The 54243-nt window shown below is 62.9% G+C and carries 60 protein-coding genes and 1 pseudogene (2 of these 61 only partly in view); 34 read left to right on the forward strand and 27 right to left on the reverse strand.

Annotated elements, in window-relative coordinates; all coding sequences use genetic code 11:
* Positions 1–1020, reverse strand: partial view of a helicase HerA-like C-terminal domain-containing protein gene (locus CN933_RS08100; protein WP_018094504.1) — the 5' portion only. The gene continues 543 nt to the left of window position 1, outside the view; the window shows 1020 of its 1563 coding nt (coding positions 1–1020); the start codon lies at positions 1018–1020; its stop codon lies off the left edge, out of view.
* A gap of 290 nt (positions 1021–1310) precedes the next feature.
* Here CN933_RS08100 and CN933_RS08105 point away from each other — a divergent pair, with 290 nt between their 5' ends.
* Positions 1311–1706, forward strand: a complete 396-nt coding sequence (locus CN933_RS08105) for a DUF2780 domain-containing protein (RefSeq protein WP_018094505.1) — start codon at positions 1311–1313, stop codon at positions 1704–1706.
* Between the two features lie 97 nt (positions 1707–1803).
* Here the strand turns inward: CN933_RS08105 and CN933_RS08110 are convergent, their stop codons facing one another.
* The 5 genes from CN933_RS08110 to CN933_RS08130 all read right to left on the reverse strand — a co-directional run bounded on the left by CN933_RS08110 (position 1804) and on the right by CN933_RS08130 (position 6060).
* Positions 1804–2631, reverse strand: coding sequence for an aldo/keto reductase (locus tag CN933_RS08110; RefSeq protein WP_026168562.1), 828 nt, complete (start codon positions 2629–2631; stop codon positions 1804–1806).
* Positions 2632–2771: 140 nt separating this feature from the next.
* Positions 2772–3545: a trans-aconitate 2-methyltransferase gene (gene tam / locus CN933_RS08115; protein WP_018094507.1), complete on the reverse strand. Its 774-nt coding sequence runs from the start codon at positions 3543–3545 to the stop codon at positions 2772–2774.
* Positions 3546–3558: 13 nt separating this feature from the next.
* Positions 3559–4221 (reverse strand): haloacid dehalogenase type II, encoded by a 663-nt coding sequence (locus tag CN933_RS08120; RefSeq protein WP_018094508.1) that lies wholly within the window; start codon positions 4219–4221, stop codon positions 3559–3561.
* Between the two features lie 179 nt (positions 4222–4400).
* Positions 4401–4952, reverse strand: coding sequence for a phosphatase (locus CN933_RS08125; RefSeq protein WP_018094509.1), 552 nt, complete (start codon positions 4950–4952; stop codon positions 4401–4403).
* A 67-nt stretch (positions 4953–5019) separates the two neighbouring features.
* Complete coding sequence (locus tag CN933_RS08130; protein ID WP_018094510.1) at positions 5020–6060, reverse strand: zinc-dependent alcohol dehydrogenase family protein; 1041 nt, start codon at positions 6058–6060, stop codon at positions 5020–5022.
* A 153-nt stretch (positions 6061–6213) separates the two neighbouring features.
* On the opposite strand from CN933_RS08130, the gene CN933_RS08135 reads away from it, so the two are divergent.
* Positions 6214–7095, forward strand: coding sequence for a branched-chain amino acid aminotransferase (locus tag CN933_RS08135; RefSeq protein WP_102761398.1), 882 nt, complete (start codon positions 6214–6216; stop codon positions 7093–7095).
* A 76-nt stretch (positions 7096–7171) separates the two neighbouring features.
* Here CN933_RS08135 and CN933_RS08140 read toward each other — a convergent pair whose 3' ends face one another.
* Positions 7172–7582: a VOC family protein gene (locus tag CN933_RS08140; protein WP_102761399.1), complete on the reverse strand. Its 411-nt coding sequence runs from the start codon at positions 7580–7582 to the stop codon at positions 7172–7174.
* 231 nt (positions 7583–7813) lie between these two features.
* Between CN933_RS08140 and CN933_RS08145 the strand changes: the two genes are divergently transcribed.
* Positions 7814–8416, forward strand: coding sequence for a superoxide dismutase (locus tag CN933_RS08145; protein ID WP_018094513.1), 603 nt, complete (start codon positions 7814–7816; stop codon positions 8414–8416).
* A gap of 94 nt (positions 8417–8510) precedes the next feature.
* On the opposite strand, the gene CN933_RS08150 is transcribed toward CN933_RS08145, so the two are convergent.
* A complete protein-coding gene (locus tag CN933_RS08150; RefSeq protein ID WP_018094514.1) occupies positions 8511–9224 on the reverse strand; it encodes a helix-turn-helix transcriptional regulator in 714 nt (237 codons plus the stop codon).
* A 127-nt stretch (positions 9225–9351) separates the two neighbouring features.
* Between CN933_RS08150 and CN933_RS08155 the strand changes: the two are divergent.
* The 3 genes and pseudogenes from CN933_RS08155 to CN933_RS08165 all read left to right on the forward strand — a co-directional run bounded on the left by CN933_RS08155 (position 9352) and on the right by CN933_RS08165 (position 11673).
* Positions 9352–9989, forward strand: a pseudogene (locus tag CN933_RS08155) (LysE family translocator).
* Between the two features lie 200 nt (positions 9990–10189).
* Complete coding sequence (locus tag CN933_RS08160) at positions 10190–10636, forward strand: c-type cytochrome (RefSeq protein ID WP_018094515.1); 447 nt, start codon at positions 10190–10192, stop codon at positions 10634–10636.
* A gap of 122 nt (positions 10637–10758) precedes the next feature.
* Positions 10759–11673, forward strand: a complete 915-nt coding sequence (locus tag CN933_RS08165) for a c-type cytochrome (RefSeq protein WP_018094516.1) — start codon at positions 10759–10761, stop codon at positions 11671–11673.
* 23 nt (positions 11674–11696) lie between these two features.
* Here CN933_RS08165 and CN933_RS08170 read toward each other — a convergent pair whose 3' ends face one another.
* Positions 11697–12200 carry a GNAT family N-acetyltransferase gene (locus CN933_RS08170; protein WP_018094517.1) on the reverse strand — a complete coding sequence of 168 codons (504 nt, stop codon included), beginning with the start codon at positions 12198–12200 and terminating at the stop codon, positions 11697–11699.
* A 189-nt stretch (positions 12201–12389) separates the two neighbouring features.
* Positions 12390–12803, reverse strand: coding sequence for a MerR family transcriptional regulator (locus CN933_RS08175; RefSeq protein WP_018094518.1), 414 nt, complete (start codon positions 12801–12803; stop codon positions 12390–12392).
* Between the two features lie 288 nt (positions 12804–13091).
* Between CN933_RS08175 and bla the strand changes: the two genes are divergently transcribed.
* Positions 13092–13982 carry a class A beta-lactamase gene (gene bla, locus CN933_RS08180; RefSeq protein ID WP_018094520.1) on the forward strand — a complete coding sequence of 297 codons (891 nt, stop codon included), beginning with the start codon at positions 13092–13094 and terminating at the stop codon, positions 13980–13982.
* Between the two features lie 116 nt (positions 13983–14098).
* Here bla and CN933_RS08185 read toward each other — a convergent pair whose 3' ends face one another.
* From CN933_RS08185 to CN933_RS08210, 6 genes are all read right to left on the reverse strand, one after another.
* A complete protein-coding gene (locus CN933_RS08185) occupies positions 14099–16432 on the reverse strand; it encodes a glucose/quinate/shikimate family membrane-bound PQQ-dependent dehydrogenase (RefSeq protein ID WP_018094521.1) in 2334 nt (777 codons plus the stop codon).
* A 231-nt stretch (positions 16433–16663) separates the two neighbouring features.
* Positions 16664–18136 (reverse strand): protein adenylyltransferase SelO, encoded by a 1473-nt coding sequence (locus CN933_RS08190; RefSeq protein ID WP_018094522.1) that lies wholly within the window; start codon positions 18134–18136, stop codon positions 16664–16666.
* A 166-nt stretch (positions 18137–18302) separates the two neighbouring features.
* The gene (locus CN933_RS08195) at positions 18303–19259 is read right to left on the reverse strand and encodes a homocysteine S-methyltransferase family protein (protein ID WP_026168563.1); all 957 of its coding nucleotides are present in this window, start codon (positions 19257–19259) and stop codon (positions 18303–18305) included.
* A 94-nt stretch (positions 19260–19353) separates the two neighbouring features.
* Positions 19354–19881: a DUF1697 domain-containing protein gene (locus CN933_RS08200; protein ID WP_018094524.1), complete on the reverse strand. Its 528-nt coding sequence runs from the start codon at positions 19879–19881 to the stop codon at positions 19354–19356.
* 11 nt (positions 19882–19892) lie between these two features.
* The gene (locus tag CN933_RS08205) at positions 19893–22001 is read right to left on the reverse strand and encodes a S9 family peptidase (protein WP_018094525.1); all 2109 of its coding nucleotides are present in this window, start codon (positions 21999–22001) and stop codon (positions 19893–19895) included.
* A 174-nt stretch (positions 22002–22175) separates the two neighbouring features.
* Entirely contained in the window at positions 22176–23066 is an 891-nt protein-coding gene (locus CN933_RS08210; RefSeq protein ID WP_018094526.1) for a VOC family protein, read from the reverse strand.
* A 342-nt stretch (positions 23067–23408) separates the two neighbouring features.
* Between CN933_RS08210 and CN933_RS08215 the strand changes: the two genes are divergently transcribed.
* Both CN933_RS08215 and CN933_RS08220 read left to right on the forward strand, forming a co-directional pair.
* A complete protein-coding gene (locus CN933_RS08215; RefSeq protein WP_018094527.1) occupies positions 23409–23831 on the forward strand; it encodes a universal stress protein in 423 nt (140 codons plus the stop codon).
* 60 nt (positions 23832–23891) lie between these two features.
* Positions 23892–24236: a TraR/DksA family transcriptional regulator gene (locus tag CN933_RS08220; protein WP_018094528.1), complete on the forward strand. Its 345-nt coding sequence runs from the start codon at positions 23892–23894 to the stop codon at positions 24234–24236.
* Here CN933_RS08220 and CN933_RS31260 read toward each other — a convergent pair.
* The gene (locus CN933_RS31260) at positions 24197–24442 is read right to left on the reverse strand and encodes a hypothetical protein (RefSeq protein WP_020487470.1); all 246 of its coding nucleotides are present in this window, start codon (positions 24440–24442) and stop codon (positions 24197–24199) included. The genes CN933_RS08220 and CN933_RS31260 overlap by 40 nt on opposite strands.
* Positions 24443–24502: 60 nt before the next feature.
* Between CN933_RS31260 and trhA the strand changes: the two genes are divergently transcribed.
* A complete protein-coding gene (trhA, locus tag CN933_RS08225; RefSeq protein WP_018094529.1) occupies positions 24503–25165 on the forward strand; it encodes a PAQR family membrane homeostasis protein TrhA in 663 nt (220 codons plus the stop codon).
* Positions 25166–25187: 22 nt separating this feature from the next.
* On the opposite strand, the gene CN933_RS08230 is transcribed toward trhA, so the two are convergent.
* Together CN933_RS08230 and msrB are read right to left on the reverse strand one after the other, a co-directional pair.
* Positions 25188–25685: a hypothetical protein gene (locus CN933_RS08230; RefSeq protein ID WP_018094530.1), complete on the reverse strand. Its 498-nt coding sequence runs from the start codon at positions 25683–25685 to the stop codon at positions 25188–25190.
* Positions 25686–25877: 192 nt separating this feature from the next.
* Positions 25878–26285 carry a peptide-methionine (R)-S-oxide reductase MsrB gene (msrB, locus tag CN933_RS08235; RefSeq protein WP_018094532.1) on the reverse strand — a complete coding sequence of 136 codons (408 nt, stop codon included), beginning with the start codon at positions 26283–26285 and terminating at the stop codon, positions 25878–25880.
* Positions 26286–26536: 251 nt separating this feature from the next.
* Here msrB and CN933_RS08240 point away from each other — a divergent pair, with 251 nt between their 5' ends.
* The 8 genes from CN933_RS08240 (at position 26537) to mucR (ending at position 33319) form a co-directional block, all read left to right on the forward strand.
* Complete coding sequence (locus tag CN933_RS08240) at positions 26537–28912, forward strand: putative monovalent cation/H+ antiporter subunit A (RefSeq protein ID WP_018094533.1); 2376 nt, start codon at positions 26537–26539, stop codon at positions 28910–28912.
* Positions 28909–29328 (forward strand): Na(+)/H(+) antiporter subunit B, encoded by a 420-nt coding sequence (locus tag CN933_RS08245; RefSeq protein WP_018094534.1) that lies wholly within the window; start codon positions 28909–28911, stop codon positions 29326–29328. The genes CN933_RS08240 and CN933_RS08245 overlap by 4 nt, the downstream gene beginning before the upstream one ends.
* Positions 29328–29705: a Na+/H+ antiporter subunit C gene (locus tag CN933_RS08250; protein WP_018094535.1), complete on the forward strand. Its 378-nt coding sequence runs from the start codon at positions 29328–29330 to the stop codon at positions 29703–29705. Before CN933_RS08245 ends, CN933_RS08250 begins: the two co-directional genes overlap by 1 nt.
* A 5-nt stretch (positions 29706–29710) precedes the next feature.
* Positions 29711–31276, forward strand: a complete 1566-nt coding sequence (locus CN933_RS08255) for a Na+/H+ antiporter subunit D (protein ID WP_018094536.1) — start codon at positions 29711–29713, stop codon at positions 31274–31276.
* Complete coding sequence (locus tag CN933_RS08260; protein WP_018094537.1) at positions 31273–31749, forward strand: Na+/H+ antiporter subunit E; 477 nt, start codon at positions 31273–31275, stop codon at positions 31747–31749. The genes CN933_RS08255 and CN933_RS08260 overlap by 4 nt, the downstream gene beginning before the upstream one ends.
* On the forward strand, positions 31746–32132 hold the full coding sequence (locus CN933_RS08265) for a cation:proton antiporter (protein WP_018094538.1): 387 nt from the start codon (positions 31746–31748) through the stop codon (positions 32130–32132). The genes CN933_RS08260 and CN933_RS08265 overlap by 4 nt, the downstream gene beginning before the upstream one ends.
* Positions 32132–32482 carry a monovalent cation/H(+) antiporter subunit G gene (gene mnhG, locus CN933_RS08270; RefSeq protein ID WP_018094539.1) on the forward strand — a complete coding sequence of 117 codons (351 nt, stop codon included), beginning with the start codon at positions 32132–32134 and terminating at the stop codon, positions 32480–32482. The genes CN933_RS08265 and mnhG overlap by 1 nt, the downstream gene beginning before the upstream one ends.
* A gap of 405 nt (positions 32483–32887) precedes the next feature.
* Positions 32888–33319 (forward strand): exopolysaccharide biosynthesis transcriptional regulator MucR, encoded by a 432-nt coding sequence (gene mucR, locus CN933_RS08275; protein WP_018094540.1) that lies wholly within the window; start codon positions 32888–32890, stop codon positions 33317–33319.
* Positions 33320–33521: 202 nt separating this feature from the next.
* Here mucR and CN933_RS08280 read toward each other — a convergent pair whose 3' ends face one another.
* Together CN933_RS08280 and CN933_RS08285 are read right to left on the reverse strand one after the other, a co-directional pair.
* Complete coding sequence (locus tag CN933_RS08280; protein WP_018094541.1) at positions 33522–33944, reverse strand: SufE family protein; 423 nt, start codon at positions 33942–33944, stop codon at positions 33522–33524.
* A 179-nt stretch (positions 33945–34123) separates the two neighbouring features.
* Complete coding sequence (locus CN933_RS08285; RefSeq protein WP_018094542.1) at positions 34124–34561, reverse strand: DUF5330 domain-containing protein; 438 nt, start codon at positions 34559–34561, stop codon at positions 34124–34126.
* A 515-nt stretch (positions 34562–35076) separates the two neighbouring features.
* Here CN933_RS08285 and CN933_RS08295 point away from each other — a divergent pair.
* From CN933_RS08295 to CN933_RS08305, 3 genes are all read left to right on the forward strand, one after another.
* The gene (locus CN933_RS08295) at positions 35077–36654 is read left to right on the forward strand and encodes a sensor histidine kinase (protein WP_033047217.1); all 1578 of its coding nucleotides are present in this window, start codon (positions 35077–35079) and stop codon (positions 36652–36654) included.
* Positions 36626–37579: a peptidoglycan-binding domain-containing protein gene (locus CN933_RS08300; protein ID WP_018094544.1), complete on the forward strand. Its 954-nt coding sequence runs from the start codon at positions 36626–36628 to the stop codon at positions 37577–37579. The genes CN933_RS08295 and CN933_RS08300 overlap by 29 nt, the downstream gene beginning before the upstream one ends.
* An 86-nt stretch (positions 37580–37665) precedes the next feature.
* Positions 37666–38001, forward strand: coding sequence for a DUF1491 family protein (locus tag CN933_RS08305; RefSeq protein WP_018094545.1), 336 nt, complete (start codon positions 37666–37668; stop codon positions 37999–38001).
* Between the two features lie 171 nt (positions 38002–38172).
* Here CN933_RS08305 and CN933_RS08310 read toward each other — a convergent pair whose 3' ends face one another.
* The gene (locus CN933_RS08310; RefSeq protein ID WP_018094546.1) at positions 38173–39228 is read right to left on the reverse strand and encodes a DUF2336 domain-containing protein; all 1056 of its coding nucleotides are present in this window, start codon (positions 39226–39228) and stop codon (positions 38173–38175) included.
* A gap of 244 nt (positions 39229–39472) precedes the next feature.
* On the opposite strand from CN933_RS08310, the gene CN933_RS08315 reads away from it, so the two are divergent.
* The 3 genes from CN933_RS08315 to CN933_RS08325 all read left to right on the forward strand — a co-directional run bounded on the left by CN933_RS08315 (position 39473) and on the right by CN933_RS08325 (position 41023).
* Positions 39473–40123 carry an SH3 domain-containing protein gene (locus CN933_RS08315; protein WP_018094547.1) on the forward strand — a complete coding sequence of 217 codons (651 nt, stop codon included), beginning with the start codon at positions 39473–39475 and terminating at the stop codon, positions 40121–40123.
* 157 nt (positions 40124–40280) lie between these two features.
* Complete coding sequence (locus CN933_RS08320; protein WP_018094548.1) at positions 40281–40565, forward strand: hypothetical protein; 285 nt, start codon at positions 40281–40283, stop codon at positions 40563–40565.
* Positions 40566–40852: 287 nt separating this feature from the next.
* On the forward strand, positions 40853–41023 hold the full coding sequence (locus CN933_RS08325; RefSeq protein ID WP_013844138.1) for a hypothetical protein: 171 nt from the start codon (positions 40853–40855) through the stop codon (positions 41021–41023).
* A gap of 109 nt (positions 41024–41132) precedes the next feature.
* Here CN933_RS08325 and CN933_RS08330 read toward each other — a convergent pair whose 3' ends face one another.
* The 3 genes from CN933_RS08330 to CN933_RS08340 form a co-directional block, all read right to left on the reverse strand.
* Complete coding sequence (locus tag CN933_RS08330) at positions 41133–41678, reverse strand: DUF1254 domain-containing protein (RefSeq protein WP_018094549.1); 546 nt, start codon at positions 41676–41678, stop codon at positions 41133–41135.
* Positions 41671–42258: a DUF1214 domain-containing protein gene (locus CN933_RS08335; RefSeq protein WP_102761400.1), complete on the reverse strand. Its 588-nt coding sequence runs from the start codon at positions 42256–42258 to the stop codon at positions 41671–41673. The genes CN933_RS08330 and CN933_RS08335 overlap by 8 nt, the downstream gene beginning before the upstream one ends.
* A 97-nt stretch (positions 42259–42355) precedes the next feature.
* Positions 42356–44590: a transglycosylase domain-containing protein gene (locus CN933_RS08340; protein ID WP_018094551.1), complete on the reverse strand. Its 2235-nt coding sequence runs from the start codon at positions 44588–44590 to the stop codon at positions 42356–42358.
* A 120-nt stretch (positions 44591–44710) separates the two neighbouring features.
* Here CN933_RS08340 and CN933_RS08345 point away from each other — a divergent pair, with 120 nt between their 5' ends.
* Positions 44711–45178 (forward strand): YcgN family cysteine cluster protein, encoded by a 468-nt coding sequence (locus tag CN933_RS08345; RefSeq protein WP_003527370.1) that lies wholly within the window; start codon positions 44711–44713, stop codon positions 45176–45178.
* A 43-nt stretch (positions 45179–45221) separates the two neighbouring features.
* Here CN933_RS08345 and CN933_RS08350 read toward each other — a convergent pair whose 3' ends face one another.
* Entirely contained in the window at positions 45222–45557 is a 336-nt protein-coding gene (locus tag CN933_RS08350) for an MmcQ/YjbR family DNA-binding protein (RefSeq protein WP_018094552.1), read from the reverse strand.
* 65 nt (positions 45558–45622) lie between these two features.
* Positions 45623–45763: a hypothetical protein gene (locus CN933_RS31470; protein WP_018094553.1), complete on the reverse strand. Its 141-nt coding sequence runs from the start codon at positions 45761–45763 to the stop codon at positions 45623–45625.
* Between the two features lie 343 nt (positions 45764–46106).
* Here CN933_RS31470 and feuN point away from each other — a divergent pair, with 343 nt between their 5' ends.
* From feuN to CN933_RS08395, 9 genes are all read left to right on the forward strand, one after another.
* Positions 46107–46358 (forward strand): two-component system FeuPQ modulator FeuN, encoded by a 252-nt coding sequence (gene feuN / locus CN933_RS08355; protein ID WP_003527365.1) that lies wholly within the window; start codon positions 46107–46109, stop codon positions 46356–46358.
* Positions 46359–46398: 40 nt separating this feature from the next.
* Entirely contained in the window at positions 46399–47070 is a 672-nt protein-coding gene (gene feuP / locus CN933_RS08360) for a two-component system response regulator FeuP (RefSeq protein WP_003527364.1), read from the forward strand.
* Positions 47060–48445 (forward strand): two-component system sensor histidine kinase FeuQ, encoded by a 1386-nt coding sequence (feuQ, locus tag CN933_RS08365; RefSeq protein ID WP_018094554.1) that lies wholly within the window; start codon positions 47060–47062, stop codon positions 48443–48445. The genes feuP and feuQ overlap by 11 nt, the downstream gene beginning before the upstream one ends.
* A 214-nt stretch (positions 48446–48659) precedes the next feature.
* Positions 48660–49106 (forward strand): RT0821/Lpp0805 family surface protein, encoded by a 447-nt coding sequence (locus tag CN933_RS08370; protein ID WP_026168564.1) that lies wholly within the window; start codon positions 48660–48662, stop codon positions 49104–49106.
* Positions 49107–49277: 171 nt separating this feature from the next.
* Complete coding sequence (gene ccmI / locus CN933_RS08375; protein WP_102761401.1) at positions 49278–50423, forward strand: c-type cytochrome biogenesis protein CcmI; 1146 nt, start codon at positions 49278–49280, stop codon at positions 50421–50423.
* Positions 50420–50872, forward strand: coding sequence for a cytochrome c maturation protein CcmE (gene ccmE, locus CN933_RS08380; RefSeq protein ID WP_018094557.1), 453 nt, complete (start codon positions 50420–50422; stop codon positions 50870–50872). The genes ccmI and ccmE overlap by 4 nt, the downstream gene beginning before the upstream one ends.
* Complete coding sequence (locus CN933_RS08385; RefSeq protein ID WP_018094558.1) at positions 50869–52851, forward strand: heme lyase CcmF/NrfE family subunit; 1983 nt, start codon at positions 50869–50871, stop codon at positions 52849–52851. Before ccmE ends, CN933_RS08385 begins: the two co-directional genes overlap by 4 nt.
* Complete coding sequence (locus tag CN933_RS08390; RefSeq protein ID WP_102761421.1) at positions 52851–53306, forward strand: cytochrome c-type biogenesis protein; 456 nt, start codon at positions 52851–52853, stop codon at positions 53304–53306. Before CN933_RS08385 ends, CN933_RS08390 begins: the two co-directional genes overlap by 1 nt.
* Before the next feature lie 270 nt (positions 53307–53576).
* Positions 53577–54243, forward strand: partial view of a Do family serine endopeptidase gene (locus CN933_RS08395; RefSeq protein ID WP_018094560.1) — the 5' end (the start) only. The gene runs 884 nt beyond the window's last position; 667 of the gene's 1551 nt are visible here — the first part of the coding sequence; it begins with the start codon at positions 53577–53579; the stop codon falls past the right edge of the window.

A 54243-nucleotide genomic window follows, 5' to 3' on the forward strand; every position in this document is an offset into this window, starting at 1 on the left:
CTTTTGTTCGCGCGGGGAATAGGCGCGCAACGCGTGTTGGACGCGGTTGCCGAGCTGGGCGAGGACCGTCTCCGGTACGTCCAGCGGGTTCTGCGTGACGAAATAGACGCCGACGCCTTTAGAGCGGATCAGGCGGACGACCTGCTCGACACGCTCGACGAGAACCTTCGGCGCATCGTTGAAGAGCAGATGTGCCTCGTCGAAGAAGAACACCAGCTTCGGCTTGTCGGGATCGCCGACTTCGGGCAGTTCTTCGAACAGCTCGGACAAGAGCCACAGCAGGAAGGTCGCGTAGAGACGCGGGTTCATCATCAGCTTGTCGGCGGCAAGCACCGAAATCGCGCCGCGCCCGTCATTTGTGGTCCGCATGATGTCGGTGATCTTCAGCGCCGGCTCGCCGAAGAAATGCTCCGCACCCTGCTGCTCCAGAATCAGGAGTTCGCGCTGGATAGAGCCAACGGAGGCCTTGGAGATGAAGCCGAACCGATTGGAAAGCTCGCTCGCATTCTCGCCCATGTAATTGAGGAGCGCCTGCAGGTCCTTGAGGTCGAGCAGCGGCAGGCCGCCCTCGTCGGCGATCTTGAAGGCGATGTTCAACACGCCTTCCTGCGCGTCCGTCGCATTCATCAGCCGCGACAGAAGAAGTGGGCCCATTTCGGAAATGGTGGTGCGGACCCTGTGGCCCTTCTCGCCGTAGAGATCCCAGAAGATCACCGGGAATTCCTGGAAATCGTAAGGCTCGAGGCCGATCTGCTCGGCGCGCTTCAGCAGGAAGTCCTTGGGCTCGCCCATGGCGCCGATACCGGACAGGTCGCCCTTCACGTCCGCGCAGAAGACCGGAACGCCCGCATTCGAGAAACCCTCGGCCAGGATCTGCAGCGTCACGGTCTTGCCGGTCCCAGTGGCGCCGGTGATCAGCCCGTGGCGGTTGCCGAACTTCAGCTCCAGATATTCGCCTTTGTTGATCGAATCGTCCGGCTTGCGGCTGGTTCCGATATAGATCTTGCCTTCCTGCAGCATGGGGGCTTCATCTCCGTCTTGTCAATTTTATCAATGAAAGCGGGCATTTCCCGCATGTCGCACAAAGTCGGTCCTCGAAACATAGCGTGCATCTGTTATAGGCGGTGCGTCTGTTCCCGGCAACATGATTGCGGGCGCGAACAAGGCCGGATTGCCATCCGGCGAGCCCCGTGAAACGATGCTGCGAGGTGGCGGAATATGGTAATCGGCGTCCGTTTCGATGCACTTGTCATACCGGCATCCTTCATTTACCTTGACGTTAACGTCAAAATTCGATCGAGGAGATTTCCATGAGTGAACTGGTCACGCGCGTGGCGGAAAATGTCGGAATCGAGACCGCAACGGCAGAAAAGGCAGTCGGGATGATCCTCGGCTTCCTGCAGCGCGAGGCAGCCGAAGGCCCGGTCGCCCAGATGATCGAGGCGATCCCCGGTGCGCCCGAACTGGTCGCCCAGTACAATGGCGAGGGCAGCGGTGGTGGCGGCCTTCTTGGCGGCCTGATGTCGGCGATCGGCGGAGGCGGCGGCGTCATGGCGCTGGGGCAGCAATTGATGAGCCAGGGTCTTGGCATGGGAGAGATCACGGCGCTCGCCAAAGAGACGATCGCATTTGCCAAGGAGAAGGCGGGCGAGGAAGTCGTCGACGAGGTGGTCGCCTCCGTTCCGGGCCTCAGCCAGTTCGTCTGATTGCTCTGATGCGCAGGCAGGCCGTTACCCCCTCTGGCCGGCAGCCGGAGGAGGTAACGGCCGGGGTGCGGCATGGGGGCCGCTAAAGGCCTTCACCTCACGCATCCCATTCGGGAGCAAGACCCTGCGGATTGACGATCCGCCCAGACGGGCGGGCAAGCTCGCGGACTGCCGCCATCTCCTCCCGCGTCAGCGCGAAGTCGAATATCGCGAAATTCTCCTTGAGCCGCGCCTCCGTCGCCGTCTTCGAAAGCACGATCACGTCCTGCTGTTGCACGAGCCAGCGCAGCGCCACTTGCGCCGCCGTCTTGCCGTGGCGGCTGCCGATCTCCGCGAGCAGCGGGTCGGCAGGCACTTTGCCGTTGGCCATGGCATAGTAAGCCGTGAGCGACATTCCGAGCCGCCGCGCCGTCTGGAGGACCTTCGTCTGGTCGAGATAAGGATGATACTCGACCTGGTTCGTGGCGATCGGCGCATCGCTGAGACGCGTCGCCTCTTCCATTTGCGCGGCGTTGAAGTTGCTGATGCCGATATGGCGTACTTTGCCGGCATTCCGCACCTCGTTCAGGGCGCCGATGCGTTCGGCCATCGGCACGTCGCTCCCCGGCCAGTGCAGAAGCAGCAGATCGACATGGTCGGTTCTCAGCTTTCTCAGGCTCTCATCGACCGAGGCGATGAAGGCGTCGTGGCGATAATTGTCGACCCAGACCTTCGTGGTCAGGAAGATGTCCGCCCGTGCAATGCCGGACTTCTGGATGGCCTCGCCGACTTCCGCCTCGTTGCCGTAGATCTGTGCGGTGTCCACGTGGCGGAAACCGAGCTTCAGGGCCTGCGGCAGGATGCGAAGCACCTCCGCTCCGGACATACGGAATGTGCCGAAGCCGAGCGCGGGAATATTGGCGCCATTTGAACTGACTGCATGCATTGAGAGCTCCTTCACTGCGAGCGCCCGGCGGGCCGAAGCGCGATCTCCTATATTTGTCCGCGCAAGGCGCGCCTTCAAGCTTGTCCGGAAGACAGGGCCGCGCCTGCCGGAGCCGGCGAGAACCCGCATGCACTCCCGCTCTAGCGATTTTTTGTCGCCACGATGAAAAGCCGCGGGAAACGCAGGAGCACGCGCCCGTTTTTCATCGCCGGATAGGCCTTCCTGATCTTTTCGGCATAGGCGGCGAGATAGCCCGCCCGCTGGGTAGTGGGCAGCGCGTCCAGATAGGGGCGCAATCCCGTGCCCTTCACCCATTCGACGATCGCGTTCGCATTTGCGAGCTGGTGATAGTAGACGGTGTGCCAGACGTCGACGCGGACCTCCTTCGAGGTGAGCCTTTCGACATAGGTAGCTGGTGAGGGGAGGGACCTGCGCCGAATGGTGCGGCCCGCGAAGGCCGGGGCGAAGGCGGCCTCCTCTGCCGTTTCCTCCATCAGAAGATGCGACGATTCATCGAGGTTGTCGGGCATCTGCACGGCAAGCGTTCCGCCGGGCGCAAGCGCCAGTATGAGCCGCTCGAAAAGCGTGACGTGCTCCGGCAGCCACTGGAAGACCGCATTGGCAAAGAAGAGCGCGCTTTCCGCCGGCGGCGCCCAGGCGGCGAGGTCGCCTTTTTCGAAGCGAAGGTCCGGCAGGCGGGTGCGGGCGGCCGAAAGCATGTCATCGTCGCTGTCGATGCCGGTGAGCGGGCTGCCCGGAAATCGTTGGAGGATCAACTCGGTCGAATTGCCCGGGCCGCAGCCGAGGTCGAAGGCTGGACCGGCGGGCAGATCGGGTACCTGCGCCAGCAGGTCGCGCGCCGGACGCGTCCGTTCGTCCTCGAACTTGGCATATTGCGCTGCAGACCAGGCCATGGGCGGGGCTCCTTCATACGCCGAATTGCAGGCTTTCGAGCGAGGGGAGGATCAGCGAAGGACCATGGTCCTTGTATTCATCCGGCCCGTCGGCCCGGTTGATCCAGACGGTGCGAAAGCCGAATTTCGTGGCGCCGGCGATATCCCACCGGTTCGAGGACTGGAACGAGACCGCCTGCGGATAGAGCCGGTAGCTCGTCGTCACCAGGTCGTAGACAGCCGGTGCCGTCTTGAACGCCTTGACGGCATCGACCGAGAAAACGTCGTCGATGACGATATCGAGTGCGGCATTCTTGACGGCCGAGGCCAACATGGCCGGCGAACCGTTGGAAAGAATGGCGATGCGGGCGCCACGTTCCTTCAATCCCTTGAGGACCGCGGGAACTTCCGGATAACAGTCGAGCGCCCAATAGGCATCGAGAAGCGGCTTTTTGAGCCCGGGATCGGCTGAGGGGAAGCGCTGAAAGGCGTAGTCGAGCGACTGCTCGGTCAATTCCCAGAAGTCGACATAGGCGCCCATGAGCGAGCGGACCCAGGAATATTCGAGCTGCTTGGCGCGCCAGAGTTCCGAAAAGGCCTGGCCGTCCGGCCCGATCGCATCGGCATGCCGGCGTACGGCCGCATGCACGTCGAAAAGCGTGCCATAGGCGTCGAAGACATAGGCCGCGTAAGACATCGAGTTCTCCCGTCTATCCACCGTCCGGTCGGCGCGCCGGAGGTTTTCACCATTTTGCGCGAGTAGCCGCCGGGCAGGGGCTTGCGGCACTGCGTCGGAGACGCTGTGCCACAGCATTCTTTTGGCGCATCATGTCAAAACTTTGTGCGCCGCACAATGTCTTCGTCGCCCCCCTTCGTTCAATCTTTCCAAACCTTTGCCGGGAAACGCAGCGCCTGTTTCGCAAGTTTGCCCTTGAGGCCGAGGGCCGCGTCGCAAAGGCCGAGCACGTGCCGGTTCGGTTTCGCCTCCGGGCGCAGCGCGTGAAGCGCTGCCGCAGCCTCCTCCGGTCCCAGATAGCGCGCCAGAACACCGAGGGTCAGCGCCGTCGAACGTCCGATGCCTCTGAGGCAGTGAACCAGCAGGTGCGCCTCTTCGGGCAGGCTGTCGATGAAGTCAAATGTCGCCTCGATGGCCGCCGGACGCGCGGCATCCGGCGCATCCGGGTCGATGGTGTCGCCGAAGCGGAGTTCCAGATGCCGCTCCGGCGGCAGGTCGATCATCGAAAGCAGACGCGTCGCTGGCGCTCGGATGGAGACGAGATGCGTCGGCGCCCATAACGCGCGATTGTGCCGCGCCTCGGTTTGCGAGCTCACGATGAGGCGCACCGGCCAGCCGTTCGGATGCGCCGGATTCGCGTCGAGTACGGGCCGATAACAGGCGCTCTCGATAGCCTGAACCGCAAGAGCCATGACGTGCCTCCTGATTCGTCTCGGATTGCCGGCAGAATAGCAGCGCCGGCACGCAACCGAAATCCGGTCAGAACCGCGTGATGACACTGATGCCGAGGTCCGTCGCCCGGTCCATCGCAGCAAGCGCCGGCGCCGCCTCTTCGAGCGATATCTCACGGCCGATCAACTGCTTCGGGTTCAGTTTCCCGGCGGTGATCATTGCCAGCATCGCGTCGTAACGCCAGGCCTGCATTCCGTGGCTTCCATAGATCTCGAGTTCATGGCCGATCACTTGCGCCATCGGAATCTGCGGCGTCGCGTGCTCCGCCAGCATAAGCCCGACCTGGACGTGCCGGCCGCGGCGGCGCAGATTTTTGATCGAGTTGAAGCAGGTAACGGGCGAGCCGAGCGCATCGAGCGAGACGTGGGCGCCACCTCGGGTGAGTTCCCTGACAGCTCCCGCGACGTCCTCCGTCTCGCGGCCGTCGATGGTGGCGACCGCCCCGAGCGTCCGGGCGAAGGCGAGCTTCTCCTCCGAGATGTCGATGGCGATGGGGTTGGCGCCGAGTGCCGCGGCGATCATGATTGCGGAGAGGCCGACACCGCCGCAGCCGTGCACAGCCACCCACTCGCCGCCCTTGACGCGGGCCTGGTCGACGACAGCACGGAAAGAGGTTGCGAAGCGGCAGCCGAGGCTCGCCGCCGTTGCGAAATCCATGTTCTCGGGCAGATGCACGAGGTTCTGCTCGGCAAAGTCGATCGCCACATATTCCGCAAACGAGCCCCAGTGGGTGAAACCCGGTTGAAACTGCGCTTCGCAGACCTGGCTGTTGCCGGAGCTGCATTCGAAGCAGCGGCCGCAACCGGAAACGAAGGGTACCGTCACCCGGTCGCCGATCCTGTAGCGGAGGACCCCGCGCCCGGTCGCCGCGATCGTGCCTGCCAGTTCGTGGCCCGGCACATGCGGAAGGCGAATGTCCGGGTCGTGCCCCATCCAGCCGTGCCAGTCGCTGCGGCAAAGGCCGGTCGCCTCGATCTTTATGACGACCCCGTTCTCGGTCGGCGCCGGATCGGGAAGCGTCCGGATCTCCGGCATCTTCTCGAAGGCATCGTAATACATCGCTTTCATCGAGATCTCTCCCTTGGGGCGTTTTCATCATTCTGACACGTCGCCCGGGAGGGCTCCAGAATGGACGCCATGACATTTTTTGATGTACCCATTCACCCTCATGCTGCTTTTTCCGGCTAGAGCGGAAGTGCGTGAAGAAAGAAGGAGGCACCGATGGCCGTCGATACATCCCCACGATCCACCACCTGGACCTTTGTCGACGGCGAATGGCTTGCCGGCAACCCGCCGCTGATCGGCCCGACATCCCATGCGATGTGGCTCGGTTCGACCGTATTCGACGGCGCCCGCTGGTTCGACGGCATCGCGCCGGACCTCGACCTCCATTGCCGGCGCGTCAACCGCTCCGCCGAGGCTCTGGGTCTCAGGCCAACGATGTCGGCCGAGGAGATCGAGGGACTGACCTGGGAAGGCGCGAAGAAGTTCGACGGCAAGACGGCGGTCTATGTGAAGCCCATGTATTGGGGCGAGCACGGGTCCTGGAGCGTCGTTGCGGTGGATCCTGAATCGACACGCTTCGCGCTTTGCCTTTTCGAGGCGCCGATGGGCAATGGCCGTGCCGGCTCGTCGCTGACGCTCTCTCCCTTCCGCCGGCCGACGCTCGAATGCATGCCGACCGATGCCAAGGCCGGTTGCCTCTATCCCAACAACGCCCGCATCCTCAACGAGGCACGTTCGCGCGGCTTTGACAATGCGCTGGTGCGCGACATGCTCGGCAACATCGCGGAGACCGGCTCCTCGAATATTTTCATGGTGAAGGACGGCGTCGTCTTCACGCCGGCCGCCAACAGGACCTTCCTCGCCGGCATCACCCGCTCGCGCGTGATGGCCCTTCTCAGGGAGGCAGGCCTCGAAGTGATCGAAACCAGCTTGACCATGGCCGATTTCGAAGGGGTCGACGAAATCTTCACCTCGGGCAACTATTCCAAGGTGCTGCCTGTCACCCGCCTCGAGCAGCGCGAATTGCAGGCCGGTCCGGTCGCGACAAAGGCGCGCGATCTCTACATGGACTGGGCGCACGCGACCGGAGGGAAGTGATCTCCTCTCAGTTCAGCCGGCCGTTATTTCTCCGCCGCCCTGAACGCGCGAGGCATCGCCAGTCGCTCTTCGAAGGTCACGGTTCAAGCGGACGGACGACCACATCGGCGGACGAGCGCGTGTTCGGTCCGTGATAGACGGCTTCGACATTGTTGCCGTCCGGGTCGAGGAGAAACGCGGCATAATAGCCCGGATGGTAGCTTCGCTCTCCGGGCGGTCCATTGTCGGTGCCGCCATTGGCCAGTCCGGCATCGTAGAACCGCTGCACCGCATCGGGGCCCGAGGCCTGGAATGCGAGGTGGACGCGGGTGCGGTAATCCTCCGCCGCGTCGACGAAGAACTCGTCGAACGCAAAGAACTCGTCGGTCTCGTAGGTCGGCTGGTGGCCAAGCGCGCCGAGCACCGCCTGATAGAACCGCTTGCTCGCCTTGAGGTCCCCGACGCGAAGATGCACATGGTCGATGAGCCGTCCCTGGTGAAATTCCATCGTCTTCTCCTGTGGCACGGTCGGGCACATGCCCTCGATAACGTAAGATAGGACCGCAAGGCGGCGCGTCGAGGCGCTTGCGCGCGAAGACGGAAGTCACGAAAGCAATGAAAGTATTTTGCGTGGGTTAGCGAAAATTTGGCGCTGCATCGGTTGCCTCCCTGCAAGGCGGTGCCTATGTTCCGCTGACAGATTTCCCCGACGAAATCCATGCCAAGAGGAGATGCCACAATGGCTTTCGAATTGCCGAACCTTCCCTATGACTACGATGCGCTTGCGCCGTACATGTCGCGCGAAACGCTCGAATACCATCACGACAAGCACCACCTCGCTTACGTGACGAACGGCAACAAGCTCGCCGAGGAAGCCGGTCTTTCCGATCTTTCGCTGGAAGATATCGTCAAGAAATCCTACGGCACCAACCAGCCGTTGTTCAACAATGCCGGCCAGCACTACAACCACGTTCACTTCTGGAAGTGGATGAAGAAGGGCGGCGGCGGCACCAGCCTGCCCGGCAAGCTCGATGCGGCGGTCAAATCGGACCTTGGCGGCTACGACAAGTTCCGCGCCGATTTCATTGCTGCCGGCGCAGGTCAGTTCGGCTCGGGCTGGGCCTGGCTTTCCGTTAAGAACGGCAAGCTGGAAATCTCCAAGACCCCGAACGGCGAAAACCCGCTCGTCCACGGCGCAACCCCGATCCTCGGCGTCGATGTGTGGGAACATTCCTATTACATCGACTATCGCAACGCGCGTCCGAAATACCTGGAAGCCTTCGTCGACAATCTCATCAACTGGGATTACGTCCTCGAGCTGTACGAAGCGGCTGCAAAGTAAGCGCTGCTTTCTACCAGCGGGAAATCGGCCGGGCGCTTGCGCCGGGCCTTTCGTTATGAGGGGCCGTTTTCAACGGCCATCTCGCCACGGTTTTCTACCCGTCCGCCGCCTCGAGCGGCCGAACCGCATTCGCCTGCCATCCCGCAATCCACACCTGCCTCAGCCCGTTGCCTTCCCCGCGGAAATAGGCGTCGGCGGGTTCGCAGTGTTCAACGCGGTCGGCGCGGAAGTTGCGGATATCCTGCCGCAATTCGCACCACGCGACCATCATCGCGTGTTCGGAATAATAGATCAGCGCAAGCGGGAGTACTGTGCGCTCGGTCGCGCGCCCGAGCTCGTCGCGATAGTCCAGCACCAGCTTCTGCTCGTCACGGATAGCCCGCCGGATCATGGCCAAGTCGACCGCCGGCGGCGGCGAGGCGATGGTGCCCCAGGCGTGTAGCGCCTGTGACTGGAAGGCCTTGCGCAGCGGTTCCGGCACGGCGCCGGTGATCTTCTGATTGACGCGCCGTGCCGCCGTCTTCAGCTCCTCGTCGCCCGTGCGAGCCAGAAGCGCAAGCGCCAGCACGATCGCCTCCGTCTCTTCGATCGAGAACATCAGCGGCGGCAGGTCAAAGCCGGGCCTCAGGATATAGCCGATGCCACGCTCGCCCTCGATCGGCACGCGCATCGCCTGCAGGGCGGCAATATCCCTGTAGATCGAGCGGGGCGTCACCTCCAGCGCCTCGGCGATTTGCGCCGCCGTCACCGGTGTACGGGCGAGCCGCAGCATCTGGATGATTTCGAAAAGACGCGACGCCTTGCGCATGAAGCGGCCTCTACCTGCTCACTCCTGACACGACCTTGTCAGTAGGAGAGAGATATAACACGCGCCAACGGGTTGAAACTAAACAATCCGCTCCTGGGATATCACGGAAATCGGACGAGCAACTGACATGACCTATGCGGAAAACCTCTGGCTCTTTTCACCCTGCTCTTCGGCATCATCATCGTTCCCGGCATGGACATGGTTTTCGTCCTCGCCAATGCGATGACCGGCGGGCGCGCTTCCGGGCTTTCCGCAACGGCCGGAATCGTGGCAGGCGGCGTGCTGCACACGCTCTATGCAGCCCTTGGCGTCAGCGTCGTCCTGCATCTGGTGCCCCAGCTCTTCAACCTGCTGCTCGCTGCCGGCGCGGCCTATATCGCCTGGATCGGTTTTTCGCTCCTGCGCAGTTCCATCACCATCAGCGGCGTCGAAGGAGGGGCACGGCTGTCGCGTTGGGCGAGTTTTCGGCAGGGCGCCCTGACGAGCCTGATGAATCCCAAGGCCTATCTCTTCATGCTTGCGGTCTACCCGCAGTTCCTCAAGCCGCAGTTCGGCCCGGTGTGGTCCCAGGCGGCCGTCATGGCCGTGATGATCGCGCTGACGCAGCTTGCGGTCTATGGCGGGCTTGCACTTGCCGCCGGGCGCGGGCGTGATTTCCTCGTGGGCAGCCCCGGTGCCACGGTGACCATCGGCCGGCTCGCCGGTCTCCTCCTCGTCGTCATCGCCATCTTCACGGTATGGCACGGCTGGAGCGGGGCTGTTTGAGACTCCGTCAAGTATAAAGATGAGTTCTGCTATCATATTTGAATATGTGAAGGCGTCGCCGCGCAGCCAGGTATTGCGTGGGGAATTGTGCTGAATCGACAAGCACATCAATAAAAAGTTACTTCCGTAGAAAACCCAAAATGCCATCATGCCGGCGCTTGAACACCACGCCGCGGAAGCGGGTCAGACCGGAGAACATGATGAAGATACGAGCTCTTATGCTTGCCGCAGCCCTGGCGGGCCTGGGCGTGACCGCCGTGACGGCGGCTGACGAGCCGCAGGCGGTGCGTCAGCAGCTGATGAAAAAGGTGGGAAAGGCCACGGGCGAACTCAGCGGCATCGCCAAGGGTGAAAAACCTTATGACGCCGAGATCGTCAAAGCATCTCTGGCGACGATAAGCGAGACGGTGAAGGTCTTCCCGGATCACTTCCCGGCCGGCTCCGAGACGGGAATGGAAACCGAAGCGAGCCCGAAAATCTGGGAGAACATGGAGGACTTCAAGGAAAAGGCCGCCAAGCTCGGCGGTGACGCCGAAAAGATCCTTGCCCAACTGCCCGCAGATCAGGCCGGTGTCGGCGCCGCGCTCGGCATTCTGGGAAAGGACTGCAGCAGCTGTCATGAGACCTACCGCCTGAAGAAGAATTGACGATCAGACGGTCCTTCCAATCCGTTTCGAACCGCGCCGGTTCGCCGGCGCGAGCTCTCCGCAAGCAGGTCGAAAAGCCCTCCGGCCGTTGTCATCCGCATTCGTGATCTCAAGAGGAGCCCATGGGCCGGCGTGCGAGGTATCTGCTTTCTGGTCTGGTCCTGCTGGTGGTGGCGGGAGGGAGTCTCGCCTGGTGGCTGACCAAGCCCGATCGTTGGGACGCCGCTCATTGGGAGGGGCTCGGCGAGCCCGATCTTGCCAATGGCGAACGGATCTTCTGGGCCGGCGGCTGTGTCAGCTGCCACGCCGCTCCGGGCGCCAAGGACGACCAGAGGCTCGTCCTTGCCGGCGGCCGCAGTTTGAAGAGCCCTTTCGGCACCTTTTATCCGCCCAACATCTCCCCCGATGAAACCGTTGGCATCGGCAGCTGGACGCTTGCAGAGTTCGGCGACGCCATGACGCGCGGCGTCGGAAAGGACGGCGAGCATCTCTATCCCTCCTTCCCCTACGGCTCCTATATCCGGATGACCGCGAAGGACGTGAACGACCTTTGGGGCTTCATGCAGACGCTGCCGAAGAGCGGCAATGCGACGCCTCCGCACGACCTGGCATTCCCCTACAATGTCCGCCAGGCGCTCGGCGCATGGAAGCTGCTGTATCTCAACGCTGAGCCGCGTACTCAGGTCAATACCGCCGACACCAAGCTCGCCCGCGGGCAATACCTCGTGGAGGGCCCTGGTCATTGCGGCGAATGTCACACGCCGCGCGATGCGCTTGGCGGCTTCGAGGAGGGCCGGTGGCTCACCGGCGCACCCAATCCCGAAGGCGAAGGCCGAATTCCCGACATCACGCCGTCTTCGAAAAGCATCGGGGGCTGGAGTGCATCCGACATCGCCTCCTATCTCGAAACCGGCTTCACGCCGGATTTCGACACGGTCGGCGGCTCGATGGTCGAGGTCCAGAAGAACATGGCGGAGCTGCCGGCCTCCGACCGCGATGCGATCGCGGCCTACCTCAAGGCGCTGCCGGCGCTGTAAACCGGAGCGACCCGCGGCCTCCGTCACCCGAGTCTCTGCAGGTAGCGCATGCCGGTTACCGGGCGCGGTACGAAACGCTCGGACTCGTAGAAACGGTGGGCCTGGAAGTTTCCGGTGGCGGCACTGACCGAGAGGTAATCGCAGCCCGCCATTTTCGCCTGCTCGCGAGCCTTGGCCACGAGGTGGCGCCCGATGCCGGTGCCGCGGTGACCGGGGCGTACGAAGAGGTGGTGCATTTCCATGCCGCGGGCACCTTCGGCCGCCCGGTATTGCGGGACGAGAATGGCATAGCCGATCAACGCGCCGCCGGCTTCGGCGACCAGCGCCGTGATCCAGGGCGTGCGTCCGAAGAGATCCCGCTCGAGCTGTTCGGGCGTGACCGTTGCGGCATCGCCGTGATGGGCGGCAAGCTCGGCGACCATCTCGCGCAGTTCGGCGAGATCGCGTGGCTTGGCGCAACGGATCGTCACCATCGGCGCACGGGCCGACGGAACGGGCTGAAGGGTAGGGGTGACGGTCTGCAGCATTCTCGGCTCCTAATGGTTCTCTTCCGCCATCAGGTGCCGTGAAAAACAAAAGCCGCCTGATGGCGGCCTTGTTGAATATGATCAGCAGGCCGCTCCTATCGGAACAGCCAAAAATATACGCTGGAAATGGGCGCGTTCTTGATCATGCGCGTAGATTGTCCAAATCCCGGAATTTGTCAACGAGGAATTTCAATGCTCTTTTCCGCACAGCGAGTGGTCGGCAAGCGCGCGGATCACATGGCAATCGCCGATCGTGTGATCGCCATGGCAGGCGACGATGCGCTCGAGCTCATGCTCCAGCCTTCTGAGCCGGGCGATTTTTTCCCGCACGGAGGCAAGATGCTCGGTCGCGATGCGGTCCGCCTCGCCGCAGGGGCGTTCCGGATGTTCGCTCAATGCCAGAAGGTCCCGGATCGCCTCAATCGAAAGTCCGAGGTCGCGTGCGTGGCGGATAAAGGCGAGCCTTTCGAGCTCGTGCTTTTCATAGCGCCGCTGATTGCCCTCCGAGCGCTCCGGCGCCGCGAGCAGACCCATCTGCTCGTAATAGCGGATGGTTGGGATTTTTACGCCCGTCCGACGGGAAAGGTCGCCGATCGTGTACATGCGATGGCCCAGTGCTCCAACATTTTGAAACTGCGTGTTTCCGGACGGAAACCGTCACACCGCTTCCTTATCCTCTAGTCTCTAGAGCTTTATATGGACAGGGACCTGCCGTCGATCAAGCCTTGAAAGCGGCATCCGGGGCTCGTTCCGTGTCGAAGAGCGCAGCTTCGGGCACAAGCCCGCCGCAATCGCCCCTTAGCGATTCGATCATCGGAAGCGACAGGAATAATATTCCAGATCAATAATTTAGCTATGTCTCGGCGCTTGAGCGCACAGACGGAGAAAGACATGCCTTTGCACATAACCCGCCGAGCAATGCTGGCCGCGTCGGCCATGCTCTATCCGGCATTCGTGCTCGGAACGCCCGCGCTTGCGGCCGGCGCGGCGGAGGATGACGTCACGGAACGGCTTCGCCGGCTTGAAGAGCGCACCGGCGGACGCCTCGGGGTTGCCGTGCTCGATACCGAGACCAACATCTCGTTCGGGCACCGGGAGGCCGAGCGTTTCGCCATGTGTTCGACCTTCAAGGCGCTTGCGGCGGCTTGCGCGCTGGCACGCGTCGATCGCGGGGAGGAAAAGCTCGACCGGCGGATCACCTTCGGCAGGGAGGTCCTGCTGCCTCACTCGCCGGTGACGGAAAAGCATGTGGGTGGCAACGGCATGACGGTCGCGGAACTCTGCGAGGCGGCGATCACCATCAGCGACAATGCCGCCGGCAACCTGCTGCTCGAAAGCTTTGGGGGTCCCGAGGGCCTGACGTCCTGGCTGCGCTCGATCGGCGACGAGACCACGCGGCTCGACCGAACGGAGCCCGAGCTGAACGAGGCCAGGAAGGGCGATCCGCGCGACACCACCACACCGGCCGCCATGCTCGACACACTCGGGAAATTGGTCCTGGGTCCGGTCCTCTCGCAAGAAGGGCGCCAGCAGCTCATCGACTGGCTGGTTGCGAACAAGACCGGCGATGCGCGGCTACGGGCGGGCCTGCCCAAGGACTGGCGGATCGGAGACAAGACGGGAACGAGTATGACCGGTGCCGTTTCGGATATCGCCGTCGCCTGGCCGCAGGGCCGTGGTCCGATCCTGATCTGCGTCTACATGGGCGAGGCCAAGGCGCCGCTCGACGACCTGAACCCTGTCTTCGCCGATATAGGCAGTATCGTCGCCGGCATGGCCTGAGGCCTGTTGAGATTCCGGCCGCCCGTTGTTTGATCGCCTCATCTCTGTGACAAGCACAGAGATGAGATTGCAGTCCTCCGGACGCCCATGCGGGCGCGCGCATTCCGGCTCGTGCGTCAGGGCAGCGTATAGGCGATGACATAGTCGCCCGGCTTGGTGCCGACCGAACCGTGTCCGCCCGCAACGATGAGCACATATTGTTTGTCGCCGACCGTATAGGTCATCGGCGTCGACTGGCCGCCGGCAGGAAGCCGTGCTTCCCAGAGCTGCTCACCCGTGGTCAGGTCGTAAGCCCGGAAGTAATTGTCGACCGCGGCACCCAGGAAAGCGAGACCGCCCTTGGTTATCATGGGTCCTCCGATGCCCGGTACGCCCAGCTTGAAGGGCAGCGGCAGCGGCGTCATGTCGTAAACCGTGCCGTTCTTGTGCTTGTAGGCGATCTTGCCGGTTCTGAGATCGGCGCCTGCGACATAGCCCCATGGCGGGGCCTGGCAGGGAATCCCGAGCGGGCCGAGGAACGGACCCATAAAGACCCCGTAAGGTGCGCCTTCATTGCGGTTGAGGCCCTGTTCGCTACCCTTTTCGCCCTCGCCCTTCGGGGCGATCTGGTCGCGCGGAACGAGCCGCGAGGTGAAGGCGAGATAGGTCGGCATCCCGAACATCACCTGGCGTTCCGGGTCCACGGCGACAGAGCCCCAGTTGAAAGTCCCGAAATTTCCGGGATAGACGATCGTCCCCTCGAGGGAAGGCGGCGTGTAGCGCCCCTCGTATTTCAGCGATCTGAATTCGATACGGCACGCAAGCTGGTCGAACATGCTGATCCCCCACATGTCGCGCTCCATGAGCGGCGGGGGCATGAAGGTGAGGCCCGAGACGGGCTGGGTAGGCGCAGTAAAATCCTCTGGGATCGCGCCGCCGGGCGCCGGTACTTCCTCGATCGGGATAATCGGCTCCCCGTTTCGCCGGTCGAGCACATAGATGTCGCCCTGCTTGGTCGGTCCGACGAGTGCCGGCACGACGGTCCCGTCCTCTCTCGTGATGTCGAGCAGGGCGGGTTGCGCGGGCACGTCCATGTCCCAGAGGTCGTGATGCACCGTCTGCCGTACCCAGCGCACCGCGCCCGTGTTGATGTCGAGGGCGACGATGGAGGAGGAATATTTCTCCACATGCTCGCTGCGTCCCATGCCGAGCTGGTCGGGTACCTGGTTGCCCATGGGAATGTAGACGAGGCCGAGCCCCTCGTCATAGCTGAAGACCGACCAGCTGTTTGGCGAATTGGTGGTGTAGGTTTCACCCGGAGGCAGCGGCGTCGTCACGTCCGGATTTCCGCTGTCCCAGTTCCAGATGAGGGCGCCGGTGTTGATGTTGAAGGCGCGGATCACGCCCGACTGCTCCATGGTCGAATAGTTGTCGTTGACGGCACCGCCGATGATGATCTTGTCGCCGACGGCGACCGGCGGCGACGTCGAATAATAATAGCCGGCCGGGTTGTACTTCATGTCCTGCTCCAGATGCAGGACCCCGTTAGCGGCGAAGCTGGTGCACACCTCTCCATTCGTCGCGTCGAGCGCGATCAGGCGGGCGTCGGACGTCGGCAGATACACCCGTTCGGCGCAGGGGCTGCCGGGCGCCGCGGCCGGATCGGCCCAATAGGTGACACCGCGGCAGGTCTGGTGCTGACGGTCCGGGTTCATGCCGGAATTCGAATCGTACTTCCACTTCTCCTGGCCGGTGGCGGCGTCGAGCGCGATCGCCCAGTTGTGCGGTGTGCAGACATAGAGCGTGTCCTTCACCTTCAGCGGCGTCACCTGGTAGGTGGTTTCGCTGACGTCCTCCGGCAGCTTCACGTCGCCGGTCTGATATTGCCATGCCACCTGGAGGTTCGAGACGTTCTCCGGGCGGATCTGGTCGAGCGGGGAATAACGCTGGCCGAAGGGCGTGCGCCCGTATTGGTGCCATTCGCCCGGCGGCACGTTGCCCCCGAGATTCGGGTTTGCCACGACCTCGCCCGGCAGATCGCCCCTGATGTCGTGGGGGTCCTGTGTCATCGAAAACAGCGCAACGCCGATCGATAGAAGGCTGGCCACGGCGAGCGGCCAGGCGCGCGCGCCGTATTGCTCGCCCGTGGGGCTGACGAAGCCGAGGGGGCGCCGTATCCAGGGTGTGAGCAACCACAGCCCGAGCAGGATAATCACGCCGCCGCGAGGCCCGAGCTGCCACCAATCGAATCCCACCTCCCAGACCGCCCAGGCAAGCGAGCCCAGGACGACCAGCGCATAGACCCAGAGCGCGGCGGCGCGTCGGCGAAAGAGCAGAAACGCGGTGAGCAGGAAGCCCAGGCCAGCGACGAGGTAGTAAGGGCTGCCGCCGAGCAGCAGGAGCCGCGTTCCGCCCGCACCGAGGGCGAGGCCGATCACGGCAAAGACGATGGCGGTCAGGACGATGAGCATCAAGTAGAACTCCCGAGTTGAGGACGTGCCGTGGGCACGACTGATTCCGCGGGCAGGCCCGGCCGGGCCTGGAGGAGAATGCGCATTGCCGACGACGAAGGCGCGGCTCCGTGCGGAGCCCGGTCGGTGCGCTATTTCGAAGTTAACGCAAAACGCGTGCCTTTCAATGGCCACAATCCGACTGAGACCGAGATTGTCGGCGCATGGTCGCATGACGATCGACAGGGAGTGTCAGGTGCCGCAGAAGGTTTGGAGCACTTCCTCGCCCGGCTTGGGTGGCGCGGCGTAGGCTTCGCGGCCCGGCTGGTCCTCATAGGGACGGGAGGTCACCTCGACGAGCGCTTCGAAGAGCGAGAAATCCGCGTCTTGCGTTGCCGCAACGATCGCCTGTTCTACCCGGTGGTTGCGCGGAATGAAGGCGGGATTGACGGCGCGCATCGCGGCAGCACGTTCGCTCGCCGGCTGCGGTTCGCGTTCGAGCCTTCGGCGCCAATCCCCGAGCCAGGGTGAGAGTGCCTGCGGTTCTTCGAAGAGGCTTGCAAGCTCCGTATCGGCGGCCGCGTTTTCCGCGGATGCCGCCAGCCGGCGGAAGCTGAGAGTGAAATCGGCTTTCCCGTTCTGCATGAGCGTCAGCAGCGACTGAACGAGGTCGAGATCCTCGTCTTCGTCCGTGAACAGGCCGATCTTGCGCCGCATGCCGCCGAGCCAATGGTTCTGGAAGATACTCCCGTATTCGCCAAGAGCGTCGTTGGCGAGGTTCACGGCCGTGTCCGCCACGGGATCGAACAGCGTCACCAGCGTCTCGGCGAGGCGGGCGAGGTTCCACTGACCGATCGCCGGCTGGTTGGCATAGGCATAGCGGCCGAACTGATCGATCGAACTGAATACCGTTTTCGAATCGTAAACGTCCATGAAGGCACAGGGGCCGAAATCAATCGTTTCGCCCGAAATCGTCATATTGTCGGTATTCATCACCCCATGGATGAAGCCGACATGCAGCCAGCGCGCGATCAGTGCAGCCTGACGCGCCGCGACCGCCTTGAAGAGCGCGAGATAGGGCTTCTCATCCTTCTTCAGCTCCGGATAATGACGGTCGATCACATAATCCGCGAGCGTCCTTATCGACTCCATGTCGCCGCGTGCCGCGAAGAACTGGAACGTGCCGACACGAATGTGGCTTGCCGCGACCCGGGTGAAGACGGCGCCCGGCAGGATCTGTTCGCGGTAGACGGGCTGACCCGTAACCGTGGCAGCCAGCGCACGGGTCGTCGGCACGCCGAGCGCGTGCATCGCCTCGCTGACGATATATTCGCGTAGGACCGGCCCGAGCGCCGCCCGTCCGTCGCCGCGGCGGGAGTAGGGTGTCTGGCCGGCTCCTTTGAGCTGGATATCGCGTCGCCGTCCGCCGGCGTCGGTCACCTCTCCGAGCAGGATGGCACGTCCGTCGCCGAGCTGCGGCACGAGAGCGCCGAACTGGTGGCCCGCATAGGCCATGGCGAGCGGTTCGGCACCTTCGGGGACGAGATTACCCGAAAAGATCGCCGCGCCGTTGCGTTCGAGCGCTTCGGAGTCGAGCCCAAGCTCGACGGCCAGCGGACGGTTGAGCTTGATCAGCCACGGTTCCGCCACCGGCGTCGGCTCCACACGGGCGTAGAAATTGGCCGGCAGCCGGGCGTAGCTGTTGTCGAAGCGGAATGCGGTCATCTTTGAAATTGGCTGCGTTGGAACGGAACTCATCACGATACAGCGGCACGCGGGAAGTCGGCCGCCCTTTCGCAGCAAGTCTACACGAGCCCCGCGCTTTTCGCGAGGTTTCGGCCTGGACACCTATGTGGCCCCCTCGCTCCTTCGTGCGAAGGGGCCGTCGCGATCAGGCACTGAGCGCCGCTCGTGGCAGGCACGCCTCGCAGATCGCCGCCATGTGCCGGTGGTCGGTACCGCAACAGCCGCCGAGCACCCGCAAATGCGGCAGGCGGCCGGTGAGCGAACGGTAACGCTCTGCAAGGTCGCACGCGTCGCCCGCATCCAATGTCTCGCTCTCGTCGAGTTCGGCATGGCTCTTCGTCGAGGCATTGGCGCGAATGCCGCCGATCCGCCGGACCCAGGCGCTCTGCCGTTCCAGCACATTCTCGAAATGGGTCGGATGGGCGCAATTGATCATGTAGTAGTGCGGATAACCGCCGGTCTCGGCGTCCACCGTCTCGATCGCGTGCTGCAGCGAGCGACCGGTAACCAGGCGGCCGTCGGTCTCCACCGTGAAGGAGATGGCGCAGGGCATGTCATGGCCCTTGGCGGCCCGGACGACCCCGATCGCCTCCTCGGTATTCGTCATCGTGACTGCCGTGATCATGTCTGCTTGGCTGTCGGCAAAGGCGGCGACCTGGGCGGAATGATAGTCCTCCGCTTCGTCGGCCGTAATCCGGCCCGCCTGATAGCCATCGCCGCGCGGACCGATCACGCCATTGAGGACGACCGGAGCCTGCGGCCGCTCGTACTCGGTGCGCAACCCCGTGAGGAGATCAACGGCATCCAGGTTGACCTTTCTCAATGCCGCCGCATCGTAGCCGAGTTTTTCACCCCAATCGGCATTGGCGCGCCATGTGGCGGTATCGAGCACGAAGCCGGTGCCGTGGCGCCTGGCGATTTCGAGATAGCGCGTGTAGTAGCGCAGAAGCCGCCGCCGGCCCTCCGCCGTCGAGAGCAGGACGAAGGACGCGAAATGCGGGAGTTCGATCCCCTCCTGGAAGATCAGCGCGGTCTCCATGCCACCGTCGCTCAAGAACATGCCGCCCCGTACAAGCGGGAGATCATGTCTGTACCTGGCCAAGTCCTCCACCTTTATCCCTCCTTGCGTTTGTTCTCCTGCCACTATGGCAGGGGCGCAGCAGAGTATGCACAGGTGTCGGCGTCTCGCTGTAACGTCAGGAACCGTCTTCCATCGCGGCTGCCATTTCCGCCAGCTTGCGTATCGTGTTGAGATTGCGCGCCGTGCCCGGTCTGAGCGCCGGAAGCTTCAGCTTCGATCGTCCGGATCCATTCGGATAGTGGATATAGATTTCGCGCCCGTCCATCCGCACCTTTTCTCCATCAGGTGCGACCAGCTTGTCGAGCGCGTCGCGGGGAGGCGGCTCCGGCAGGAAGGTAATCAGCAGCAGGTTCGGCTTGGCATCGACAAACCGGTCCGCCCTGGCGGCGACGTCCTCCAGTTGGCGGCGGCTGCGCAGCAAGACGCCCGGCGCCTTGCCCATTTTCGCCGCCAGCGCCTGTTCGAGTTTCGCCTGCACTGCGGGCTCAGGCAGGTCAGAGCGAAAAACGACGTTGCCGCTCTGGATATAGGTCTTGGCCCCCGCGAAGCCGAGCCCATCGCAGGCGGCCTTCAGGTCCGCCATCGTCAGCTTGCCGGTGCCGCCCACATTGACGGCCCTGAGCAGTGCTACATAGACCGGCACGGCTCTTCCCCTTACGCCTTGCCTGCGACCTTGATGGCGAAGGCATATTCGAAGGCGATCTCCTCCAGCCGCTGAAAGCGACCGGAAGCGCCGCCGTGGCCGGCGTCCATGTTGGTCTTGAGCAGGATGGGTTCGCTGCCGGTCGTCTCCTCGCGCAGTTTCGCCACCCATTTTGCCGGTTCCCAATAGGTGACGCGCGGGTCGGTCAGGCCTCCGAGCGCCAGAATGGCGGGATACGGCCTGGCACCGACATTGTCGTAGGGCGAGTAGCTCGCGATGATGTCGTAGAACTCCGGGCTGTCGATCGGGTTGCCCCATTCGGGCCATTCCGGGGGTGTCAGCGGCAGCGTGTCGTCCAGCATCGTGCTGAGCACGTCGACGAAGGGCACCGCGGCGATGATGCCGCGGAACTTCTCCGGCGCCATATTGGCAATGGCGCCCATCAGCATGCCCCCAGCCGAGCCGCCCTCGGCGACGATGTTCGCGTAGGAGGTGAACTTTTCCTGATTCAAATAATCGGCGGCTGCGATGAAGTCTTTGAACGTATTGGTCTTCTTCGCCATCTTGCCGTCTTCGTACCAGTGGAAGCCCTTGTCCTTGCCGCCGCGGACATGGGCGATCGCATAGACGAAGCCGCGGTCGACGAGCGACAGGCAGTTGGTGTTGAAGCTGGCGGGAATGGTGATGCCGTAGGCACCGTAGCCGTAAAGCAGGCAAGGGGCGGATCCGTCGAGCGGTGTGTCCTTGCGATAGAGCAGGGTGACCGGCACCTGCTCGCCATCATGCGCCGGGGCGAATACCCGGCGGGTCACATAGGCGTCCGGATCGTGCCCGGAGGGGACTTCCTGCGTCTTGAGCAGCGTGCGCTTGCGCGTCTGCATGTCGTAGTCGAACAGCTGCGAAGGCGTCGTCATCGACGAATAGGAGAAGCGGATGATGTCGGTGTCGTATTCGGCCGCACCCGAAAGCCCCAGAGAATATGCCTCCTCGGCGAATGCGATGGCGTGTTCCTCGCCGGTTCGGCGGTCGCGGATGACGATTTCCGGCAACCCGTTGCGGCGCTGCAGCCAGACCAGATGCCGGGCATAGGCCATATGGCTGAGGATCAGCGTTCCCGGCTTGTGCGGCACGACCTCGCGCCAGTTTTCCTTCTGCGGCGCTTCCACCGGCGCTTCCATGATCTTGAAATCCTTGGCGCCGTCGGCATTGGTAAGAATGTAGAAGACGTCGCCGCCCTCGGTCATGGAATATTCCAGACCGGTTACGCGCTCCGCCACGAGCCTGGGCTCCGCGGCAAGGTCGCTGGTCGGGATGAGCCGATACTCGCTCGTCTCGTGGTCATGGATGTCGATATAGATGAAATCGTCGAGGAGCGAACCGCCGACAGACATGAAGAAGCCGGCGTCGGGCTCCTCATAAACCAGCCGGTCTTCCGACTGCGGCGTTCCTATGACGTGGTGGAAGATCTTCGATGGCCGGTGGTTCTCGTCGAGCACGGTATAGAAGAAGCTCTTGCCGTCCGGCGCCCAGGCGCCGCCGCCGCCCGTATTTTCGAGCAGGTCCTCGAGGTCCTCGCCGGTCGAAAGGTCGCGCACCTTCAAAGTAAAATATTCCGACCCTTTGTCGTCGTACCCCCAGATTCCGCGGGAATGATCGCTCGAATGGTCGAGCCCGGCGATACGGAAATAGGCCTTACCTTCAGCCTCCCTGTCGCCGTCGAGCAGCACCTTGCGGATCGTCTCGTCGCCCGCTGCACCCTCGCGCGGGATCCGGAAATAGCGCGGATGCTCGCCGCCGGTGACGTAGGAAGTCCCGTAGGCAAAAGGGCCATCCTTCATCGGAACCGACGAATCGTCTTCCTTGATCCGGCCGCGCATTTCGGCAAACAGCGTCTTCTGCAGGTCCTTCGTGTCGGCCATCGCGGCGTTCATATAGGTATTCTCCGCCTCCAGATGGCGGCGGATTTCGGGATCCAGGATCGACGGATCCTTGAACATGGCCTGCCAGTTTTCGGCCCTGAGCCAAGCGTAATCGTCGGTGCGGGTCATGCCGTGGCGGGTATCCGTCGCCGGCTTTTTCGGGGCGACGGGTGCGGCGGGCAGGTTCTTGAATACGGACAAGGCATGTCTCCGGGATCGGTCCTGCTGCATGTCTTCCGGAGGGAAAAACACGCAGCAGATTAAAGCGCTACAGCGACCTTTTGCGCGTCTGACGAGACGTACGGCGCCGTATGGGGAGACAATGAGATAGAGGGCACCAGCGCGGCGATCAAGCGGAAAGGGCCGCCGAGACGCCTAGGCGGCGAGTTTGAGGCCGATGCCCCACGGGTCGGTGAGGCAATGCGTGTCGCCCTGCCTGTCCCTCGCTATTTCGAGCGCGTCGAGCTTCTGGGTCACCGCGTCGAGGGCCGCCGGGTCCCGGAAGCGGATCGTATAGTCGGCGAGACCGGTCATGTTGCCCTGGCGTTTCGGCGCTCCGCGCGAATTCCAGATATTGGCCGCCACGTGGTGATGGTACTTGCCGGTCGCGAAAAAGCTGGCTCCAGGGTAACGGGCCATGAGGTCGAGTCCCAGGGTATCGCGGAAAAAATCGTCCGCCTGCGGGATATCCGAGACCTGGAGGTGGATGTGGCCGATCGTGGTGCCGGCCGGCAAGCCGTCCCAGCTGTTCTTCGGCACCTCGTCGTAGAGTGCCTGCAGATCGAGCGGCAGCGTGTTCATTGCCACCATGCCGTCCGCTCCGTAATTCCATTCGGCGCGCGGGCGATCGCGGTAAATCTCGATTCCGTTACCCTCCGGATCAGCGAGATAGATCGCTTCGCTGACGAGGTGATCGGAGGCTCCCTGCAACTGCACCCCGTTTTCGGCGGCGTGCACGAGCCAGCGTCCGAGCTCGGTGCGGTCCGGAACCAGGAATGCGTGATGGAAGAGACCGGGTGCACTTCGCGGAGCCCTTACGGCATTGCCGTCGCCCGTCAATGTCAGGAGCGGTCTTCCGGCGACGCCAAGCGTCACGCCGCTTTTGTGAGCCTCGATCGGCGACAGGCCGAGTATCCGCTGGTACCAGGACGACACCGTCTCCAGGTCGCTTACGACAAGATGCGACCGGTCGACATAAGCGGGCATCGCGGTCGCGTGATCGGCGGGAACGCTGGCCTGCGGCTTCGGTTGTGAGGTGTCCTTCATCCTATTCGCCTTTCGGACAGCGGGAGGGCGACGCCCGAGACTGTGATCTGCTGCCCTCAATCCAATATGAGTACGTGAACAGGTAGGCGGAAGCTCTTATATTACTTGATGTTGTGTTCGACAAACGTTGACAGTCGTCGCGGCCGCGCTACCTTTAACGGTGGGAGCGATGGGAGCAGAGGGGCGGTCACTTTGATCCAAGTCAAGGCCCGTACAGCCGTCACCGTCCGATGTCGGTCCGGCGCAGGACGGCGTACGTGATGTGGTTTCCGTCTCTATCGGGAGCCAGCGGCCGTCGCATTCGGCGTGCGACGTGGTAACATAGGAAAAGGACGTAGCAGCATGTACAGGAAGATCATCGTGCCGATCGCCATGGATCAACTGGAGCACGGCGAGTCCGTCCTAGGCATCGCCGAGAAACTGATCGACGAGGGGGGAGAGATCATTCTGCTCAACGTCGTCGAGGATCTCAACGCCTATGCACAAGGCTACATGATCGTCGATTTTCCGCTGGAGATGATCGAGGAATCGCGCAAGCACGCCGTCAAGACCCTGGAAGCGTTGAAAACCAAGCATGGCATCAATGGACGCGTCGAAATCCGCACCGGCGGAGCTGCCGGCAGTATCAATGCACTGGCCGAGGAAGAGAACGCGGACCTGGTGATCATCGCGTCCCACCGCCCGGGCCTGATCGATTATTTCATCGGGTCTACCGCCAGCCGTGTCGTCAGCCATTGCCCCTGCGCGGTTCTCGTCGACCGGTAACACTGGGAATAAAACGGCACGGTGCAGGCCCCCTGCGCCGCGATCCGAAGGAGTCACGCAATGGATAAGTATGCGCTTGACGACTTTCGCGAACAGCTTTTGCGCCGCAAACGCGAACTTCATGGCCGGTTGGTGCAGATAGAGGAAGACCTCGAGCAGCCGATGAATGCCGATGTGCCGGATCGCGTAACGGAACGGGAGAGCGATGAGGTCCTGGAAGGACTCGGCCTGGCCGGCCAGGGCGAGATTCGCGCGATCGATGCTGCACTCAACCGCATCGAAGCGGGGACCTTCGGCATTTGCGTGCGTTGCGGCGATCCCATATCCCCGGAAAGGTTGCGCGCCGTGCCGCATGCTCCACTCTGTCAGACCTGCGCCGCCGAGATCGCGACCGGCGGGAGATAACCGCCCAAAGCTCCCACCTGCTCCAGAGAAAGCCGTTTGCCGCACGCTCCGGCGAAGGGTGCGGTATTTGTTGTAATGCGTTGCAAAAGTTGATCCTTTCGCCCGATCCTGGTGCTTTGCCGTGCCGCCGGCCTGTGGCAGGATGAACCGAAACAGGTGATCTTTTGCGGTGTTTCGAACCGTTCGAATTCGCCGTGATCGATCATGAGGTATTTCGTTGCCGCTGCAGGCTGCACGGATATCGAAAGCGGAGCGGGAGGGGCCGCGTGAAGGTTGCCGGCGTCAAATGGGACTACGACCGATCGGAGATGATCGCCGACGCAATCGTCCACGGGATCGGGCTTTCGGCGGCGCTCGTCGGTGTTACCGCCCTGATCTTTTACGCCACTGTCTGGAGCACGTCCGGGCAATTGGCCGCAGCTTCGATCTATGGCGGCGGGCTCATCGCCGCCCTGTCGATCTCATTCGTCTACAATCTCTTTCCGGTGGGCCGGGCCAAGTGGCTGCTGCGTCGGCTGGACCACTCCGGAATCTTCGTGCTGATCGCTGCAACCTACACGCCGTTTCTGCAGCGCGGCTGGGATGATCCGTTCCTCTTCTCGATGCTGGTCGCCATCTGGCTTATCGCAGCCGCCGGCATCGCCATGAAGTGCCTCCTGCCCGGGCGCTTCGATCGGCTGGCGATCCTGCTTTATCTCGCAATGGGCTGGAGCGGTTTGCTCGCCGCGAAATCCCTCTTTACCGCCTTGAGCGCGACGACGCTCACTCTGATCGTCATCGGTGGCGTCATCTATTCGGTCGGGGTAATCTTCCATGTCTGGGAGCGCCTGCGCTTCCAGAACGCCATCTGGCACGGCTTCGTCGTCACGGGAGCTGCTGTGCACTATTCCGCAGTCCTGACCTGCATCAGCAGCGCCGCCGCATCTTAAGCTTGAAGTCAAAGCTGCAGCTTCAGTCTGCAGCAGGCAGACATTCTTCCGACGGCCTGAGTGCCGAGGCCATGCGCGAGATGACTCCATCGAAACTGGTCAGTTTGCTCTTCCGATACTGGAGCCTGAAATATGCGGCGCTGCCGTCGCAGAGCGCAATCGCCCGCGTATAGAAGACGTCGTTCTCGCGCGCGCCGGAAAAGCTCGCCCAGGCGGACGTGACGCGCGAGAAGATGATTCGCCAGTCGTCCTGCTTCTCGTAGCCGATCCTTTCGGCGACGTCGGTTTCGAAGTCGCCATCCGGCGGATGGGTGCCGAACACCATGAGCGTCGCGCCATTGTCATCGGCGTGAAATCTGACGCCGTCGCTGTTATCGGCCTCGAGGCCCATCTCGAATCCGGGCGGGATCTCGACCGTGTAACCGAAGCGGGGATTGGCGTAAGGGTGCCAGTCGTCCTCGGCGACAGCGGGCGAGGCAAGCGTCACGAGGAGCAGAGATGCGATACAGGCACGGCGCATGCGGGGCGTCCTCTAGGATTCGTTCGACCTGCCGCTTCTCCTCACCGCGCCGCGTGTTTTGTTCCGGACGCCGAGGGCCGCCGCAACGGCTTTGAACTGCTGCACCATCTTATCTTCAAAACGTTCCGGGTTTAAGGGCATGCGATAGACCACACGCATGCTGGAAAGTGCCGCCGAAACAGGCCCGCGTGGTCAATCCTCCTCGAATGTCATCGCGGTGCCGTTCAGGCAATAGCGCAGGCCGGTCGGAGGAGGCCCGTCGGGGAAGACATGGCCGAGATGGGCGTCACAATCGGCACAGCGAATCTCCGTTCTGACCATGTGGTGCGAGCGGTCCACATATTCAGCGATCGCGTCCGGATCGACCGGGGCGAAATAGCTGGGCCAGCCGCAGCCGGAATCGAACTTGGTATCCGAGCGGAACAGCGCGCGGCCGCAACAGACGCACTTGTAGGTGCCATGCCTTTTGTTGTCGAGAAAGGGGCCGGTGAAGGGACGTTCGGTGCCATGTTCGCGTGTGACGCGGTACTGCTCGGGCGTCAGGGCTGCCCGCCACTCTTCGTTCGTCTTCGTAATCTTCGGCATCCGGTTTTCGGACATGGCTGCGCTCCTTTCGATTGCAGCGAATATATAGGATGGGTTCTGCTTGGGCACAAATGGGGGTCGATGTCAGGAGCTCCGCGTTTTGGACAGGATACTGATCAGGTCGGGGCGAAGCCGCTGCCCTCTACACAGTATAAACGTGGCATAACCTCACACCCCGGCCGATTTCCCTTGAGGCAGGCCCGACCATCTTCTATGTCCGGTTAAAGCTTGACTGAAAGATCAACGAGAAGGAGCGTGTCGATACGATGGATGCCGCGGCCCTGACATTCCTGGCCCTCGGTCTTCCCTTTGCCGCGGCCGTCGTCGCGCCGGCCCTGACCCGGCTTCTCGGCGGGAATGCCGCCTGGCTGTTGGCGCTTGCGCCACTCGCCGTCTTCATGCATTTCGCAGGCTTCATTCCGGAAGTCGCCGCCGGCGAGATCGTCACCGGCGGCTATATCTGGATACCTTCCTTCAACGTCAGCTTCTCCTGGCTGATCGACGGCTTGTCACTGACCTTCGCACTTCTGATTTCGGGCATCGGCACACTGATCGTCCTCTATTCGGGCGGATATCTGAAGGGGTATCCCGACCAGGGCCGCTTCTTTTCGTTCATTCTGATGTTCATGGGCTCGATGCAGGGCCTCGTCGTCTCGGACAGCTTCCTGATGCTTTTCGTCTTCTGGGAGCTGACGTCGATCACTTCGTTCCTGCTGATCGGCTTCGATCACGGCCGCGAGGCGGCGCGCCGCGCGGCTTTGCAGGCTCTGGTCGTGACCGGGGGAGGCGGGCTTGCTTTGCTCGCCGGGCTCCTCATCCTGTGGAACGTCAGCGGCGTCACGCAATTTTCGCTGCTCCTGTCCTTCGGAGACGAACTGAAGCAGAGCCCCTTCTATCTCGCGGCGCTGCTCCTCGTCCTCGGCGGCGCATTCACCAAGTCGGCACAGTTTCCGTTTCACTTCTGGCTGCCGAATGCCATGGAAGCGCCGACGCCCGTTTCGGCCTATCTGCACTCGGCGACGATGGTGAAGGCGGGCGTCTATCTTCTGATGCGGCTCAACCCGGTGCTCGGCGGCACGACGGAGTGGCAGGTCCTGTTGCCGCTGTTCGGCGTGACGACGCTCGTCGCCGGAGCCGCCCTGGCAGTGCGCCAGACGGACCTGAAGATGATGCTGGCCTATACGACCATGTCGTCGCTCGGTCTTCTGGTCATGCTGACCGGGATCGGCCTGCCCTACGCCATCGAAGCCGCAGTGCTTTACCTGGTGGCGCATGCCCTGTTCAAGGGGGCGCTGTTCATGGTGGCCGGCATCATCGATCATGAAACCGGTACGCGCCACCTGACGAAGCTCGGCGGCCTGCGCAGCGCCATGCCTCTGACCTTCGCCATAGCTCTTGCGGCGGCCCTGTCGATGGGCGGCCTGCCGCCCTTTTTCGGGTTCCTTGCGAAAGAGGAAATCTACGCCGCACTCTCGGGTTTCGACCGTCGGTCCATGGTCTTCGCGGCCTTGACCATCCTCGGCAACGGCCTGATGTTCGCCGTCGGCTTCGCGATCGCTCTAAAACCGTTTCTCGGCCCCAGGGTCGATACGCCGAAGCATGCCCACGAGGCACCGGTGCTCCTCTGGCTCGGCCCGGCTATCCTGGCTGCGATGGGCCTTTCCATCGCGCTGATGTCGGGCCTCGTTCATCGGTTCGTGACCTCGCCCATGGCCTCGGCCGTTGCCGGCGAGCCGAGAACCGTGACGATCTCGCTCGCACCGCATATAGGCGTGCCGCTGTTGCTCTCCGTGGTGACGCTGGCGGTCGGCGTCGTTCTCTTCCTCAATCTGACGCGGCTGCGCGCCGCCATGGCGGTGATCCTTGCCGATATCGGCTGGGGACCGGATCGAGGCTTCGACCAGTTCATACGCGGCCTCGTGCGGTTTGCGGTCGCCGCGACCCGGCGCTTGCAGGGCGGCCGTCTCGATAACTACATGACCGTGACCTTCCTGTTCGTCGCCGCCGTCATGCTCGCATTGCCGCTGCGCTACGGCGAATTCCCGCGCGCACCTTTCTTTCCGAGCGACGTGCCGCTGCACGAATTCGCGATCATGGCGATCGCCGTGCTTGGCCTCTTCGCCGTGGTGCTGGCCGCGGACCGGCTGACGGCGATCGTGTCGCTCGGAATTCAGGGCTTCGCCGTTGCGATGCTCTTCCTGCTTTACGGCGCTCCGGATCTCGCCTTCACCCAGTTCATGATAGAGACGCTGTCCGTCGTCGTTTTGGCACTGGTGATGACACGGCTGCGTCTGTCTCCCTCGGATCACCGACCACTCAGACAGAAGCTTCCCGACTTCACGATCGCGCTCGCCTGCGGAATCGGATTCGGCCTTTTCCTCCTCCGGGTTACCGGCGTGCCGTTCGATTCGACGCTGACGGACTTCTTCAACCTCTATTCGAAATCGATCGCCCACGGCGCGAACGTGGTCAACGTCATCATTGTCGACTTCCGCGGTACGGATACGCTCGGCGAAATTGCCGTCGTGCTGGTTGCTGGCCTGTCCATCCTTTCCCTCGTGCGGTTGCGGGCGGGATCGTTGAGACGCGGCGAAACGCGCGAGATCGCGGCGGCTGAAGCGAACACGAAGGAGCCGGTATGAAGTCGATCATTTTTCGGACCGTCGCGCCCTTCCTCGCCGGATTGATGATGCTTTTTTCGATCTTTGTGCTGCTGCGCGGCCACAACGAGCCCGGAGGCGGCTTCATAGGCGGGTTGATCGCCGTTTCGGCGCTGGCGATCTACGGCATCGCCCACGGCGTGGAGACGGTGCGGCGGGCGATATTCTTCCACCCGATGGCCATCGCGGGGGCCGGCCTTTTCGCCGCGACCTTGGCCGGACTGGCGTCACTTTTCGCGCGGGTGCCGTTCATGACCGGGCTGTGGATTTATCCCTCCTTTTTCGGCGTCGAGGTTCCGCTCTCCACGGTCATGCTGTTCGATACGGGGGTCTACCTGGTCGTCGTCGGTGCCATCAGTTCGATCGCGCTGTCACTTGAAGAAAGAGGGGGCGCCTGATGGAGACCTGGTTTTCCCTGCTGGTCACTTTCTTCTTCACCGTCGCCATTTACCTGCTTCTGTCGAAATCCATCATCCGCGTCCTCCTAGGCGTGGCGATCCTGGGAAATTCGGTGAACCTCCTGATCTTCACCGGCGGCCGCCTGACGCGCGACGTACCGCCGGTCATAGCGGAGGGTGCCGATGTGCTTTCCGGTCCGGCGGCCAATGCCTTGCCGCAGGCGCTGATCCTGACCGCCATCGTGATTTCCTTCTCCTTCTTCGCCTTTCTCCTCGTTCTCGCCTGGCGCGCCTATGAAGACCTCGCGACAGACAACACGGACGAGATGCGTGTTGCGGAACCGGTGAACGAGCCGGCGCCGCCACTGGGATACTGACGCACATGGCCGTTTCCACCCCCGCTCCCGTCGACCTTTCCGCGGCCCTGATGCTGACCCCGGCGTCGGCCGTCGAATGGCTCGTCGTTCTGCCCGTCGCCTGGTGTCTGGCCGTCGGCGCGCTCCTCGTGATGCTTCGTCGCTGGGCCGGCCTCCAGCCCGCAATAGCGCTTGCGAGCCTGGCCCTTCTGGTTTTGATCGACGTGGCGCTGCTCGATCACGTCGCAAGAAACGGGCCGACGACCATGGTGATGGGGCGCTGGCTGCCGCCGTTCGGCATCGCCTTCACGGTCGACCTGACCGGTGCGCTCTTTGCCCTGGTGGCGGCCTTGGTCGCTTTTGCGGCCGGCATCTTTTCGCTGGCCGATATCAACGACAGCGGCCGGCGCTATGGTTTCTATCCGCTGCTGATGCTGCTGATGGCCGGCGTTTCGGGAGCCTTCCTGACAGGGGATATCTTCAACCTCTATGTCTGGTTCGAGGTCCTGCTGATTTCCTCCTTCGGGCTTCTGGTCCTCGGCTCCGAGCGCGGGCAGATCGACGGGACGGTGAAGTACGGCTTTCTGAACCTGGTCGCAACGACGCTGTTCCTCGTCGCTACCGGCTTCCTCTACGCCGTGTTCGGCACGCTCAACATGGCCGACATCGCGCGCAAGGCCGACGAACTGCGCGTCAATGCGCCGTTGATGACTTTGGTCGGACTCTATGTTCTTGCCTTCGGCATGAAGGCGGCCGCGTTTCCCTTGAACTTCTGGTTGCCTGCTTCCTACCATACCCCTCGCGTCGTCGTGTCGGCGCTCTTTGCCGGCCTGCTCACCAAGGTCGGTATCTATGCGTTGATCCGGGTGACGGTCATGCTCTTCCCGATCGAAAGGGAGGAATTGAGCTTCGTACTGGCGCTCGTCGGTGCCCTGACGATGATGGTCGGCGTTCTCGGCGCGCTCGCGCAAACGGATTTCCGGCGCCTTCTCGGCTACCTCGTCGTTTCGGGCATAGGTTCGATGCTTGCAGGCATAGCCATCGGTGGACCGGGCGGCATTGGCGGCGCGATCTTCTACGCGCTCCATTCGATGCTGGTGATGACGGGCCTTTATTTCGCCTCCGGGATCGCAATGCGCCTCGGTGCAGACAGCTCGATCGCAACGCTTGCGGGCCTTTACCGCAAGCATGCGGGGTTTGCGGCGCTGACCCTGATGCTGTGCTTCGCCATTTCGGGGCTGCCGCCCTTTTCCGGCTTCTGGCCGAAGGTCATGCTGGTGAAGGCGGCCATCGATATCGGCGCCTGGTGGCTTGCCGCCGCGCTCCTTCTCGTCGGCTTCTTCACCATGATTGCGACCGGCCGCCTTTTCCTCCTGGCCTATTGGCGAGACAGCGCAATACCCGAGGCCGCCGCCGGCCCGGCCCCCCTGTCCGCGACGGCCCTGGGTCCGCTTGCAGCACTTACGCTTCTGGCGCTTGCGCTCGGCCTCTATCCCGAACCGCTGCTTGCGATGATCCAGAGCGCCGCAGCCGGGCTTGCAGAGCCGTCCGCTTACCTGAATTCAGTCTTTCCCGCAGGAGGTCCGCAATGAAATTCCTGCTGACCAACCTGGTCTTTACGCTTATCTGGGGGGCAATCAGCGCCAGCTTCACGCCCGCTAACCTCCTGCTGGGCTTCGCGGCCGGCGCCTTGTCGCTCTGGTTGATCCGGCGTGAGCTGCGCCCGGTGGCTTACCCGGTGAGACCGTTGCGGCTGCTGCTGCTCGCATTGTTGTTTTTCAAGGAGCTCGCGATTTCCGCAACGAAGGTCGCGCTTCTGGTTCTCCGCTCGAACATGGCGCTGAAGCCTGGCATTTTTGCCTATCCGCTCGCGCTCAGGACTGACTTCGAGATAACGCTGCTCGCCAATCTGATCACACTGACGCCGGGTACGCTGTCGGTGGATGTCTCCGAAGATCGCAAGACCCTCTACGTCCATGCGCTCGATTGCGCCGATCCGGGAGCTCTGCGGCGAGACATCGCCGGCGGCTTCGAACGTCGAATACGGGAGGCTTTCGAACGATGACGCCCGCTGCAGTCCTGAGCGCGGCCTCCGGCGTGGCGCTCGTGCTTCTCTCTCTCGCGCTGCTGTTGACGGTGCTGCGCATCATTCGCGGGCCGACGCTTCCGGACCGGGTGCTGGGCCTCGATATGCTGGTGGCGATTGCGATCGGGCTGATCGCGGTGATCGCCGTGAGAACCGGCTTTTATCTCTACATCGATATCGCGATCGCCCTCGGGCTCGTCGGCTTTCTTGCGACGGTCGCTTTCGCCCGCTTCATCCTGGCGCGCGGTCTCTCGCCGGAGCGCATGACGCCGGGCGCAACTGACCTGCCCCAGGCAAAGCCGTCGTCGACGCGCTCGCGCGCGGGACAGGCTGGGCGCCGCAAACGCAAGGGAGCGCGTTGATGGTTCTGCAAATCATCGCTTACCTCGTTGCACTGATCATGGTTGTCGGCGCCTGCTTCTCGCTGCTTGCCGCGGTTGGCCTCATCCGCTTCCCCGACCTTTACACCCGCATGCATGCGGCCTCGAAAGCCGGTACCGTCGGTTCGGGTCTGCTGCTCTTTGCGGCCGGGCTGCATTCGCTCGATGCCGCCGTCTTCGCGCGCGCACTGGCGGGATTTGGCTTCTTCGTGCTGACGGCACCGATCTCGGCCCATCTATTGGCAAAAGCCGCGCATCAAGCGGGCTACAGGATGACAAAACGATCGGTGATAGATCAGCTTCCCCATAAGGAAGAGCCGCGCGGGCATTGACGGGCAGCATTTCTGACTCTGTATTTGAGGACAATTTTGCCGAGCGTGACAATTTTAGCAACTCGGAATAAAGTTGCTGCATGCCGATAAATTTATGTTTGGACTTTTGGCAGATCAGTGTTAATGCAGTAAATGCAAAGTGTCGTCGTGGAAAATACTTTGAGATGAAATTCCAGCCTGAGTTGTGATGCTTGTCCGTTGCTTTGAGGTGTCGGCCGCTTTGGCGCCTTGGTGACGGTTCTTCCCTCTCGCAATTCGAGCCTTGATGTTGCGGCAGAACCGCAGTCTCCATTGCGAGATTGCGGTCGGTTCCGAGGCGGCAAGCGCTGATTGACGGCATTTTGTACATCCTCCCCCTGGAACTCTGTTTCAGGTTTCGTCGCTGGATTCCGATAGGAGAAAGAAATGACAGAGACTTCGCTCGGTGCGAGCAATGAACTCCTGGTTGAGCTTACGGCGGAGATCGTTGCCGCCTATGTAAGCAACCACGTGGTTCCGGTTGCCGAGCTGCCGACGCTCATAGCCGACGTGCATTCGGCTCTCAACAACACCACGGCTCCTGCACCGGTGGTCGTCCCGGTGGAAAAGCCGAAGCCCGCGGTTTCGGTCCGAAAGTCGGTGCAGGACGACCAGATCACATGTCTCGAATGCGGCGGCACCTTCAAGTCGTTGAAGCGGCATCTGATGACGCACCACAACCTTTCGCCGGAAGACTACCGAGACAAGTGGGATTTGCCTGCGGATTATCCGATGGTCGCGCCGGCCTACGCGGAAGCACGCTCGCGGCTCGCCAAGGAAATGGGTCTCGGACAGCGTCGGAAGCGCCGCGGCAAGTGATCTGGGCGGCCTCAAGGGGCCAACGGGAACGCGCGACGCCTGAGTTGTGTCATAAAGGCCGGCCGGTTCATTCGGGCCGGCTTTTTCAGGACGTTTAAGTATTTCATTGAAACACTGACACGCTGCCACCCGTTGAAGCTACGCGCTTCCGGACGAAAAACCGTTACGCACTTGTCCTGGAAGTGCTCTGACGCTTCGCCGCTCAGGCAGGCAGGCGTCCTTCGGCTTCGCTCTTGATACGCCGGATCATCGAGCGCAGGCCGTTCGCACGTTGCGAGGAAAGATGTTCGATGAGGCCGATCTTGCCGAAGATGTCGAGAGCGTCAATTCTGGTAATTTCCGATGCACGCTTGCCGGAGAAGATGGCGAGGACGATTGCCACGAGGCCGCGCACGATATGCGCATCCGATTCTCCCTCGAAGGTGAGAAGCGGGTCTTCAGCATCGCCGGTCGCATGGGTCACGAGCCAGACCTGGCTGGCACAGCCCTGCACCTTGTTCTCGCTCGTCCTCGAGGCCTCCGGCATCTCGGGCAGGTTTTTGCCAAGTTCGATCACATAGCGGTAGCGATCTTCCCATTCGTCGAGAAATGCAAAGTCGTCGATGATCTGGTCAAGTGAAGTCATGCTATGTCCGGCTTTCGGCGCCCGCTCAGTACAGCAGTCCGCGTGAAACTGCTTCAACCGCATTTCGGGCGCATCGTTTCACCTTCATATAGGAGAGGCGGGCCGCAAAGAGAACAGGCAATCGCGTTTCCCCGCCTGTCAGGCCCGAACGATCGGACTTGCCTTCTACGCGGCAGGGCTTACTTCCCGGAAGCCGTACCGGGATCGAGGCGGTGTTCCGGAACCGGCATACGCTTGAAGGCTTGTTCGGCCTTCTCCGTCGCTTCCGCGGAAGGGATCCTTTCTGCCGGTGCGACGGTACCGGTCATGACCTTGACGTCGGGAGCGGCGGCGTCGCCTTCCGCGAACTGGGTGTTGAGAAACTCATAGGCGATGCGAGCGCCTTCGCGGGCGCGATGTCCGAGGGCGACGAAAGTCTCCGCACCCTTCTCGCAGACGTCCGGCTTCTCTACGCAGATCGCGCTTATATATTGGAAGGCTTCGTTCGCGGCAGAGAATGTGCCGCCGATCTCCATTTTCGGACCGTGCTCGAGCTTCTCGCTGCTCGACGGATCGAGAAACGGCAGCAGCACCAGCACCAGCGAGAACCAGAACGTCGCCTTTACGAGAAACCACATCTTGCGCCATCCTCTTTTGCCTTCGGCTCCGGCCGTGGTGTTTACGCTTCGAAACTAGCGCGGGAATCACAAGGCCGCTTTTCCAGAAACAACGGTATTTGCTTCAAATTTTATCGAAATTCAGGAATCAGCATATTCGTGCAGACGCTTTCTCCTGCATTTCAGCGGTCGTCGTTAACGCTCGTGGCTGAGGTCTCGGCCTCAAGCCTCGCGTTCCCGGCATCGGATAGTGGCGATGCCTGCCCAAATCGTTAACGCGAGCCGAAAAATCCACGAAAATCCGCTGCTTACGCACCGTTAACCACATCTGACGATGCTCGCTCGGATTGCCTCAAATCGGGAACTTTCGACCGCCTCGGACGCCCTCGGAGAGCGGCCGTTTATTCTTTCATTAAGTCAGGGGTGCGAGATTCGGGTCATCACGAGGCGGTCGTCCGCGACGACGCGGAACGGTCCGGAAATGCCTCGCAAGAACGACAAATTCGGCAGGGCAAGGCGTGAGTTTATTGCGTGACATGGCTGGCAGATGGACATCCTTTGTGGATGAAGCGGCCGCACCCTGGCTGCCGCGCGGCGGCCTGGGCCCAGCAATTGCGCGTCACGACTTCAGACGCTTGCGTGCCGTCGCTGCCGTATCGCTGACCGCGCTGCCGATCGTGCCTCTCGCGCTGACCCTGGCATTGCCCGTATCCGCCGCCCTGCCGGCGGGAGCGGCGCTTTGGGCCTCGGCATCCCTGCTGGCCGCGGCTGCAGCCATTGCGAGCGGCCGCGATTTCCCGGCGGCGGGCGAGGTGGAACTCGCGCCTGCACCGGAACTGCCCGATCTCGATGCGGCATATAATCTCTTTGCGGGTTTGGTGACCGTCCACGATACCCGGGGCCACGTCCTGTCCGTCCACGGCCGCGATGCGAGTGAGTATCTGAAACTGATGCGCGATCCGCATGGGCGCGGCTTCATCGAGCAGATCCATGTGTCGGATCGCATCGCCTTCCTCAGAGCGATTGACTCGCTGCGCCTGGACAGCGAGCGCTCTGCCGTGGACATCCGTCTCGAGCGGACGTCGGCGGATGGCGCTCAATTCGCACATATCTACTGCGAGATGACGCCGATTCGAGACGCTGAAGGAAATCTCCTTGCGATTGTCGCCCAGTCTCGCGATGTTTCCGAAGAGGCCCGTTTGCAGGCAGAGGCGGCCGCCAAGGCAGCACATGCCGAGTCGGCCAACGATGCCAAAACGCGGTTCCTTGCCGCCGTCAGCCATGAATTGCGCACGCCGCTCAATGCCATCCTCGGCTTTTCGGACGTGCTTGCAGGCGAATATTTCGGCAAGCTCGAAAACGATCGCCAGCGCGAATACGTGTCGCTGATCCATCAATCCGGCACGCATCTTCTCTCGGTCGTCAACACGATGCTCGATATCAGCAAGATCGAAGCGGGCCGTTACGAGCTTCTCCTCGAACCGTTCCGTGTCGCCGAGGCGATCGCCGCCTGCGAGGCCATGCTGTCGCACCAGGCGCGCGAAAAAGGCGTGCGGCTGACGAGCCGCGTCACCCGTTCGGTCGGCGAGATCAATGCAGACCAGCGCGCCTTCCAGCAAATCCTCATCAATCTCATCGGCAACGCCATCAAGTTTACCGACCGCGGCGGGCTTGTCACGGTGGATGCCGCGCTTGAAGGCAACATGCTGAAGCTGACGGTCAGCGACACCGGGATCGGGATCGCAGCGGACAAGCTGCAAATGCTCGGCCAACCTTTCGTCCAGATTCAGAATGATTATACCCGCCGCTACGAGGGTACCGGGCTCGGCCTCTCGCTGGTCAAGGGACTTGCTGAACTGCATGGCGGCGATTTTGCGATCCGCAGCGCCGAAGGGGAGGGTACCGTTATCGTCGTAACCATTCCCAGCGACGCCTCCGGCGCGGCAGAAAGGGAGTGCGCGGATGCGCCCGTCACAGTGGAGTTTCCGCCGCGATTGAGGCAGCACGCAGACGGAAAGAGCGCAACCGGAGTGCCGGCGCTCTCCGAGGCTTTCCACACCGGAGAAATTGACAGGGAAGGGGGACATGGCGCCGCGCAAGCGAAAACAGCCTGAGCGCAAGCGGGCGGCGCGGCGCGGAGCGGGTCTGGCCTTGCGCGGACTCGCTGTCGTCGGCCGTGGTCTGGTGCTCACCGGTCGCCTGATCTCTCGCCATCCGGTGAGCGCCGGCGGGTCGGCGATCTTTGCCGTCGTCTTCAGTTTCGTCGCCGCAAACGCCATGTGGTACCAGAACGGTACTCATCCCTCGCCGCTTCTGCGTACCCGCGTGCCCCTCGTCAGTCCCGAAGTGGCCGAGCGCCTTGCGGCTGCCAAAGGCGAGCCGGTCGAGCAGCGCGATGTTACCACCTTCGTCATAGAGCGGGAGGGGAACGCGGAAGCCGGCGATGCGGCAACGGACGGATCCAACGAACGGCACGCGTCGCTTCCGGCGCAGGACTCACCGGATGCGCCCGGTAGCACGGCCTCGACGCTGGTTGCGGACATCCAGAAGGAACTGGCAAGGCTCGGCTTCTACGAAGGAGAGCCGGACGGCCGAAGCGGTCCGAAGACCTCGGCGGCGATCCTCCGCTTCGAAAAGCAGGCCGGCCGTATGGAGACGGGTGCGCCGAGTGACGATCTGCTTCGGGCACTGCGCAACGCCGGCGGTTCCCCGCCGGCAGTTGCGACGCCCGCCAACCGGCCCTATGCCGACCCGAAGACTGTTCCGGCCGAGGCGGATCCGGTTGCCGCTGCCATCCGCAGCGCCGAGAAGGAAAACGCGCTCAGCCCGCGCACGGAGGTCCCCGTATCGAGCGAAATGGTGATGAACATCCAGAAGGGGCTGAGCAATCTCGCCTATGCAGATGTCGTCGTCGATGGCGTTGCCGGCGATCAGACGCGCGCCGCCATCCGCCATTTCGAAAAACACTATCGTCTTCCTCAGACCGGAGAGCCCAACCCCAAGGTTCTCAAGAAGCTTAAGGAAATCGGAGCGCTCTGACGGCCAGAGCAAGAGGAGCAGTTGCGCACCACTGCCGGTCGACCGCTCCGTTTGCATCTCGCCGGTGGCGCGTGTATCAGCTGTGCATGCGCCTGAAGTCCCACATTTTCGTCTCCTCGCTTCTGCGGAACGCCTTTGGACGCGGCGGGTATGCGGCTGTGTTGCGCAAGGGAGCGGAGGATGCCGGCGCGATCTTCATCCGGCAGCGCGGACGATCGGGCTACGAGACGCTTTATGCGCCGGCGCCGCAGAATTTCTTCGATGAGGAAGGAGACACGTCGCGCCGCTTCGAGGTGCGATTGCGTGGCGCCGAGGCCGACGCGGTCGAACGGGCGCTTTCCTCGGAAATCCGCTTCGACCCGGACTGCTGGATCGTAGAGTTGGAACTCGACGACTGCAGCGATCTGTTCGATCTGGTTTAGGGCCTTCGAGATTCGGGATACCCGCCGCGGTTTGCTCGATCTCCTCATTCCTGTGCTCGTCACAGGAATCCAGCTAGCCCAAGTCGTTGGGCTGAAAGAACTCTTCCCGCGCCACGTAGCAATTTGAACTGCTGCATGTCGTTGTTCTTTGATCGGCTACGATCAACGGATCTAGAACTGGCCGAAGCCTCGCTTTGGTTGGACGGCCTTGCTTTGACGCGCAATCGGTTGCGCGTCGTGCCGGCGCGGGTCCGCGGCTCGATTATCCGCAAGCAGGGTCTCATGCCGTCCTGGCTTCGCCCCGTTTGCGTCGGCGCGAAGCCAGGACGCCACCCGTTCGCCGCTCGCCTGCCGGTCGAGACTTCCGATCAGCGCTTCGGCGCGGTTGCCGCCGCCGATTCTTTCGGAAAGATGGGGATAGAGCGCCTCGAGCACGCGGCTTTCCTCGTCCGCCGGAAAGGCGAGAGCTGCAAGCGTCGCGGCGAGCTGCTGGCCGGAAACATCGAGCAATATCCGGTCGGTGAGTGCGCGGCTTGCTCCGAGCGCGTCTGCCAGGGCCGTGGAGAAGAGGGTCGCTTCGCCATTGCGCGCAAAACGGACGAGCAGCGCGCAATGCAGCTCGCTGATGGGTTGGATCGACGGGGTGGCGTTCTTCTCCTGTGATCCGGCGCGCGCCAGCGCCTTGATTTCCGCGCGCAGCTTTTCTTCGCGTTCGGCGGCTGCGGCAGCCGTCTGCGGATCGCTCCCCACCGGGCGCCTGGCGCCGTCGTGAATGCGTGCGGGGAGGGGAGCGGACTGATGATGCTCGACGAGCGCGTCGATCACCGAAGGCGAAAGGTTCTCCCGACGGGCAATGGCGTTCGCATGGCCCGGCCCTTGCTGGCGAATGATGGAAATGAGCACGCCGTCGGAAATCGCTGTCGCACGGGCGAGGAAGGCGGCGGCGATCGAAATGGGCATGCTGCCGATCAGCAGAGCCACCGGCTCAGGCACGTGGGGGCATTGGGATAGTGCCGCCGCCGCCTGTCGGCGGGCCTCGTTGCTGGAACCGAGGAAGAGCGGCTCGAACAGCTCGGCAAACTGCTTCATGTCGGACCTGCTTGGAATCCGAAGGCTCTCGAAGCCGGTGACGGTCGCCATCAGCACGACGTCCTTCAACCGCCCCGTCTGCGGCCGTTCCAACTCACGAAACCGGTTTGTCACGACATATCCTAAAACGCAAAGCATGACGGCATTCCGATGGCTCGGAACGACACACGTGTCTAAAACTAGATCGAAATCGTTAGCGCAGCATTAACTATGGACGTTGGGGCTTTATTCAGGCTTGCGTCATTCTGGTGACGAGCCGCCCCGGCAGCGGAAGGCCGGTTTCCTCAGCCATAAAAAGTCCACAAGCGCCCCTATTTGATCCGACTTGACGGCAAACGCCGGAAGCGAGTCGGGCTGCGGCCTCTCATGTGGGAGTTGATCTGTGAAGAAAATATTCTTGCGGGCAGCGGCTGCCTTTGCGCTGCTGCTCATGCCCGCGGCCGCATCGGCGGCCGAAGGTTTTGCCACTGCCAATGTCAATATGCGCTCGGGACCGAGTACATATTATCCGGCCGTAACGGTCATTCCCGTCGGCGAATCGGTGGAAATTCACGGCTGCCTGTCGGAAAGCCCCTGGTGCGACGTTTCCTTCTATGGCGGACGGGGATGGGTGGCGGGCCGATACGTGCAGGCCGCCTATCGCAGCCGCCGGGTCTATGTGGAGCCGGAATACTATCGGCCGCTCGGCATTCCGACGGTCGTCTTCCAGTTCGATAGCTATTGGGATCGGAACTACCGCGGCCGGGATTTCTATCGCCATCGCGACCGCTGGAGGCATGACCGCGATTGGGATCGCGAGCGTGAACGCAACCGGCGGGAATGGGATCGCCGCCAGGTGCGGGAACGCCGAGACTGGGAGCGGGACCGGGAAAGAGAGCGGCGCGAATGGGAATCGGAGCGCGGCCGTAACGATGACCGCTGGCGGCGGGGGATCGAGGGCGCTGAACGGGAACAGTCGCGCCGCGAGCGCCGTTACCACGGGCAGAGGACGATCGCGGAATGCGACGGCGGGGATTTTCGCTGCGAACCGTAGGCGCGGCGATTCGGCCGCTTCACTCCAGGGTCGGCGGCGATCGTCGCCGCCCTTCCGGCAGCCGCTGGTTCTTGCGTCGTCCTCCATGGGAACCAATCCGGCCTCGACGCGTTGAAATCGCGCAAAGGGTGATACCGGAATGGCAAGGAGCGGAGAGATGGCGGAGAAGAATCTGGCGGCAGTCGGCGCAGAGACGGGTGCCCAAACGCGGGCGTCAGGCGCACAGGCCGAATTGGAATCCCAGGTCCAGGAACTGAAGGCAGAGATCGCCCGGCTGACGGAGACCGTTTCGGCCATCGGCACCGGAGCCAAGGCGGTCGTGCAGGGGGAAGCGGAACTGATGACGCAGCGCGTCCGGGAGCGCGTTCGGGAAGAGCCGATTTCGACATTGCTGACGGTCGCGGGTGTAGCTTTCCTTTTCGGTTTAATCGCAAGGCGCTGACGGACGGATTGCCGGATTTGCAAATCCCCCAGGATTGAGGATTGCGCGAGGTTAACGCGTCATGGTCTGGATTAACAAACGGTTAACCAGGCTGTGGCTCAATCGGCACAAGGCGGCTATTATCGCCTCGCCTCTTATGCCGAAACGGACGACATCCGGGTGACCGGAAGAAGGAGTGACTGAGAAGGGCGCGTCTGTCCGGGCACCGGAAAATGCGTCAGCCCGAAAACGGGCAGGGTGAAATCTGTACGGTAGTTCATCCGTCTCGTGAGACTATGGAGACGAGCATGGCAGACGTAATCAGAATGCAGGACCGGATCGTCAAACGCCCTCGACGGCGTCCTGTCGGGAAGGGCGGCGCCAAGGTGTTGTTCTTCACGGGGATCCGTTACGAAAGGCTGGACGGCCGCGGACCGCAGCCAACTGCCCCGGCTGGCCGCCAGGCCAAGAAGCAGTAAACCCGCGGGCAAAGCGCCGGCAGCGCCCCCCCCGGGCGGTGCGCTCGTTCGCCGCCCGACTTCGACCACTTCGATTTCAGTTTCCCCCAAATCGCCGTTACCTTCGCCACTACCGCTGGAAGGGCTCGCACCTCGACTCCGCCAGGAATGTGCGGACCAGGTCCTCGAAGCTGTCGAGAGGTGCCAGGGCTCGAAGAACTGCGTAACCTTCCTCGTCCTTCATCTCGATCATGATCGATTGCGCCAGCGCTTCGGGCGGCGACTTGCGCAGCTCGACGAGCTGGATCGGTGTGGCGACCACGAGATCGAGATCGCCATGGACGGCTGTCTGGTCGTTCATGCTGAAGACCTCGTTCGACCCGCTGTCGAAGATCGCAAGCGACCAGAAGGGCACGTCGCCGCGCCCGACGAAGCGAGCCGGAGCATCCGCCACCGAGAAGCTGCAGACGGCCGTACGCAGGAAGGGGTCGGCGTTGTTCAGGCCTGTCGGCCCCGGTTCGGCCGTCAGCGGAAAGAAGCTGTCCATTTCGAGCAGGCCGAGCACGCGCGTATAGGCATCGCGGCCGGTGAACTGGGGTAGGGCGAGCACGATCACGATGTGAAGTAGCGCCGCTCCGACGAGACCGACGAGAATGGCGAAGATGATGCTACGCATGCCCGCACCCGGTTTTTACGATCTTCGGCATTGCGAGGTCGATCAAGCCGGAGGAGCCTGCCGTCGGCGTGTCCAGGAGGGTCAGCACGAGCGCGAAGCTGCCCGTCCGGGGTATCGCCAGCCAGTTGTCGGGCTGGGCCACCGGGGAAACGTGGATGACGAAGCGGCTGTCCTCGGCGCGCAGGACGGTCCAGGAATTGATTGCGGAGGGCAGTTCCGGTCCCGGCCGTAGCGCGGTCCCGTCCGCCGCCGCCGCATAAAGGGTCCAGAACCGCGCCGGCGGCGTCATACCCGAGATGTCATAGGAGCAGGCGGCTGAGAGGCGCGCGCCGGTATCGTCCGTGAGCGCGGTAAAGGACAGTCCCTCGGCGCCGCCATAGAGCAATTCGCCGGCCCGGGCGCGGTGCGCCTTGGCATAGGGATCGGCGGAGACGGTCTGCGCTTCGGGAAAAGCGATCCAGGGACCGATCGCGATCGAGCCGAAACCGACGGTCGCCTTCAGCGCCCATACGGCCGTCCCGATTCCGCCGCCGAACGCGACGATGAGGGCAAGAGCGACAAGGAGGGGAACTCGAAACAAGTGGCGGCTCTATCGAATGTTGCGTCGTTTACCCTGTCGGCGCTCGTAGGGGCGCCGCTCGGCCTGTTCGCCAGAGAACGGATTTCTGACTGCAAAGTCAATTGTTTGTCGTGCCGGGCATGGTCCGTATGTTCACGCCGCGATCCGTCGGCTCGAGCACGGCCACCTTGCCGCCGGGCCTTTCGCGCGCCTTGAGCGGTTGGGCTTTCTCGAATGTGTCGCCGATCTTTTTCAAGAGCCGGGTTACGTCCGCGGATAGCGACCGCGGCCGCACGAGCGGCGGCAGGGCGTTCTCGTCCGGCTTCGCAGTTTCGGCGACCCGCTCCTTCGCCGGTTTGGCGGGAGCGATTTCGATGCCCGGAATCGCGCGGTGCTCGATCCCCTGTTCGGCATAGTCCATCAGCCGCTTGAAGGTCATCGCCGGGAGAGAGCCGCCGGTCATTTCATCGGTGGAGGTATAGTCGTCATTGCCGAACCAGACGGCCGTGGTGTAGTCGCCGGTGAAGCCGACGAACCATGCGTCGCGATAAGCCTGTGTCGTTCCGGTCTTGCCGCCGGTGACGATCCCGTTGTCGAGCGCTGCGCGCCGCGCCGTGCCGATGACCGGGATCTGCGTCAGGATGCGGTTCATCGACGAGACCGCCTGTTCGCTCAGAACCCTGCGCGGCGGCGGCGCGTCGCGCCCGAAGTCGTAGAGAATGTCGCCGTCATAGTTGAGAATCTGGCTGATGCCGTGGCGTTGCGACTGGAACCCGCCCGCCGGAAAGACCGCATAGGCCGTCGCCTGATCGAGCACGGTCACTTCGGAGGTGCCGAGCGGCATGGTCTTGTCGGTGCGAACCGGGGTCTCGACGCCCATTCTCTTGGCGGTCTCGGCAATGATTTCGGTACCGAGCTTGTCCTTGGCGAGGCGGACCGGAATAGTGTTGATCGATCTCGCGAGCGCGTTCATCATCGTTACCCGGCCGGCATATTTGCGGCCGTAGTTCTGCGGCGACCAGCCGCGCCAGGTGATTGGCGCGTCCACCACGATGGTTTCCGGTGTCATGCCCTTTTCCATCGCGGCAGCGTAGGTATAGACCTTGAAGGACGACCCCGGCTGGCGCAGCGCGCGCGTGGCGCGGTTGAATTGGCTTTCGCCGTAGTCGCGGCCGCCCACCATCGCCCGCACCGCGCCGCCATGCTCGACCATGACGAGAGCGCCCTGCTTGACCTTGTAGCTCTCGCCATATTGCCTGAGGCCCGATTCGACCGCTTCCTCGGCTGCTTGCTGCAGCCCCATGTCGATCGTCGTGCGCACGATCAGCGAATGCTGCGCGAAGGGAGCGGCAATGCGCTGGACCTCTTCGAAGGCCCAGTCGAGGAAGAAATCCGGTGCCTTGACCTGGGCACGATCGACCACCGAGGCTGGGGTCAGGCGGGCGGCGATCACCTGGCCTTCCGTCATCAGCCCGCCTTGTACGAGATTGCTCAGGACCTCGTTGGCGCGGGCACGAGCCGCCGGCAGGTTCACATGGGGGGCATAGCGCGCCGGCGCCTTGAAGAGACCGGCGAGCATCGCCGACTCGGCAAGATTGACGTCGGTAATCGCCTTGCCGAAATAGAACTGCGCCGCCGCTGCCGCACCGAAGGTGCCGCCGCCCATATAGGCGCGGTCGAGATAGAGGCGGAGGATTTCCTTTTTCGACAGGTTGGATTCGAGCCAGACGGCAAGAAAGGCTTCCTTGATCTTGCGCTCGATCGTCCTCTCGTTCGAGAGGAAAAGGTTCTTGGCCAGTTGCTGCGTCAGTGTCGAGCCGCCTTGAACGACCCCGCCGGCGCGAGCGTTCTCGGTCATGGCGCGTGCGAGCCCGAGAAAATCTATGCCCCAATGGTCGAAGAAGCGCCTGTCTTCCGTGGCGAGGACCGCCTTTATGAGGTGATCGGGCAGTTCGTCGATCGGGACGGAATCCTCGTGGATGATACCCCGGTGGCCGATCTCGTTGCCGTAGCGGTCAAGAAAGGTGACCGCGAAATCGCTTTGCGCCCGCCAGTTGCCCTTGGTTTCCTCGAAAGCGGGAAGGGCGAGCGCCAGCATCAGCACCGAGCCCGCCGCGCCGAGGGTCATTCCCTCGCCGAGCACTTCGAAGAACGCTCTTTTCCAGCCGCGCACGCGAAAACGGCGGAAAAAGATGGTGGTGTCCTCCCACCACTCGCCGAGCCGGAATCCTGCACTCCATACGGTCGAATCGATCCAGGAATCGATCCGAAGAAAGATGTGTCGCCTTTTCGGCCGGTTGTCCTCTTTCCTCGGTTCCTGCACGGCTTTCATGTCCCGAAGGTTCTGCCTCATGACGATATTTGCACGGGGCGGCAATCCAATCTACTTGCATATCGCGCAACCCGCCTTAAAAAACCGGCAATTTTCTGCGAAGTTTCCATGTTGGCTCGAATTTTACGAAAGTGTGACTTTATGGGCGAAATGCCTTTCTGGAAGACGAAAGGTCTCGAGGAGATGACCGGCGCGGAGTGGGAGAGTCTCTGCGATGGTTGCGGGCTCTGTTGTCTCAACAAGCTCGAGGATTGGGACAGTTCCGAGATCGCCTGGACTTCGATCCGCTGCACCCTGCTGGACGGCGAAAGCTGTCGCTGCAAGGACTACGACAATCGCCAGGCAACCGTCCCGGACTGCATTCAGTTGACGCCGAAAGCGGTGCGCGAAATCAGCTGGCTGCCGCCGACCTGCGGCTACCGTCTGGTCGCCGAAGGCAGAGATCTCTACTGGTGGCACCCGCTCGTCTCCGGCGATCCGGAGACGGTGCATGCGGCCGGCATATCCGTGCGCGGACGCACCGTCGCGGAGGACGGCATCGACATCGAAGATTATGAAGATTATCTCGTGACCTGGCCGCTGGAGGTGGGCAGGGAGCCGGCCGATTAGGGCACGCCTCAGAGTGCTGCAGCGACTATGCGTACTGTCGCCGTCAGTGACGGCCGTTTTTGCTGACGAGGCTTCTCGGCGCGACGTTGCGCCATGCGGTTTCCATGGACTGGCGAACGAGTTCGTCGTCGGCACCGACGAAATAGAATGATGTCCAGCCGCGTGCGCCCCAGCCGCCGGGAACGGCGGCGCAGACGCCGGGCTCCATTTCCAGAAGCATTCGCTGCTGGTCCGGCGTGAACTTGAATACGGCGCGACCGGCTTCCGGCAGGGTCATGAAAATCCGGTTGCCCACACGGAAATCCCGTGCACCGAAATGGGCATTTTCCTGGGTTCCCGGAAGGCTCAGGGCCAGCTTTTCGATTTCTTCGGACAGCATGGAAGGAGAGTAGCACGGAATTGCCGATTGGCAAAAAACCGGCGGCGCCGGGCCGCCGGGGCAATTCACTCTGCAGGGGGAACGGTCTTCTCTGCAGCCTCGCCGACCGTGCGCATTTCGCGCCACTCGTTCTCGAACCGCTCGAGCAGCGACTGCGGGATTCTGGATTGCGGTGATACCGGCGGCTTGTTCGCGAGTGTCTTCATCCGGTCCTCCTTTGGGCGAGACTGTTGGACTGGGCGGACGATTCCACAGGATAAAGACTTTGTAAATCAGCGGTTTAAAGCATTTAAACGATTGAAAAAAATTTAAATCGATTAATTTCTCAGCCGATCCACAGAAAGGTGGCAGCAGTCTCATTGATACCCGCGCCGAGCTATCCGAAAGATTTGTTCGCCAACCTCTGCAATCTGTGGTCGATCCCCGTGACAGAGGTCAGACAACCGCCGGACGCGGGTCCGCGGATCCTCAAGGCCGACATTCATTTGCCATTCAGCCTGTATCGGTTAATGATTCCGGCATAGTGCTTCCCAAGTCGAAAGTGCGTTCATGTCTTCAGCATTGACCATAGCCGCGCTCGCCGCAGGCCTCGCAGGCTTTTCTCCGCCTGCCGTCAACATGCCTGCGGTTGTCGTCCGCGTGGCTGGCGATTGCAGCGCGGCCGCCGCGCAGGTGGTTGCCCAGACGGGTGGCGAGCTGCTTTCTGCCCAGCCAACCGGCGATGGGCAGTGCGTGGTGACGGTGCTCATCCCGGGAAACGGGGGGCGCCCCAAGAAAGTCACGGTGAAAGTGCCTATGTAAGCTTTTTCGGGGTACCCGAAGGCAAGGGAAGTGGACGAGAATGCGCATTCTGATCGTCGAGGACGATACCAATCTGAACAGGCAGCTGGCCGACGCTCTCAAGGAGGCCGGTTATGTCGTCGACCAGGCTTATGACGGCGAAGAGGGCCACTATTTGGGCGATGCGGAGCCCTATGATGCGGTAATTCTCGATATAGGCCTTCCGGAGATGGACGGCATTACCGTTCTCGAGAAGTGGCGCGCAGACGGCAAGACCATGCCGGTGCTGATCCTGACCGCCCGCGATCGATGGAGCGACAAGGTCGCCGGCATCGATGCCGGCGCGGACGATTATGTGGCGAAGCCTTTCCACGTAGAGGAGGTGCTGGCCCGCATCCGTGCGTTGATCCGGCGGGCCGCCGGGCACGCAAGCTCCGAGATCGTCTGCGGCCCCGTCCGTCTCGACACCAAGGGCTCCAAGGCGACCGTCGCAGGCGTGGCGCTGAAGCTCACATCGCACGAGTTCCGTCTGCTTTCCTACCTCATGCACCATATGGGACAGGTGGTTTCCCGCACCGAGCTGGTCGAACACATGTATGATCAGGACTTCGATCGCGATTCCAACACGATCGAGGTTTTCATCGGCCGGCTCCGCAAGAAGATCGGCAATGATCTGATCGAAACGGTGCGCGGCCTCGGATATCGCATGCAAGCACCCGGCAATGGCCATTAGATCGCTCACGGCGCGCGTTCTGGCGGTTTCGACCGTCTGGGCCGTCGTTGCCCTCGTGGTGATCGGGGTGGTCATCTCCGCACTTTATCGGCAGGGCTCCGAGCGCGGCTTTCAGGACCTGCTGCGGGCGCAGCTCTACAACGTCATCAACTCCATCTCTGTCGACGAGAAGGCCGCGCTCTCCGGGAGCCCGCAGCTTGGCGACCTGCGCTTTTCCCAGCCGCAGACGGGCTGGTATTGGATCGTCGAGCCGATCGGCGAATTCGACACGCCGCCGCTGATATCGACCTCGCTCGGCACGGCGAAACTGCCGATCGTCAGCGTCGACGAGGTCCCCTTCGATATCCGCTACGAGCGGTTCTACACCACCACGGATCCGTTCGGAAACGCGGTGGAGGTGGCCGAAACCGAGGTCGTTCTCGACATTCAGGGCCACGCCGCCCGCTTCCGCGTCGCGGGCAATCGCGATGTCCTCGAGGCCGACATAGACCGCTTCACGCGCAACCTCACGATCGCCCTGTCCATTTTCGGTCTTGGCGGCCTTGGCGTTAACGCGCTCACGATCCTGTTCGGCCTGAAGCCGCTCGACCAGGTACGCCGCTCGCTCGAAAAGATCCGCACGGGCGAAAGCGAACGGCTGGATGGCGCCTTCCCGCGGGAGATCCAACCCCTTGCCAACGAGGTGAATGCGCTGATCGACAGCAATCGGCGTATCGTCGAACGCGCGCGCATGCAGGTCGGCAATCTGGCCCACTCGCTCAAGACGCCGATCGCCGTGCTGCTCAACGAGGCGAGAGTGCTGGAGGTGCCGCACGGCGAGCTGGTCAGGGCCCAGGCGGACGCCATGCAGACACAGGTGCAATCCTATCTCAGCCGCGCCAGGATTGCCGCCCAGCGCGGGTCGGTTCTGGCGCGGACCGAAGCCCAGCCGGCACTGGAAAGAATCATGCGGGTGATGCGGCGGCTCAACCCCGACAAGCAATTCAGCCTCTCCATCAACCCGCCCGGACTGGTGCTGGCGATGGAACAGCAGGACGTCGAGGAAACGGTCGGCAACTTGCTGGAAAACGCCGCCCGTTACGCGCAGGATAGGATTTCGCTGAATGTTGAGCCGGCTCCCGAAGATGCGCGCGAAAGGGAGCCGGGCCGCCAGTGGATCGTGCTCCAGATCGACGACGATGGACCGGGGCTCGACCCCGATCAGATCGCGGTGGCGATGAAACGCGGCAAGCGGCTCGACGAGAGCAAGCCCGGAACCGGGCTCGGTCTTTCGATCGTAAGCGAGATCGTGGGTGAATATCAGGGAAGTGTGGAGCTCAGCCGTCGCGATGTTGGAGGGTTGCGGGCTACCCTCGTACTGCCGGCCGCGGTCTGAGCGCCGGTCGGATACGGCTGATGCGGGACGATCGTGATCCGGCGGTCACACCCGGACCTGAAAATGCCGGCGCTGACGGCAGGCGGTTGCCTCCACCCGCAGGTGGTGCAAAAAGAACCCGACCGGAGTCAGCCGTTTCGATGGATATTCCCGAGGCGCGACTGGCGACCGACAAGAGGAATGAGTAGCGCGTATCATGAGGAATTACGCAGAAATGACGCGAGCTTTCGCGTCACGCGGTAGGATCGCGGTGGTGGCTTCGGGTGTAGCCCTCGCCGGCTGTGGCACGACCTCGTCCGGTCAGGGTGGGGCGGTTGCCGGACTCGGAGCAGCGTCCACCCGCGTTGCATCGTCCGCCACCTATATCGAAGCCCTGCAGGGTGGCGTCGTTTCGCGTCTCGGCGGCGTCGAGCTCGGCACGTCGGATCGGCAGCGGGCACTCGAGGCCGAGTATCGCGCCCTCGAAGCCGCGCCGGGCGGGCAGCCCGTCGCCTGGCAAGGGCGGGGTGTCAGCGGCTCGGTCGTCGCTGCCGCACCCTATCAGGTCGGGTCGCAGAATTGCCGTCAGTACAGCCATACGGTGACCATCAAGAGCCAACAGACCACGGCACGCGGCGCCGCCTGTCGCAACAGCGATGGAAGCTGGACGCCGCTCACCTGAGCGGCACCGCCCTCGAATATCGCGAACCGTGGAAGGTGTTGAATCGCGGGGGCTGCTTTGGGCGAGCGGATTCTTCTTGCGCGGCCGCATTCTTGCGGCGAAACGCCTCAAATATACGTCATTGCCGGTTTTCGAGTTGGAATGACATGGCCCTCATAGTATTCCCCAAGCATGTTGTTCTGGATCCTCGTCGCCATTCTGACGGCGGCTGTCGCAGCCGTGCTTCTTCTGCCGCTCATGCGGGCGGTAGAACCGCTGCCGTCTCGCCATAGTCACGACATCGAAGTCTATCGCGATCAGCTCGGCGAGTTGGCGCGGGACCGGGAGGCCGGTCTGATCGGAAGCGATGAGGCCGAGCTGGCCAGGGCCGAGATCGCCCGCCGCATGCTGGCCGCCAGTGCCGCGGATCAGGCTGTGGCGGAGCGCACGCCGAAGCGGCTTCTATCCAACCGCCTGGCGCAGGCTTTCATTTTCCTCTGTCTTCCGGCCGTCGGCCTTTGTCTCTATTTGACGACCGGCAGCCCCGGTGTGCCGGCACAGCCGCTCGCGGCTCGCCTTGCCGACCCCGGCGACGACGTCAACATCCTGATCGCGAAGGCCGAAAACCACCTGGCCCTCAATCCGCAGGACGGGGCCGGCTGGGATCTGCTGGCGCCGATCTACATGCGCCATGGCCGCGTGGACGACGCCGTCGCCGCCTACGACCGCGCGATCCGCCTGCTCGGGCCAACCCCGGCGAGAATGGGCGGCTACGCCGAGGCTCTTGTGGCGCAGGCCGGCGGCCTGGTCACATCCGAGGCGCAGAACGCGCTGCAAAAGGCGCTGGCGCTCGACCCCGACGATCCGCGCTCCGCATTCTACCTCGCACTCGGCCTGAAGCAGGAGGGCAAGCACACCGATGCGCTCGCAGCCTTCCGCAAGCTCGCGGAGCGCTCACCGGCCGATGCGCCCTGGCTGTCTCTGGTGAACCAGCATATCGCGGAGCTCGCCGCCGCCCCGGCCGGTCCAGGCCCTGCCGCGCCCGGAAATCCGGCTCCCGGCGATATTGCCGCCGCAGAGGAAATGAATGCCGGCGACCGGCAGGCGATGATCCGCGGCATGGTCGACAGCCTGGCAAGCCGCCTGAAGGAGGATCCGGCCAACCTGGAGGGGTGGATGCGCCTGATCCGTTCCTATGTGGTGCTCGACCAAAGGGACAGGGCGAAAGATGCGTTGCATGACGGGCTGAGAGCCTTCCCGGAAACGGGCGAGCAGGGAAAGCAGTTGCTGGCCTTGGCCCGGGAACTGGGGATCGACGCGGGCGGAGAGGCTGAATGACACGCAAGCAGAAAAGGTTGGCGATAATCGGCGGCGGCGTGGCATTTCTGACGGCCGCGGTGCTGCTCGTCATGTTCGCCTTCAGCCAGGCGGTCGCCTATTTCTACGTTCCGGGCGACCTTGAGAAGGCCGGCGTCGCGCCGGGGACGCGCATCCGCCTCGGCGGGCTTGTCGAGGCGGGCTCCGTAAAGCGCGGCGAGGGAAGGACCATCACATTCACGGTGACGGACACGCTTGCGACCGTTCCGGTGACCTATACGGGCATCCTGCCCGACCTCTTCCGCGAGGGCCAGGGCGTGGTGGCCGAGGGAGCCTTCGTCGGCGGCAGCCCGGTTTTCGTTGCCGACACCGTCCTCGCAAAGCATGATGAGACATACATGCCGAAGGATGTCGCCGACCGCCTCAAAGCGCAGGGCGTCACGCTCGGCGGGGAGGAAAACATCCGATGATCATCGAACTCGGGCACTATGCACTGGTCCTGGCGCTCGCGACCGCGATCATCCAGGGCGTCTTGCCGGTCCTGGGAGTGCGGCGCGGCGACCCTTCCTTGATGGGCCTGGCAGCAAACGCGGCGCTCGTCTGCTTCTTGCTGGTGGCATTCTCCTTCGCGGTGCTGACATTCGCCTATGTGACTTCGGATTTCTCGGTCAAGAACGTCTGGGAGAACTCGCATTCCCTCAAACCGCTGATCTACAAGATCACCGGGGTCTGGGGAAACCATGAAGGCTCGATGCTTCTCTGGCTGCTGATTCTCGTTTTCTTTTCCGCGATGGTGGCGCTCTTCGGCCGCAACCTGCCGGAGACGTTGAAGGCGAACGTGCTTGCGGTGCAGGCCTGGATCGCGACGGCCTTCACGCTCTTCGTCCTGCTGACCTCCAATCCCTTCGCGCGGCTCGTGCCGGCACCGGGCGAGGGCAGGGACCTCAACCCCGTGCTGCAGGATATCGGGCTCGCGATCCACCCGCCCTTGCTTTATCTCGGCTATGTCGGCTTTTCCGTATGCTTCTCCTTCGCGGTCGCCGCCCTCATAGAGGGGCGGATCGACGCGGCCTGGGCGCGATGGGTGCGGCCGTGGACACTCGCCGCCTGGACCTTTCTTACCGCCGGCATCGCCATGGGCTCCTATTGGGCCTATTACGAGTTGGGCTGGGGCGGCTGGTGGTTCTGGGACCCGGTCGAAAACGCCTCTTTCATGCCTTGGCTTGCCGGAACGGCACTTCTGCACTCGGCCCTGGTCATGGAGAAGCGAGAGGCGTTGAAGATCTGGACCGTGCTGCTGGCGATCATGACCTTTTCGCTGTCGCTGCTCGGCACGTTCCTGGTGCGCTCCGGCGTGCTGACATCCGTCCATGCCTTCGCCACCGACCCGACCCGCGGCGTCTTCATTCTCGCCATTCTGGTCGTGTTCATCGGCGGTGCGTTTTCGCTCTTTGCCTTCCGTGCCTCCCATCTCAAGGCCGGGGGAATATTCGCGCCGGTTTCGCGCGAGGGTGCGCTCGTCGTGAACAACCTGATCCTGACGACGGCCACGGCGACGGTGCTGACCGGCACGCTGTATCCGCTGGTACTCGAAGCGCTGACCGGCGACAAGATTTCGGTCGGCGCGCCGTTCTTCAACATGACGTTCGGTCTGCTGATGCTGCCGCTCATCGCCGTCGTTCCCTTCGGTCCGCTGCTTGCCTGGAAGCGCGGCGACCTTGCCGGTGCGGCGCAACGTCTGTTTGCGGCTGCCGCCCTGGGCCTGCTCGCCGCTGCGATCTGCTATTACGCGCTGCACGGCGGCCCGGTCCTGGCTCCCTTCGGCCTCGGCCTCGGCGTCTACCTGATTCTGGGAGCGCTTACCGATCTGGTTCTGCGCTCCGGTCTCGGCAAAGTGGCGGCGGGCGTCGCCTGGAGACGGCTTTCGGGACTGCCGCGTTCGGCTTTCGGCACGGCGCTCGCCCATATCGGGCTCGGTATCACCCTGATCGGGATAGTCACGGTCACGGCTTTCGAAACGGAAACGGTCGTCGAGATGAAGCCCGGCGCGGTGGTCGACGTCGGACGCTACAGCCTGCGCTTCGACGGCATGCGTGAAGGGCGCGGGCCGAACTATACCGAGGATGCCGGCCATTTCACGATCAGCCGGGGCGGCGTCGCGGTCAGCGATATCTGGTCGTCGAAACGGCTCTATTCCGCGCGCCGCATGCCGACGACGGAAGCCGGAATCCGGACCTTCGGGCTCAGTCAGCTCTATGTTTCGCTGGGCGACGACATGGCGGACGGCGGCATCGTTGTCCGCATCTGGTGGAAACCGCTGATTCTCTGCATCTGGGGCGGCGCGCTCGTGATGATGGCTGGCGGCATCGTCTCGCTCAGCGATCGGCGCCTTCGCGTGGGCGCTCCGGCGCGTGCCAGAAAGGCGCTGGCGATGGGAGCTGCCGAATGATCAGGCGGTTGCTGCTCGCGCTCTTCCTTCTCCTTGCCTCGGTCGTCCCGAGCCTTGCCGTCAATCCTGACGAGTTGCTCGCAGATCCGGCGCTAGAGGCGCGTGCCCGTGCGATTTCCGCCCAGCTTCGCTGCATGGTCTGCCAGAACCAGTCGATCGACGACTCCAATGCCGAACTCGCCAAGGACCTGCGGCTGCTCGTGCGCGAGCGGCTGAAGAACGGCGATTCCGACGAAGCCGTGATCTCCTACGTCGTCTCGCGCTATGGCGAATTCGTTCTTTTGAATCCCCGCTTCGAGGCCAAGACGCTCGTGCTGTGGGGCATGCCCGCCATCCTTCTCGTGGCCGGCATCGTCACCCTCGTCCTGGCGGCGCGGCGCCGCGCCGCGCGGATTCCCGGCGCACCCCTGTCCGCCGAGGAAAAGGAAGCGCTGGACAAGCTCCTGCGGCCCTGATCTCGAGCGGGATTCCCCGGCGTTGCGGCGCACGATCCGGCGCAGGGACTCCGGCAGCTTGCCGGGCCGATCGGAACATTACCAAAAATTCATCTGCCGGACAGAACTCAGTAAGGTCCAACCCGTTACATCTTTCGACATAGGCTGTTTCCCCAAGGGACAGCCAGACGAGCGGATCTCCGGCAGTCAGGCCCTTGGTCCGGCCGGAGAAAGGTTTCGAAGCCGCCTGCCCCCGCAGGCGGGCTTCCTGAAAGAGAGAAGGCAAAGCGAATGTCCACGATCAAAACTTCCCGGCCCTCCTTGAAGACAGTGCTGAAGACAACGACGGTTGCGGGTGTCGCGGCCGTGCTGCTGACCACCGGCCTCCCGGCAGAAGTCACCAAGTCCTTCGCCGAAGCCGTCAGCGTGCCCGCTCCGGCTGTTCCAAGCTTCGCGAACGTCGTCGACGCCGTTTCTCCGGCGGTCGTCTCCGTCCGCGTGCAGGCACGTGAGCGCGTCAGCGACGATGGCAGCAACTTCACCTTCGATTTCGGCGGCCGCGGCTTCGAGGATCTGCCCGAAGACCATCCGCTGCGGCGCTTCTTCCGCGAATTCGGCCCCGGTGACGGCGACCGCGCGGATCGCTGGCGCGACCGTCGCGGCCCCCGCGGCGAGGGTCGTCTCCGTCCGCGGGCGCAAGGCTCCGGCTTCTTCATCACCGAGGACGGTTACCTCGTCACCAATAATCATGTCGTCTCCGACGGCTCGGCCTTCACCGTCATATTGAACGACGGTACCGAGCTCGATGCCAAGCTCGTCGGCAAGGACAGCCGGACCGATCTCGCCGTGCTCAAGGTCGACGACAAGCGCAAGTTCACCTATGTCAAGTTCGCCGACGACGAAAAGGTCCGCGTCGGCGACTGGGTGGTCGCCGTCGGCAACCCCTTCGGCCTCGGCG

This window comes from Sinorhizobium sp. M4_45 (assembly GCF_002885915.1).
GTDB classification, from domain to species: Bacteria; Pseudomonadota; Alphaproteobacteria; order Rhizobiales; family Rhizobiaceae; genus Sinorhizobium; species Sinorhizobium meliloti_A.

Excerpts from the sequence above, each read along its gene's own strand:
- CN933_RS08105 (WP_018094505.1), top strand. The coding sequence starts at position 1,311 with ATGAGTGAACTGGTCACGCGCGTGGCGGAAAATGTCGGAATCGAGACC.
- CN933_RS08110 (WP_026168562.1), bottom strand. The coding sequence starts at position 2,631 with ATGCATGCAGTCAGTTCAAATGGCGCCAATATTCCCGCGCTCGGCTTC.
- tam (WP_018094507.1), bottom strand. The coding sequence starts at position 3,545 with ATGGCCTGGTCTGCAGCGCAATATGCCAAGTTCGAGGACGAACGGACG.
- CN933_RS08120 (WP_018094508.1), bottom strand. The coding sequence starts at position 4,221 with ATGTCTTACGCGGCCTATGTCTTCGACGCCTATGGCACGCTTTTCGAC.
- CN933_RS08125 (WP_018094509.1), bottom strand. The coding sequence starts at position 4,952 with ATGGCTCTTGCGGTTCAGGCTATCGAGAGCGCCTGTTATCGGCCCGTA.
- CN933_RS08130 (WP_018094510.1), bottom strand. The coding sequence starts at position 6,060 with ATGAAAGCGATGTATTACGATGCCTTCGAGAAGATGCCGGAGATCCGG.
- CN933_RS08135 (WP_102761398.1), top strand. The coding sequence starts at position 6,214 with ATGGCCGTCGATACATCCCCACGATCCACCACCTGGACCTTTGTCGAC.
- CN933_RS08140 (WP_102761399.1), bottom strand. The coding sequence starts at position 7,582 with ATGGAATTTCACCAGGGACGGCTCATCGACCATGTGCATCTTCGCGTC.
- CN933_RS08145 (WP_018094513.1), top strand. The coding sequence starts at position 7,814 with ATGGCTTTCGAATTGCCGAACCTTCCCTATGACTACGATGCGCTTGCG.
- CN933_RS08150 (WP_018094514.1), bottom strand. The coding sequence starts at position 9,224 with ATGCGCAAGGCGTCGCGTCTTTTCGAAATCATCCAGATGCTGCGGCTC.
- CN933_RS08160 (WP_018094515.1), top strand. The coding sequence starts at position 10,190 with ATGAAGATACGAGCTCTTATGCTTGCCGCAGCCCTGGCGGGCCTGGGC.
- CN933_RS08165 (WP_018094516.1), top strand. The coding sequence starts at position 10,759 with ATGGGCCGGCGTGCGAGGTATCTGCTTTCTGGTCTGGTCCTGCTGGTG.
- CN933_RS08170 (WP_018094517.1), bottom strand. The coding sequence starts at position 12,200 with ATGCTGCAGACCGTCACCCCTACCCTTCAGCCCGTTCCGTCGGCCCGT.
- CN933_RS08175 (WP_018094518.1), bottom strand. The coding sequence starts at position 12,803 with ATGTACACGATCGGCGACCTTTCCCGTCGGACGGGCGTAAAAATCCCA.
- bla (WP_018094520.1), top strand. The coding sequence starts at position 13,092 with ATGCCTTTGCACATAACCCGCCGAGCAATGCTGGCCGCGTCGGCCATG.
- CN933_RS08185 (WP_018094521.1), bottom strand. The coding sequence starts at position 16,432 with ATGCTCATCGTCCTGACCGCCATCGTCTTTGCCGTGATCGGCCTCGCC.
- CN933_RS08190 (WP_018094522.1), bottom strand. The coding sequence starts at position 18,136 with ATGACCGCATTCCGCTTCGACAACAGCTACGCCCGGCTGCCGGCCAAT.
- CN933_RS08210 (WP_018094526.1), bottom strand. The coding sequence starts at position 23,066 with ATGAAGGACACCTCACAACCGAAGCCGCAGGCCAGCGTTCCCGCCGAT.
- CN933_RS08215 (WP_018094527.1), top strand. The coding sequence starts at position 23,409 with ATGTACAGGAAGATCATCGTGCCGATCGCCATGGATCAACTGGAGCAC.
- CN933_RS08220 (WP_018094528.1), top strand. The coding sequence starts at position 23,892 with ATGGATAAGTATGCGCTTGACGACTTTCGCGAACAGCTTTTGCGCCGC.
- CN933_RS31260 (WP_020487470.1), bottom strand. The coding sequence starts at position 24,442 with ATGATCGATCACGGCGAATTCGAACGGTTCGAAACACCGCAAAAGATC.
- CN933_RS08230 (WP_018094530.1), bottom strand. The coding sequence starts at position 25,685 with ATGCGCCGTGCCTGTATCGCATCTCTGCTCCTCGTGACGCTTGCCTCG.
- msrB (WP_018094532.1), bottom strand. The coding sequence starts at position 26,285 with ATGTCCGAAAACCGGATGCCGAAGATTACGAAGACGAACGAAGAGTGG.
- CN933_RS08240 (WP_018094533.1), top strand. The coding sequence starts at position 26,537 with ATGGATGCCGCGGCCCTGACATTCCTGGCCCTCGGTCTTCCCTTTGCC.
- CN933_RS08245 (WP_018094534.1), top strand. The coding sequence starts at position 28,909 with ATGAAGTCGATCATTTTTCGGACCGTCGCGCCCTTCCTCGCCGGATTG.
- CN933_RS08250 (WP_018094535.1), top strand. The coding sequence starts at position 29,328 with ATGGAGACCTGGTTTTCCCTGCTGGTCACTTTCTTCTTCACCGTCGCC.
- CN933_RS08255 (WP_018094536.1), top strand. The coding sequence starts at position 29,711 with ATGGCCGTTTCCACCCCCGCTCCCGTCGACCTTTCCGCGGCCCTGATG.
- CN933_RS08260 (WP_018094537.1), top strand. The coding sequence starts at position 31,273 with ATGAAATTCCTGCTGACCAACCTGGTCTTTACGCTTATCTGGGGGGCA.
- CN933_RS08265 (WP_018094538.1), top strand. The coding sequence starts at position 31,746 with ATGACGCCCGCTGCAGTCCTGAGCGCGGCCTCCGGCGTGGCGCTCGTG.
- mnhG (WP_018094539.1), top strand. The coding sequence starts at position 32,132 with ATGGTTCTGCAAATCATCGCTTACCTCGTTGCACTGATCATGGTTGTC.
- mucR (WP_018094540.1), top strand. The coding sequence starts at position 32,888 with ATGACAGAGACTTCGCTCGGTGCGAGCAATGAACTCCTGGTTGAGCTT.
- CN933_RS08280 (WP_018094541.1), bottom strand. The coding sequence starts at position 33,944 with ATGACTTCACTTGACCAGATCATCGACGACTTTGCATTTCTCGACGAA.
- CN933_RS08285 (WP_018094542.1), bottom strand. The coding sequence starts at position 34,561 with ATGTGGTTTCTCGTAAAGGCGACGTTCTGGTTCTCGCTGGTGCTGGTG.
- CN933_RS08295 (WP_033047217.1), top strand. The coding sequence starts at position 35,077 with ATGGCTGGCAGATGGACATCCTTTGTGGATGAAGCGGCCGCACCCTGG.
- CN933_RS08300 (WP_018094544.1), top strand. The coding sequence starts at position 36,626 with ATGGCGCCGCGCAAGCGAAAACAGCCTGAGCGCAAGCGGGCGGCGCGG.
- CN933_RS08305 (WP_018094545.1), top strand. The coding sequence starts at position 37,666 with ATGCGCCTGAAGTCCCACATTTTCGTCTCCTCGCTTCTGCGGAACGCC.
- CN933_RS08310 (WP_018094546.1), bottom strand. The coding sequence starts at position 39,228 with ATGCTTTGCGTTTTAGGATATGTCGTGACAAACCGGTTTCGTGAGTTG.
- CN933_RS08320 (WP_018094548.1), top strand. The coding sequence starts at position 40,281 with ATGGCGGAGAAGAATCTGGCGGCAGTCGGCGCAGAGACGGGTGCCCAA.
- CN933_RS08325 (WP_013844138.1), top strand. The coding sequence starts at position 40,853 with ATGGCAGACGTAATCAGAATGCAGGACCGGATCGTCAAACGCCCTCGA.
- CN933_RS08330 (WP_018094549.1), bottom strand. The coding sequence starts at position 41,678 with ATGCGTAGCATCATCTTCGCCATTCTCGTCGGTCTCGTCGGAGCGGCG.
- CN933_RS08340 (WP_018094551.1), bottom strand. The coding sequence starts at position 44,590 with ATGAGGCAGAACCTTCGGGACATGAAAGCCGTGCAGGAACCGAGGAAA.
- CN933_RS08345 (WP_003527370.1), top strand. The coding sequence starts at position 44,711 with ATGGGCGAAATGCCTTTCTGGAAGACGAAAGGTCTCGAGGAGATGACC.
- CN933_RS08350 (WP_018094552.1), bottom strand. The coding sequence starts at position 45,557 with ATGCTGTCCGAAGAAATCGAAAAGCTGGCCCTGAGCCTTCCGGGAACC.
- CN933_RS31470 (WP_018094553.1), bottom strand. The coding sequence starts at position 45,763 with ATGAAGACACTCGCGAACAAGCCGCCGGTATCACCGCAATCCAGAATC.
- feuN (WP_003527365.1), top strand. The coding sequence starts at position 46,107 with ATGTCTTCAGCATTGACCATAGCCGCGCTCGCCGCAGGCCTCGCAGGC.
- feuP (WP_003527364.1), top strand. The coding sequence starts at position 46,399 with ATGCGCATTCTGATCGTCGAGGACGATACCAATCTGAACAGGCAGCTG.
- feuQ (WP_018094554.1), top strand. The coding sequence starts at position 47,060 with ATGGCCATTAGATCGCTCACGGCGCGCGTTCTGGCGGTTTCGACCGTC.
- CN933_RS08370 (WP_026168564.1), top strand. The coding sequence starts at position 48,660 with ATGACGCGAGCTTTCGCGTCACGCGGTAGGATCGCGGTGGTGGCTTCG.
- ccmI (WP_102761401.1), top strand. The coding sequence starts at position 49,278 with ATGTTGTTCTGGATCCTCGTCGCCATTCTGACGGCGGCTGTCGCAGCC.
- ccmE (WP_018094557.1), top strand. The coding sequence starts at position 50,420 with ATGACACGCAAGCAGAAAAGGTTGGCGATAATCGGCGGCGGCGTGGCA.
- CN933_RS08385 (WP_018094558.1), top strand. The coding sequence starts at position 50,869 with ATGATCATCGAACTCGGGCACTATGCACTGGTCCTGGCGCTCGCGACC.